This window comes from Flavisolibacter ginsengiterrae DSM 18136 (genome assembly GCF_059568575.1).
The window spans coordinates 1-57,671 of sequence record NZ_JCANTR010000022.1; the positions used below are offsets into that span (position 1 = coordinate 1).

At 44.4% G+C, this 57,671-nt stretch carries 55 protein-coding genes (1 of these 55 running past the window's edge); 24 read left to right on the forward strand and 31 right to left on the reverse strand.

The annotated features are described in order from the left end of the window. From BP74_RS18060 to BP74_RS18070, 3 genes are all read left to right on the forward strand, one after another. A partial coding sequence (locus tag BP74_RS18060) for a carbohydrate-binding protein (RefSeq protein WP_496376265.1) occupies positions 1-499 on the forward strand: 499 nt, incomplete at its 5' end. 75 nt (positions 500-574) lie between these two features. After that, positions 575-1,693, forward strand: coding sequence for a glycosyltransferase (locus BP74_RS18065; RefSeq protein WP_496376267.1), 1,119 nt, complete (start codon positions 575-577; stop codon positions 1,691-1,693). A 17-nt stretch (positions 1,694-1,710) separates the two neighbouring features. After that, a complete protein-coding gene (locus BP74_RS18070) occupies positions 1,711-2,796 on the forward strand; it encodes an ABC transporter permease (RefSeq protein WP_496376269.1) in 1,086 nt (361 codons plus the stop codon). Here BP74_RS18070 and BP74_RS18075 read toward each other — a convergent pair. The 9 genes from BP74_RS18075 to BP74_RS18115 form a co-directional block, all read right to left on the reverse strand. Then, complete coding sequence (locus BP74_RS18075; RefSeq protein ID WP_496376271.1) at positions 2,791-4,215, reverse strand: O-antigen ligase family protein; 1,425 nt, start codon at positions 4,213-4,215, stop codon at positions 2,791-2,793. The two genes, BP74_RS18070 and BP74_RS18075, sit on opposite strands and share 6 nt — an antisense overlap. Continuing rightward, positions 4,212-5,048, reverse strand: coding sequence for a hypothetical protein (locus tag BP74_RS18080; RefSeq protein WP_496376273.1), 837 nt, complete (start codon positions 5,046-5,048; stop codon positions 4,212-4,214). The genes BP74_RS18075 and BP74_RS18080 overlap by 4 nt, the downstream gene beginning before the upstream one ends. Continuing rightward, positions 5,048-6,469: an MATE family efflux transporter gene (locus BP74_RS18085; protein WP_496376275.1), complete on the reverse strand. Its 1,422-nt coding sequence runs from the start codon at positions 6,467-6,469 to the stop codon at positions 5,048-5,050. Before BP74_RS18085 ends, BP74_RS18080 begins: the two co-directional genes overlap by 1 nt. 4 nt (positions 6,470-6,473) lie before the next feature. Then, a complete protein-coding gene (locus BP74_RS18090; protein ID WP_496376277.1) occupies positions 6,474-6,941 on the reverse strand; it encodes an Lrp/AsnC ligand binding domain-containing protein in 468 nt (155 codons plus the stop codon). 899 nt (positions 6,942-7,840) lie between these two features. Then, on the reverse strand, positions 7,841-8,623 hold the full coding sequence (locus BP74_RS18095; RefSeq protein ID WP_496376279.1) for an XAC2610-related protein: 783 nt from the start codon (positions 8,621-8,623) through the stop codon (positions 7,841-7,843). Between the two features lie 47 nt (positions 8,624-8,670). Continuing rightward, on the reverse strand, positions 8,671-9,351 hold the full coding sequence (locus BP74_RS18100; protein WP_496376281.1) for a phosphodiester glycosidase family protein: 681 nt from the start codon (positions 9,349-9,351) through the stop codon (positions 8,671-8,673). A 361-nt stretch (positions 9,352-9,712) separates the two neighbouring features. Continuing rightward, positions 9,713-10,138: a response regulator gene (locus tag BP74_RS18105; RefSeq protein WP_496376283.1), complete on the reverse strand. Its 426-nt coding sequence runs from the start codon at positions 10,136-10,138 to the stop codon at positions 9,713-9,715. Between the two features lie 217 nt (positions 10,139-10,355). Continuing rightward, positions 10,356-10,775 (reverse strand): response regulator, encoded by a 420-nt coding sequence (locus BP74_RS18110; RefSeq protein ID WP_496376285.1) that lies wholly within the window; start codon positions 10,773-10,775, stop codon positions 10,356-10,358. 163 nt (positions 10,776-10,938) lie between these two features. Then, the gene (locus tag BP74_RS18115; protein WP_496376287.1) at positions 10,939-12,474 is read right to left on the reverse strand and encodes an FAD-dependent oxidoreductase; all 1,536 of its coding nucleotides are present in this window, start codon (positions 12,472-12,474) and stop codon (positions 10,939-10,941) included. Between the two features lie 97 nt (positions 12,475-12,571). Between BP74_RS18115 and BP74_RS18120 the strand changes: the two genes are divergently transcribed. Beyond that, the gene (locus tag BP74_RS18120; RefSeq protein ID WP_496376289.1) at positions 12,572-12,958 is read left to right on the forward strand and encodes a hypothetical protein; all 387 of its coding nucleotides are present in this window, start codon (positions 12,572-12,574) and stop codon (positions 12,956-12,958) included. Positions 12,959-13,616: 658 nt separating this feature from the next. On the opposite strand, the gene BP74_RS18125 is transcribed toward BP74_RS18120, so the two are convergent. The 10 genes from BP74_RS18125 to BP74_RS18170 form a co-directional block, all read right to left on the reverse strand. After that, positions 13,617-13,931 carry a hypothetical protein gene (locus BP74_RS18125; RefSeq protein WP_496376291.1) on the reverse strand — a complete coding sequence of 105 codons (315 nt, stop codon included), beginning with the start codon at positions 13,929-13,931 and terminating at the stop codon, positions 13,617-13,619. Positions 13,932-13,971: 40 nt separating this feature from the next. After that, entirely contained in the window at positions 13,972-14,742 is a 771-nt protein-coding gene (locus BP74_RS18130; protein ID WP_496376293.1) for a TIGR02757 family protein, read from the reverse strand. 33 nt (positions 14,743-14,775) lie between these two features. Further along, entirely contained in the window at positions 14,776-16,158 is a 1,383-nt protein-coding gene (locus BP74_RS18135) for a S41 family peptidase (RefSeq protein WP_496376295.1), read from the reverse strand. Between the two features lie 9 nt (positions 16,159-16,167). Continuing rightward, complete coding sequence (locus BP74_RS18140; protein ID WP_496376297.1) at positions 16,168-17,082, reverse strand: alpha/beta fold hydrolase; 915 nt, start codon at positions 17,080-17,082, stop codon at positions 16,168-16,170. A 46-nt stretch (positions 17,083-17,128) separates the two neighbouring features. Next, complete coding sequence (locus BP74_RS18145) at positions 17,129-17,941, reverse strand: CPBP family intramembrane glutamic endopeptidase (protein WP_496376299.1); 813 nt, start codon at positions 17,939-17,941, stop codon at positions 17,129-17,131. Positions 17,942-18,030: 89 nt separating this feature from the next. Next, complete coding sequence (locus tag BP74_RS18150) at positions 18,031-18,795, reverse strand: LytR/AlgR family response regulator transcription factor (protein ID WP_496376301.1); 765 nt, start codon at positions 18,793-18,795, stop codon at positions 18,031-18,033. A 3-nt stretch (positions 18,796-18,798) separates the two neighbouring features. Continuing rightward, positions 18,799-19,845 carry a sensor histidine kinase gene (locus BP74_RS18155; RefSeq protein ID WP_496376303.1) on the reverse strand — a complete coding sequence of 349 codons (1,047 nt, stop codon included), beginning with the start codon at positions 19,843-19,845 and terminating at the stop codon, positions 18,799-18,801. After that, positions 19,845-20,849, reverse strand: a complete 1,005-nt coding sequence (locus BP74_RS18160) for a sensor histidine kinase (RefSeq protein ID WP_496376305.1) — start codon at positions 20,847-20,849, stop codon at positions 19,845-19,847. The genes BP74_RS18155 and BP74_RS18160 overlap by 1 nt, the downstream gene beginning before the upstream one ends. 50 nt (positions 20,850-20,899) lie before the next feature. After that, the gene (locus tag BP74_RS18165) at positions 20,900-21,334 is read right to left on the reverse strand and encodes a hypothetical protein (RefSeq protein WP_496376307.1); all 435 of its coding nucleotides are present in this window, start codon (positions 21,332-21,334) and stop codon (positions 20,900-20,902) included. Between the two features lie 324 nt (positions 21,335-21,658). After that, positions 21,659-22,798 carry a cystathionine gamma-synthase gene (locus tag BP74_RS18170; protein WP_496376309.1) on the reverse strand — a complete coding sequence of 380 codons (1,140 nt, stop codon included), beginning with the start codon at positions 22,796-22,798 and terminating at the stop codon, positions 21,659-21,661. A gap of 305 nt (positions 22,799-23,103) precedes the next feature. On the opposite strand from BP74_RS18170, the gene BP74_RS18175 reads away from it, so the two are divergent. Next, positions 23,104-23,538: a hypothetical protein gene (locus tag BP74_RS18175; RefSeq protein ID WP_496376311.1), complete on the forward strand. Its 435-nt coding sequence runs from the start codon at positions 23,104-23,106 to the stop codon at positions 23,536-23,538. On the opposite strand, the gene asnB is transcribed toward BP74_RS18175, so the two are convergent. The 5 genes from asnB to BP74_RS18200 form a co-directional block, all read right to left on the reverse strand. Continuing rightward, positions 23,539-25,389, reverse strand: coding sequence for an asparagine synthase (glutamine-hydrolyzing) (asnB, locus tag BP74_RS18180; RefSeq protein ID WP_496376313.1), 1,851 nt, complete (start codon positions 25,387-25,389; stop codon positions 23,539-23,541). 7 nt (positions 25,390-25,396) lie between these two features. Then, positions 25,397-26,020 (reverse strand): DUF2911 domain-containing protein, encoded by a 624-nt coding sequence (locus tag BP74_RS18185; protein ID WP_496376315.1) that lies wholly within the window; start codon positions 26,018-26,020, stop codon positions 25,397-25,399. Between the two features lie 94 nt (positions 26,021-26,114). Next, on the reverse strand, positions 26,115-27,638 hold the full coding sequence (gene zwf / locus BP74_RS18190; RefSeq protein ID WP_496376317.1) for a glucose-6-phosphate dehydrogenase: 1,524 nt from the start codon (positions 27,636-27,638) through the stop codon (positions 26,115-26,117). A gap of 63 nt (positions 27,639-27,701) precedes the next feature. Next, on the reverse strand, positions 27,702-29,129 hold the full coding sequence (gene gnd / locus BP74_RS18195; RefSeq protein ID WP_496376319.1) for an NADP-dependent phosphogluconate dehydrogenase: 1,428 nt from the start codon (positions 29,127-29,129) through the stop codon (positions 27,702-27,704). Between the two features lies 1 nt (position 29,130). Continuing rightward, positions 29,131-29,583, reverse strand: a complete 453-nt coding sequence (locus BP74_RS18200) for a c-type cytochrome (RefSeq protein WP_496376321.1) — start codon at positions 29,581-29,583, stop codon at positions 29,131-29,133. Between the two features lie 110 nt (positions 29,584-29,693). Here BP74_RS18200 and BP74_RS18205 point away from each other — a divergent pair, with 110 nt between their 5' ends. From BP74_RS18205 to BP74_RS18220, 4 genes are all read left to right on the forward strand, one after another. Then, positions 29,694-30,041: a carboxymuconolactone decarboxylase family protein gene (locus BP74_RS18205; RefSeq protein WP_496376323.1), complete on the forward strand. Its 348-nt coding sequence runs from the start codon at positions 29,694-29,696 to the stop codon at positions 30,039-30,041. 53 nt (positions 30,042-30,094) lie between these two features. Further along, a complete protein-coding gene (locus BP74_RS18210; RefSeq protein ID WP_496376325.1) occupies positions 30,095-30,475 on the forward strand; it encodes a four helix bundle protein in 381 nt (126 codons plus the stop codon). A gap of 34 nt (positions 30,476-30,509) precedes the next feature. Then, entirely contained in the window at positions 30,510-31,547 is a 1,038-nt protein-coding gene (locus tag BP74_RS18215; protein ID WP_496376327.1) for a 2-oxoacid:ferredoxin oxidoreductase subunit beta, read from the forward strand. 151 nt (positions 31,548-31,698) lie between these two features. Beyond that, entirely contained in the window at positions 31,699-32,307 is a 609-nt protein-coding gene (locus BP74_RS18220; RefSeq protein WP_496376329.1) for an L-threonylcarbamoyladenylate synthase, read from the forward strand. Between the two features lie 433 nt (positions 32,308-32,740). Here the strand turns inward: BP74_RS18220 and rnhB are convergent, their stop codons facing one another. After that, on the reverse strand, positions 32,741-33,532 hold the full coding sequence (gene rnhB, locus BP74_RS18225) for a ribonuclease HII (protein WP_496376331.1): 792 nt from the start codon (positions 33,530-33,532) through the stop codon (positions 32,741-32,743). Between the two features lie 4 nt (positions 33,533-33,536). Between rnhB and BP74_RS18230 the strand changes: the two genes are divergently transcribed. After that, positions 33,537-34,487, forward strand: coding sequence for a c-type cytochrome (locus BP74_RS18230; protein WP_496376333.1), 951 nt, complete (start codon positions 33,537-33,539; stop codon positions 34,485-34,487). Between the two features lie 37 nt (positions 34,488-34,524). Here BP74_RS18230 and BP74_RS18235 read toward each other — a convergent pair whose 3' ends face one another. Further along, positions 34,525-35,250 (reverse strand): twin-arginine translocation signal domain-containing protein, encoded by a 726-nt coding sequence (locus tag BP74_RS18235; RefSeq protein WP_496376335.1) that lies wholly within the window; start codon positions 35,248-35,250, stop codon positions 34,525-34,527. A gap of 116 nt (positions 35,251-35,366) precedes the next feature. On the opposite strand from BP74_RS18235, the gene BP74_RS18240 reads away from it, so the two are divergent. Together BP74_RS18240 and BP74_RS18245 are read left to right on the forward strand one after the other, a co-directional pair. After that, positions 35,367-36,479 (forward strand): COX15/CtaA family protein, encoded by a 1,113-nt coding sequence (locus tag BP74_RS18240; RefSeq protein ID WP_496376337.1) that lies wholly within the window; start codon positions 35,367-35,369, stop codon positions 36,477-36,479. Positions 36,480-36,497: 18 nt separating this feature from the next. After that, entirely contained in the window at positions 36,498-38,801 is a 2,304-nt protein-coding gene (locus BP74_RS18245; RefSeq protein WP_496376339.1) for a patatin-like phospholipase family protein, read from the forward strand. Positions 38,802-38,827: 26 nt separating this feature from the next. Here the strand turns inward: BP74_RS18245 and BP74_RS18250 are convergent, their stop codons facing one another. Together BP74_RS18250 and BP74_RS18255 are read right to left on the reverse strand one after the other, a co-directional pair. After that, complete coding sequence (locus tag BP74_RS18250) at positions 38,828-39,733, reverse strand: diacylglycerol/lipid kinase family protein (RefSeq protein WP_496376341.1); 906 nt, start codon at positions 39,731-39,733, stop codon at positions 38,828-38,830. Positions 39,734-39,882: 149 nt separating this feature from the next. After that, the gene (locus BP74_RS18255) at positions 39,883-40,299 is read right to left on the reverse strand and encodes a hypothetical protein (protein ID WP_496376343.1); all 417 of its coding nucleotides are present in this window, start codon (positions 40,297-40,299) and stop codon (positions 39,883-39,885) included. A 174-nt stretch (positions 40,300-40,473) separates the two neighbouring features. On the opposite strand from BP74_RS18255, the gene BP74_RS18260 reads away from it, so the two are divergent. Both BP74_RS18260 and typA read left to right on the forward strand, forming a co-directional pair. Continuing rightward, on the forward strand, positions 40,474-40,575 hold the full coding sequence (locus tag BP74_RS18260; protein ID WP_496376407.1) for a DUF2905 family protein: 102 nt from the start codon (positions 40,474-40,476) through the stop codon (positions 40,573-40,575). A 131-nt stretch (positions 40,576-40,706) separates the two neighbouring features. Next, positions 40,707-42,515, forward strand: coding sequence for a translational GTPase TypA (gene typA, locus BP74_RS18265; RefSeq protein WP_496376345.1), 1,809 nt, complete (start codon positions 40,707-40,709; stop codon positions 42,513-42,515). A gap of 33 nt (positions 42,516-42,548) precedes the next feature. Here typA and BP74_RS18270 read toward each other — a convergent pair whose 3' ends face one another. Next, positions 42,549-44,402, reverse strand: coding sequence for a T9SS type A sorting domain-containing protein (locus BP74_RS18270; RefSeq protein ID WP_496376347.1), 1,854 nt, complete (start codon positions 44,400-44,402; stop codon positions 42,549-42,551). A gap of 193 nt (positions 44,403-44,595) precedes the next feature. Here BP74_RS18270 and BP74_RS18275 point away from each other — a divergent pair, with 193 nt between their 5' ends. Both BP74_RS18275 and BP74_RS18280 read left to right on the forward strand, forming a co-directional pair. After that, entirely contained in the window at positions 44,596-44,817 is a 222-nt protein-coding gene (locus BP74_RS18275; protein WP_496376349.1) for a hypothetical protein, read from the forward strand. 33 nt (positions 44,818-44,850) lie between these two features. Further along, positions 44,851-45,819 carry a class I SAM-dependent methyltransferase gene (locus BP74_RS18280; RefSeq protein ID WP_496376351.1) on the forward strand — a complete coding sequence of 323 codons (969 nt, stop codon included), beginning with the start codon at positions 44,851-44,853 and terminating at the stop codon, positions 45,817-45,819. Here the strand turns inward: BP74_RS18280 and BP74_RS18285 are convergent. Both BP74_RS18285 and meaB read right to left on the reverse strand, forming a co-directional pair. Further along, the gene (locus BP74_RS18285; protein WP_496376353.1) at positions 45,798-46,736 is read right to left on the reverse strand and encodes a glycosyltransferase family 2 protein; all 939 of its coding nucleotides are present in this window, start codon (positions 46,734-46,736) and stop codon (positions 45,798-45,800) included. The two genes, BP74_RS18280 and BP74_RS18285, sit on opposite strands and share 22 nt — an antisense overlap. Next, a complete protein-coding gene (gene meaB, locus BP74_RS18290) occupies positions 46,736-47,638 on the reverse strand; it encodes a methylmalonyl Co-A mutase-associated GTPase MeaB (RefSeq protein WP_496376355.1) in 903 nt (300 codons plus the stop codon). Before meaB ends, BP74_RS18285 begins: the two co-directional genes overlap by 1 nt. Positions 47,639-47,712: 74 nt before the next feature. Here meaB and BP74_RS18295 point away from each other — a divergent pair, with 74 nt between their 5' ends. From BP74_RS18295 to BP74_RS18330, 8 genes are all read left to right on the forward strand, one after another. Further along, positions 47,713-48,948: a hypothetical protein gene (locus tag BP74_RS18295; protein ID WP_496376357.1), complete on the forward strand. Its 1,236-nt coding sequence runs from the start codon at positions 47,713-47,715 to the stop codon at positions 48,946-48,948. Beyond that, positions 48,941-49,720, forward strand: a complete 780-nt coding sequence (locus tag BP74_RS18300) for a glycosyltransferase family 2 protein (protein WP_496376359.1) — start codon at positions 48,941-48,943, stop codon at positions 49,718-49,720. The genes BP74_RS18295 and BP74_RS18300 overlap by 8 nt, the downstream gene beginning before the upstream one ends. A gap of 84 nt (positions 49,721-49,804) precedes the next feature. After that, a complete protein-coding gene (locus tag BP74_RS18305) occupies positions 49,805-50,443 on the forward strand; it encodes an LON peptidase substrate-binding domain-containing protein (RefSeq protein ID WP_496376361.1) in 639 nt (212 codons plus the stop codon). Between the two features lie 108 nt (positions 50,444-50,551). Then, positions 50,552-51,277 carry a type III pantothenate kinase gene (locus BP74_RS18310; protein ID WP_496376363.1) on the forward strand — a complete coding sequence of 242 codons (726 nt, stop codon included), beginning with the start codon at positions 50,552-50,554 and terminating at the stop codon, positions 51,275-51,277. Next, entirely contained in the window at positions 51,249-52,625 is a 1,377-nt protein-coding gene (bamG, locus tag BP74_RS18315; protein WP_496376365.1) for a BamG family beta-barrel-assembly machinery protein, read from the forward strand. The genes BP74_RS18310 and bamG overlap by 29 nt, the downstream gene beginning before the upstream one ends. Next, positions 52,618-53,193, forward strand: a complete 576-nt coding sequence (gene lptC, locus BP74_RS18320) for an LPS export ABC transporter periplasmic protein LptC (protein WP_496376367.1) — start codon at positions 52,618-52,620, stop codon at positions 53,191-53,193. The genes bamG and lptC overlap by 8 nt, the downstream gene beginning before the upstream one ends. 446 nt (positions 53,194-53,639) lie before the next feature. After that, on the forward strand, positions 53,640-54,791 hold the full coding sequence (dinB, locus tag BP74_RS18325) for a DNA polymerase IV (protein WP_496376369.1): 1,152 nt from the start codon (positions 53,640-53,642) through the stop codon (positions 54,789-54,791). Positions 54,792-54,800: 9 nt separating this feature from the next. Continuing rightward, on the forward strand, positions 54,801-57,671 hold the 5' portion of the coding sequence (locus tag BP74_RS18330; RefSeq protein ID WP_496376371.1) for a DNA polymerase III subunit alpha. 66 nt of this gene lie beyond the right edge of the window; the window shows 2,871 of its 2,937 coding nt (coding positions 1-2,871); its start codon is at positions 54,801-54,803; its stop codon lies beyond the right edge, outside the window.

The following is a 57,671-nucleotide window of genomic DNA, read 5'->3' on the forward strand; positions in this document are numbered from 1 at the left end:
TGGTGCACAATTCCAGGTAAAAAATAGCAGCGGTGTTGTATTGACAACTGTATCTGTTCCCACAACCGGCGGATGGCAAACCTGGCAGACTGTTTCAACAACCATCAGCCTTGCAGCAGGTACACAAACCATCAGGCTGCAGTCCACTTCAGGTGCAGGATGGAACATCAACTGGCTAGAGATACAGGGTGGAACACTTTCCACAACTTCCCGGCCCAAAGGTGCAGCGGTTGAAGAAATAACTAAACTTCCTGCTTTGTCGTTGTTTCCCAACCCGGTATCTTCTCAAGGTACTATACACATCAACAATCCTTACGAAGGACCTGTAATGCTAAGGGTGTATAACATGAGTGGGGCACTGGTGCAGCAAACAGAAGTCAATAAGCAGGGCTCATCATTAACAACTATTATTCCTTTTGTCCACCTGCCCAGCGGATCTTATGTATTAAGGTCTGATATGAAAGAATGGAATAGCCGGCTGCAACTGGTAAAACAATAAGCTTCCAGGTAATGCTATTGCCGTTTAAGTAGAAAGATATACAAGTATAAAGGGCACCTGTTAGTTTTGTCCTGCATGTTACTCTGGATCATTGTTGTTTTTTTGCTGGCTTATGGCCTCCTCCTGTTTTTTTACAAAAGGGCATGGGACCATACTGAGAGCTTTATTATTGATCCTGCCCATGCCCGGACATTCATCTCTGTGATCATTCCGGCAAGGAATGAAGAAAAAAATATCAAATCCTTACTTACCAGCCTGCAACAACAATCTTATCCGAAAGAGCTTTTCGAAATCATAGTGGTTGATGATTTTTCCACCGATGCCACAGCTTCAATTGTGAACAGTTTTGGACTTATTAACCTGCACCTGGTTTCACCCCAGGGAACAAGCGAAGATTCATCTAAAAAGAAAGCTATTGAAGCAGGTATCAGCCAGGCCAGGGGAGAATTGATCGTTACCACAGATGCCGATTGCCAGTTGCCGGTAAACTGGCTGCAGGCTATCAGCAGTTTTTATAAAAATAAAAAAGCCTCCTTTATTGCGGCACCCGTCAAATTTTCTCATGATAGCAGCCTGTTACAGGTGTTCCAGGCCCTTGATTTTATGACATTACAGGGTATTACGGCCGCCAGCGTCAGTTCAGGATTTCACAATATGTGCAATGGCGCCAACCTGGCTTACCGCAAGCAAAGTTTTGAAGCTGTCAATGGATTTGCAGGTATTGATAAGGTAGCCTCCGGCGATGATATGCTCCTGATGCATAAGATATGGAAGCAGGAACCAGGTAAGGTATTTTATTTAAAATCCAGGGAAGCCATTGTAAGCACACCACCTATGCTATCCTGGAAAACGTTTTACAACCAGCGAAAGCGTTGGGCCAGCAAGACCCTTGTTTATGAAGATTACAGGATCCTGGCGGTGCTGGCATTTATCTACCTGTTCAACTGCCTCTTCTTTGTCCTGTTGATTGCCTCTGCCTGGCATCCCGTGTATGCCTTATATGCTATAGGTTTTTTGTTGGCGAAAATGCTCATTGAATGGCCCTTTGTACATGCAGTGGCGAAGTTTTACGGGGAACAACAATTAATGAAATACTTCCCCCTGTTCCAGCCCCTGCATGTTTTGTATACTGTGGTGGTTGGTTTCACCAGCCAGTTGGGCAGTTATGAATGGAAGGGTAGGAGAACCAAATAAATTTTATCTTTCCCCGCATGAACAGTGGCTCGCAATCATTCTGGCAATCATCATGGAAGCGCCTGAAAAAGAATAAAGGTGCCATGGCGGGCCTGTTCCTGATCCTTGTCGCCATATTCATTGCCCTTTTCGGGTACTTCCTTGCTCCTGATCCTTCACCATTTGCCAACCGCATCATCCTGGAAATTGGTGGTGAGAAGCCGGGCTATCAGCAGGATTTCCTGTTAGTAAAGAAGGAATCAACAGAACATACAGGATTTTTTCAACGCATGCTCTATGGTAAGCCAGATCTATATGAGCATATACCAATAGCTTCCTGGCAACAAACAAGTGACAGCATCATCGTGCAAAAATTCATTGATGAAGGCGTGAGTGAAAGGCTGGCTGTAAACAGGTCTAAGGTTGCGGCTGTTCCTGTCATTCACAGGACATTCCACCTGGGTACTGATAAATATGGAAGGGATATCCTGAGCCGGTTGATCATTGGAACGAGGATCAGCCTGAGTGTAGGGCTGATCACAGTATTGATCTCTCTTTCTGTTGGCATGGCACTGGGAGCTATTGCCGGCTATTTTAAAGGAAAGACAGATGAAATTATTATGTGGCTGATCAATGTGATATGGAGTATTCCTACTTTATTACTGGTCTTTGCCATCACCTTGCTGCTGGGTAAGGGTTTCTGGCAGGTATTCATTGCCGTTGGACTCACCATGTGGGTGAATGTAGCGCGCCTGGTCAGGGGCCAGGTGATGGTGACCAAAGAGCTGCAATATGTGGAAGCAGGTAAGGTGCTGGGATTTTCTGATTCACGCATTATCACCCGGCATATCCTTCCCAATATCATGGGACCAATACTTGTCATAGCGGCTTCCAATTTCGCATCCGCCATAGTCATTGAAGCAGGACTGAGTTTTTTAGGAGTGGGTGTACAGCCGCCGCAGCCAAGCTGGGGATTGATGATCAAGGAGAACTATAACTTCATCATTACACAGAATCCTATGCTGGCCCTAGCCCCGGGATTCGCCATCATGCTGTTGGTATTGGCTTTTAACCTTTTTGGAAATGGGCTCCGTGATGCCCTGAACGTAAGAGGAAAATTATAGACTATATTGCTGGTCAACCCTCGTGTTTTGATCAGCGATGATCAAAATAGCAAGGCACAAATAGAATAAGGGTCCTGATTTATCACTCTCAATAAGGTCGCTTAAAAAGTTCACCGTGCAGATCATAGATAATATGGCCACCACAGCCGCTACGTTTCTTTTCCAAAATTGATCCTTTGTCCTGTGGTAAATTTTCTGCGCCTTCCATAATGCAAAGGCAATGGTTGCCAGGAACAACAACAGGCCCGGGGCGCCCTGCTCAATGATCATCAAAAGAAAATAATTATGAACAGTGGAATGCTCTTCGTTCCTGCTTACATATGTTTTGAAAGCAGGTATGGTGTAAGGCTTGTAGTTATCATAAAAAGTATTCGGACCAAGGCCAGTGAGCCAGCTATCCTGTGTCATGCGCAGGCCACCGATCCACCGGAAGTATCTTTCCGCTGTTGAGAGATCTTTCATCCTGTAAGTAGCAACCAGGTGTTCTTCAAAATTGGTATGGAAGATGGTCGTGCTATATTGGGGTGCATATTGCAGGTAGCGGTCATTCTGTTTCAGCCAAAAAATACTTCCAATGGTTAACCCTATAAAAACTACAAAAGACTTAACCATCCATTTCTTTTGCAATAAAAAATAACTGAACATTCCGATGATAAGCGCCAGCCAGGCACCGCGTGAATAGGACAGGTATAAGGCTGCCAGCGTAATGATAAAGGCAATTGTCAACCATGACCGGTAAGGTGTTTTAAACCGTATGAAAGCAATAAGAATGGGAATAGTGCAAACCAATAGTGCTGAATAATTCACATGGTTGCGGTAAAAAGGTTCCAGAGCTGTATTTACCTTTTCAAAACTGAAACCATAGGCTGCATGCCTGTACAACACAAACAACACAGACAGGAACATTGATGCTGCCAGAACCATGGCACTGCGCCTGATCAGTTTCGGATCTTTGTACATTAAAAGGGGCAAAACCAGGAAGGCCAGTATGTACCAGCTTTTGGCAAGAAAATATTTAATGGAGATCACCACATCTGTGGACAATATCACTGTGACCAGCGTCCATGCTAACTGTGCCCCCACCAGCCAAACCAATATGCGAACAGGTTTGAATGGTAAGGTCTTTTTATGAATAAGTAGTAGTGCGAGGGAAGCAAAAGCCGCAAGCAACATCAATGGCTCGTCAGGTAGGTCTGTGCCCAGGGCATTGCTGAAATGGTATTCGACTGACCAAGGGATGCTGGCCACCAATACATACAATAAAACTACTGGGTATTGCAGCAGCAGGTATACTGATAACAATACAGCAGGAATGAATACCCATAAGGGTTGCTGTTCCCATGCTGCTATTCCTGCCAACGATACAACAAGCAGGGAAAGCAGCCCAACAAAAATCTTATTTGCAGTTGTGAGGATCACACTTTGTTTTTTCTGCCTTCAAAAGAAACAGCCAATAAGAATCCAAACAACAAAGCTGCTATAGCAGTAAGGATAATTATTTGCAGGGTCCTGGGTTTGTCAGACCAAACGGCAGGCCGGGCTTTTTCCACTATCAGTAAAACGGGAGGATCTGTTTTAATGGCCAGCTCATATTGGTCCATAGCCAGTTGGTATTGCTTTAACTGCTCCAGCAGTGTAGCCTTTTGCGCGGCCTTTAATTCCTGTGCTGCACCTGTGCTCACTGTTGAATCAGCATATTGAGTAAATAGTTGTTGTTTGGCCGCATAGGCTTCCTTCAATCGCTGGAGCACTACCAGGTTGTTCTCATTTTGCAGGTGCTGGTGCAGTTCCTGCATTCTTTTCATAAAGCTGTTGGCCATGGCTGCCGCCATATTGCGGTCCTCATCCCATACTTTTATCCTCAACTCACCGTAACCCGTACGCGCAATATGGCTGTTCTTTTTAAGCCTGAGGACTGCCTTGTCCATGGACTCATCAGAGGCCGGGATATGGTAATGGTCGTCCATTTTGAATTCATTGGCTACCGCGATGAATAAAGTATCCAATGCTGCTGTTCCTTCCAGTTTGTCCAGTTCATCAGGTAATCCAATCTCGGGGTACAATGCTTCAATATTGGCATTGAGTATACGTGCCTTGTCCGCTACCAGTGAATTGGCAGGAAGGGCTGTAGCTGTTGAAAGGTATTCCTTAGGAAGTAACAAGGTGATGAGAAAGGCGATCACTACGGCCGTCATGGCCAGGCCAAGAATAAACTTCCACCATTTGGAAAACACAGTTAGCAGGTCGGGCATTAGTTTGATGATTGTATTCGGATAAATAGTTTTTTGGCATTCGTCAGTTGTGTCAGCAACAGTACCACCACGAGGCTTGCAGCCAGCACTAAAGTAAGCCAAACATTTAGCATCATTTGCCGGGCAAAGTAAAACAATAACAGCAAGGCTATGGCTGTAGCGATGTATACGGCCCACGAATATTTATGCCCAGGCAATCCCTGTATATTATTGGCCATCACATAACAGGCAATGGCACAAAAATACTGGCTGACAATAGCAGCCATACAACAACCCTTTGCTCCATATACTGGTATCATCACCAGGTTCAATATTGTATTCAGTATTACAGCAATTAGGATGATCAATAACAGGGGACGGAACTGTAAGGTAGCTGTAAGAACCGATCCATATATATGCATGATAAAGTAAGCTGGAACTACCGCCAGGCATAACTGAATCACTTGTGAGTGATAGGATGCATCGGAATGGTACAACAGCTCCTGTATCCACCCTGCATACTGCCAGCCAAAGCAGGCTACTCCAATACCAAAGAATAACAGGAGATGCCGAAGGTTGAGCACCACTGTTTCTATTTCTTTTCTTTCCTGCTGGTGCCTGGCTACAAAGGGCACCAGGAAGACCGCTGCCAGGTAGCCCACCATATTACAGGCATCCAGCAGGCGGAAGGCCGATGCATATATACCTGCTTCATAACTGCCATTGGTATGGAGTCGCAATAACAGGAATCCATCCAGCCTGCTGTGCACTGACATTAATAATATGACCAGGGCAAAGGGGGCAATGGAACGCAGCAGGCCGGTAAGCATTTCTTTTTGACCGCCACTCCACCAATTATTTACTGCGACTACCAGTAAGGCTGCCAGCACGGCAAGACCTGTGCACACAGATTGCACCTGCAGGAAAATCAGGAGGCTGATGCGGCCAAACACCAATGGGAAATACAAAAAGCCTCCGCAGAGCAAGATCATGAGTGATTTATCCAGAACTGAGAGCCAGGCATCTGTTGTAAAATATTGCCGGGCGCTGATCACGCTGCGCAGGAATAGAAAAATGGAATTGAGTAGCTGGATGCCGGTGATGTATAAGAGAAGGGTCCATTCTTTCAAATCAAGCAGAACGCCTGTAATGACCATTACCAAAACATAGATCACTCCCAGGGCCAGTTTGATACTGCCATACTGCTTCAACTGTACCGGGTGTTCACTCGCCAGTTTTTGGTTCATCATGTTTGACAAACCGGCATCGGCCAGGAACAGGAATATAAAGGAAAGGTTGAGCAGGGCGAAGTAGCTGCCATAGGCTTCATGGCCAACAGCGTTCTGCACATTGCGGTCAATGAAGAATATCCATACGGGTTTAATGAGCAGGTTCAGTGCCAGCAACCAGGAAAGGCCTTTAAAAAATCTTTGGGATCTCATAAGTTCAGGAGGTAATGCTGACACTCCGGTTAAGGCTTTCTTCCAAAGAGATAAATGTTTCCGTACGTTCTATGCCCTTTATTTTTTGCAATTCGTCGTGCAGCACGGTGCGCAGCTGGCCAATATCCTTGCATACGATCTCGGCGAATATGCTATAGTTGCCGGTAGTATAGTTCATCCTTACAATTTCAGGTATTTTCTTCAGGTCCTTAGCAACGGTATCATAGAGCGAGCTTTTCTCCAGGTAGATGCCTATGAAGGCAATAACATCATAACCCAGTTTTTTCAGGTCAACCTGGAAGCGCTGGCCCTGGATGATGCCCGCATCCTGGAGTTTTTTGATGCGCACGTGGATGGTGCCGGCGGAAACAAAGAGTTTTTTACCCATTTCGGCATAAGAGAGGCCGGCATCGTGAATCAATTGCTGGATGATCTGCAGATCCAATTTGTCAATATTCAAATCAGGGGTCATTTGGAGGACTTTAAATGAATAATCTCTAATCGAATTGCAATATATTGAATGAAATCTAAACTTTTGTAATCGTGATTGAATATTATTGAAGGCATCCTATCTTTGACTTGTCAAGTTCATTGAAAGGGAAGTATGGAGAAAGAAATGAAACCAGAAACCCAAAATTATACTGTGGGGTGATGAAACCTTAGGCAGACATGCCCCCTTGTCTCGGGGGTGGGGATCACAGGATAAACAGAAAGTAGAGCCGACGTTACTCAGGTAAGGCCGACCAGGGTTGACCACTAAATCTTTGCTTTTTAGCTAACTGCCCCGTGGAGGTTCGACTCCTCCCCCTACAGCATTTCATGTGTGTTTTAAGCTCGTAAGTGGCTGTGATTGCCAGGCTTACGAGCTTTTTTCGTTTAAAGTGATCTTAGAGTATCTCACAAGGCGTATCTACGGAACGCTATTGTTTAATTTCTCTCTTGGTCTACCTACCCGATGTCCCTATGGGACATAAGATTAGAATCAATTTTTTATTGAAAGAAATACAACCGCTTTTAGTAAATACTCTAATAGGTTTAAGTAATGAGTTAAAGACGGGATCCTTTCATAATGTCCCATTGCGACATTTTGTTGGTAGTCCAAATATGCACGTGAGGAAAGCGTGCCGTTGGTACACCTTGTGAATGACATTCCATAAACCAAATTTGTAAACCATACAAACCGCACGGTAATTTATGCAACTCTAGCCTTGTAGTGCCATGCCCGGTATGCACAAAAGACAAATCGTGTACGCCTTTGTCATCTTTTGGGGTCACAACCTCTATTCACAATGAATTGCAAACTTTGCTGGTTAGTTTAAATTTACAATCACAGGAAAGAAAATTCTTTACAGCCTACCTTACTTTGTAATACTATTGTGCCCGGTTATATAAAGAGTCATATAGACTCACACCTAACTCACCCAATTTGGTTGTCTTCCAGGTCTTACCAATAAGTTTTTTCTCATAGCCCATACAGAGCGTTTGATCTCCCTGCCTTTCCTCCTGGCCATAAACATATTTTACCGGCTCTGGTTGATTCTCTATAATCTTAAAATAAGTTATGTTCTCTTCGCAACCACTGGAATGGTAATAGCCGATCAGCTCTTTTGATCTTTGATCAGCCCAGGGTGCGGAAATTTCTGAAAAGGTATTACTGAATACAAATTGCTTTTGTTCCTTGTCGTATAACCATACGCTATACCAAAAATTGCCGGTTGCACCAGCATTATCAAATACATGCAGATCAGCATATCCATCAAAATTTATGTCTTCCAATTTGATGTAAGGTCTTGTTCGTCCTTCTTCCCATAGTACAGCATTGCCCTTGATTTGTAAATCCTGGTGTTGATGATTTGAAAAAACTACTCGTATTGTTTTCGGTTTAAAATAACTGGTATCTAGCTCACCGGATATGTTAAGGGCTGCCTGTAAGCTATTGTTGATAGTAAATGGTACAGCCACGGAATCTGGTCTTTTCACAATCTGCTTCCAAATATTTTCATTGCTTGTTTCAATAGGGTTCTGATCAGCAATTGCGGGAAGTGTAATTAGCTCCAAACTTTTCCCGGTACTATCTATTACATCTTTTTGGTAAGATAAGTTATGCATGCAGGAAGCGCAGAAAACAAACAATAATAGAGATACATATTTCATGGGGGAAAGAATTATAAGAAGGTAAAATCGATTTAAGCAGAATTGTATCAGTCATGAATTAAGATATACACGCTCTTAGCATTATAGGGATCACCCAGTTCTTTGGTGTAATCGCAGGATTCTGATACCGCTCCATCCATATACATGGCTGCCGTACATTTTTGATCTATAAAAAACCGGGCAAACTCCTGGAAGGTCACCCGCCATTTGGATAGTACCAGTATTACCTTTCCGTCTGGCAATATGCCCACCCCGTTGCGTATCACAGCACTCTCTGATTTGGTAAGGTTGGGATTAACCTTGCCATTTATTACAAGCATAGGGGCCGATTGGGTGGCATAATTGTATTCAATGGGCTTTGCTTCGGTAGCAGCAACAATTACAGCCTTCCCGGATTTAGTGATGGCAAACACGCCCTGGGGTTGCATGCTGAAATTATCATTGCCTCGCTTTAATATTTTCAATGACCTTAGGGTTTTTCCTTCCTGTACCAGCAAGCCACAAGGCGTTAAACCTTCTGACATATATATGCCACCATTCATGGCATAGGTAACACCTGGCACTACCTGCTTAAGTTTTTGAAAACTGGTTATGTTGTGTCCTTTGCCATCTTTCCAGAGAATGGCAATTTTTGAAGGACTTGCAATACGGGTCTCGTAAAGAGGATCGGTGCGTTGAGTGTGATGGGTAATAAAGAATGAAAGAATTAGGGTAAGGAGAAAAGGCATGCAATTAGTTTTTTCACTAACGGCAATTTGCATTTATTATTTCATTGGGCGTCTGCTCATGCACGGTATGAAATTCATACAACAATTATGAATTAAAGGGGTTTTCATAAGGCGTGCCTACGGGACGCTATTATATATTTTCTTCTCGCTTCTACCTACAACATGTCCTCTACGGGACATAGGATCGCGCAATCGTTTATGGTAAGAATGTGCAATCGATTTTAGTAAATGATCTAATAAGTTTATGAGAAGAATTACAGGCGAGGTCCTCTCATTAAGTCCCGTAGAGACAATTTGTTGGTAGCCAAAAAATAGACGTAAAAAAAAGCGTGTCGTAGGTACGCCTTATAAATTATATCCCTTATCCCGCATTGGGATGCAGGCAAACCTTCCAGTAATTAATCACCATCAACAGTGTATCCTTTAATTCTTTCAGGCTATTGGGCTTTTGAAAATAACCCTGCACCATCAATTCGTATGCTTTGTCAACCGATTCCTTTTTGCCGGAAGTGGAGAGGAAAATAAATGGAATACTCTTCTTTCTCAGGTAGTCATTCTCGTTGATCGATTGTCGCATTTCCAACCCGTTCATAACAGGCAGGTTGATATCAGAAAGGATCATCAGCGGTTTGTCGGTGGTGTCCATCAGGTAGGAAATTACATCCTGGCAACAGGTAAAAAACTTTACTTCGTTTTCCAGGTCAAGGTCATGCAATACTTCAGCAAGGATCTCCCTGTCATCGGCATCGTCTTCTACTATTACTATCGGTCCTTTGCGTGAAGACATAATTGATATTTTTTAGAACTCAATTCCACTTTCATTCTTAATACTTTCAATACTTATACCACAATTGATGGATAACTGGCAGTAGAACCCGCAAGAAGGATAAGAATAGCTGTAAAGCCTCTGCTATTGCATGAAGGTTGCATTATTGGCAACATGCAGAAGCTGAAATCCGAAATATTTGAGGATGCTATAGTGATCTAAGATCGGGGAAGAAAAATTATTTATTCTCTACCGGCGCTGCATATTTGACGATCTCCCTGAGGTCTTCTATCAATGTCCTGAACTCGCTGCCTTTTTGATAACAGGCACTGACACCCAGTTCAAACAATTTGGCCTTTGTTTCTTCATTCAGGCAGCTGGATAATATGACCACAGGCACCTCCCTGAAAAATTCATTTGACTTGAGATAGGTGAGTACCGCCTTGCCGCTCATATAAGGCATCTTGTAATCCAGTATGATCAATGAAGGCTTTACATTCAGGCTGCTGATCAGTTCTGTGTACTTGATGAATTGCAGGGCATCACCAAAAAACTTCACATTGTCATCAAGCTCTATTTCAATGAAGGAATGGTTTAAAAGGTAACGGTCTTCATCATCATCGTCCACAACAACTATAAAAGGCTTTTGCAAATCCATGTACGTCTATTTAAGCAGTCTTGATATGGGAGAAATAAAAGTGTACCATACAAATTACAGTATTTTTTTTATTTCGTGCCCGCTAAAAATCTGCTTCCAACCGGTGGAAGTAGTATAAAAACAAAAAAAATCAGTTTCCTAAAGGGTAAGAGTAGGATACTTATTATTTTAAAATAAGGTCCACTAGTTCCACTACCTCCAGGTCCTTACTCGCGGGTCCTGTCAATACTTTTCCATCCACCGAATACCGCGCTCCATGACAGGGACAGTCCCAGCTTTTTTCAGCGCTGTTCCAGCCCACTACGCATTTGGCATGTGTGCATACTGGATTTAAAGCATGCAGCTTTCCTTCTTCCGATTTATAGATGGCCAGCTTTTCTCCTTCGTATTTCACCAGCCTTGCTTCTCCCGGTGCCAGCTCCGCCAGCTCTTTTATTTTTTCTGCTGATATACGTTTGCCTACAAACTGCGCCACCACATCTGCACCCTCTTTTATAAACTTGCTGAACCCTGCCATTGGTTTTACACGGGCAGGACTGAATAAAGCCGCATAGGCATTTTCTTTTTTGGAGATCAGGTCTGTTAGCAACAATGCTGCAATATGGCTATAGGTCATACCATTACCCCCATAGCCTGTGGCTACCAGGATATTGCCCTTGCTCCCGGGTAGCAATCCAATATGTGCCAGGCCATCACTCGGAATAAAATATTGCGAGGACCAGCGGAAATGTACCTGCTCAACAGGGAAATGTGTCCTGGCATGTGCTTCAAGTTTGTTGAAGCAGGCTTCTGTATTTTTTTCATGGGCTGTCTTGTGGTCTTCGCCTCCAACAATGAAATAATTTTTACCATCAATCTCCTGCGTACGGTAATAATGGTAAGGGTCATACATATCGTAGCAATGTCCATCTGAATATGCATTGTCTTTGCAGGTAATGGCTATGGCATAGCTGCGATAAGGCGCATTCAGAAAATGCAGGAGGTTAATACCAGGCGGAATATGCGTTGCGTAAATAAGATAGCTGGCCTGTACTCCACCCAGGCTGGTGTCCACCACCACCTTTCCTTCATCTTCCACCACATCTTTCACACTGCAATGCTCCAGGATCACACCACCAGCTTCTTCAAAAGCTTTTGCCAGGGCATACACATATTTGGTAGGGTGCACCTGTGCCTGTTCCCGGTAAACGATCGCTTTTTGAAACGGAATGGGAATAGGGATCCTGTCTGTATAAGCCACATCTACGCCTGCTTCTTTGGATGCCAGGTAGATCTCATCCAGTTCTTTCACCTGTTGGTCTTCCACAGCATACAGGTAGCCATCCTTTTGCTCGTAACCGCAATCAATAGTATAGGTTTCTATATTCTGCTTATAAAGGTCAAGTGCTTTTTGAATGGCACTGGCCACCAGGTGTATACCATCTTCCCCAAAATCCTTTTTGATCTGTTTATAAGAAGTGTCAAGAAAAGTATTGAGATGGGCAGTGGTGCCTCCCGTGGTACCAAAACACAATGTATGGGCTTCCACCACCAGGCATTTTTTCCCGGTTTTCTGCAACTGCAGTGCCGTGCTGATGCCTGTGACCCCGCCGCCGGCAATGATCACATCAAATTGTTGAGTAGGTAGTGTTTTGAATTTAGGCTGGTATGTTTCAATTGCATGCTGCCAAAGGCTCATCGTTGCACCATCTCTTAGCATAAAAGGTATTTGATTCAATTAGCAAAAAAATGATGCCGGAGAGCATTACCGATTATGGCATAGGATTAGCGGCATTTCAAGACTTAAGCTCTTTTCTATGAAAAGGTTGTTCGTGGCTGTTATGCTTCTTTTAGGGATCATTTCTGAATCTCATGGGCAGAAGTATAGCTTTCAGAACCTGGTGGGTTACTGGGAGTCGAATGACGGTGGTGCCCTGGAAGCCAAAGACAGTTCCAAATTGTACCTTTTTTACCAGGGACAAAAAAAGCCCATACTTTCCTATACAGCAGATTTCAGCAAAACACCCGTCTGGTTCGACTTCGTGATCAAGGAAGAAGATTCGACGGTAACTATCAAAAGCCTGCTTCTGTTTTTAGATAATAACCTGTTACAATGGCAGGTATTTGAGGACGGCACCCGTCCCGTTAATTTTTCTTCTGATAAGGGTGATATAGTCTACCTGAAAAGAAAAAAGAATCCCTAAAGCTTCTCCCTGTTTTTCGATTGTTATTAGCCTGTAACCGGTCGATAGATTCTAATGATTAAAAATCAATCATTTACAATAATAATTCCATTAATTATTAGTCTTTAGTAGGATAAACCTTGTTACTACTTCCTCCTTAACAAAGCTATAGCTGCACCCTACCATCGCCCTACTAACAGTATAGATACTGCGTGATCATCACGCAATAACTATACTTCAGGTATAGGGTTGATAGGGAGTTGGTAGGAAGAAGGTGGGCAGGAGAGCTGATTTACTATGTATCATTAAGTCAAATTGTCTGTTTTAATTATGCACTTACTCTGCGACAAAGAAAGGAAACCCCTGACTTTGAATATTTCAATAAGGAACACGGCCCCGGGGAGAGTCTAGGAAAGATGAGGTTAAATAATTATGTTTAAGCCTGTTCTATCTCTATTATTCAGCCTTGTTGTGGAAGGGAAAAACATTCGAGACCACTATACATATTTTGTTTTCAGCCTTGTGGATATACTTAAGTGTGGTATTTCTATCTATTTATTTTATCCATTAGGTAGAACTCATTTTGCACTTATCTGCGGCTAATCGTAAAAGTTGCAGCATTTATGGTCCGTTTACATCCTCCTCCCTAATCCCATAAAATCATATTAATCCCAGTTCTTTACCATTTCTCATCCTCCGGGATATCATTCTTTCCCCTGAAAGATTCTCTTGTCTTGATCTTTTCAACCTGTCTTTCTATTAGCAGATCAGCAATGATGACAGCGGCATCAGTTTGAGGATTGGCCTGCAACAGTTTTTTTAGTTTAGGCTCGGAAACATCTACGCGGTATAGCACCACTACCAGTTTATGAAAGTCATGGACCAATAAATAGTTGATAGCCTCTATGAGTTGCGTACGCCGTTCCTCCCTGAGCACAGGGGTTCTTTCCTGTGCATACTGCACCAGCAAAGAATCTATGGCCTTAGAATCCATGGTGCAAAGATGAAAAGGAATGCGGATTTATATCCATTCTTTAAAACTTCTCCACCACTCCCAGCCCAAAAAGGGCAAAATCGTATTTGGCCGGGTCTTCCGGGTCAAAGCGTTTCAAATGCGCGGTAAGTTCAAGGGCAGTCAGCCAATCCACAGGCTTGCGGGTAATGAGTTCAAATCTTCGGGCCACACGGGCCACGTGCACATCTATGGGGCAGATCAATTGGGCGGGAGAGAGCTGTTTCCAGATTCCAAAATCTACACCTTTATTATCCCTGCGAACCATCCAGCGCAGGAACATATTCAATCGCTTACAGGTAGAGCCTCTTTGCGGGGTGGCTATGTGCTTTTTAGTTCTTGGTGGTGCATAGGGCAGTGAAAAGAAATAGTGATGAAAACCGGTCAACGCATTTTCAATGCTGGTATCACCCGGCTGCATCCACTGGCTAAAAGCAGTTTCCAGTGATTCATGTTGGCCATAATGAAAATGGAGGAATTCTATGAAGTATAAAAGATCAGTGGCATTGAAGGTGCGGTGTTTAAAATCCATAAGCCGCTTTAGTCCTTCCGGGCTGGGGTGGAGACAAAATTGATGTGGGGCATCATCCATCATCTTCAGCAACTCCGTGGTCTTATTGATGATGATGGTACGATTGCCCCACGCAAAAATAGATGCAAAGAAAGCGGCGATCTCTATATCCTGTTTTTTGCTGAACCGGTGCGGTACAACAATTGGATCACTCTCTATAAATTCCGGCCGGTTATATTCCCTGACTTTTTTATCCAGGAACTCTTTCAGTTGATCGCTCACGCGGCAAAACTAAAGAGTTCCTGTTGGTATCTTTTAATTGGCGGCAGCAATGGCTTTCAGGTTTTGAATATACTGCACCGCAGCGTCGAGCACTTCATCCTTTCCGGCCACTACACCTTTAATGGTAGGACGGACCAGTATATCGGGCTGGATGCCCACACCCACAAACTCAGTTCCGTCATAGAAGAAATCACGCTTGGCGCAAACCCTGCCCATGCCACCGCCTGGCAGGCTAAACATAACAGGCTGGCCTGTGCTGCCACCAGTGGGCTCCCCAATCACCTTTCCTCTTTGCATGGATTTGTACACGGAAGTAAAATCTTCGGCAGCAGAATATGTGGCAGCACCAGTCAATACCACTACGGCTGCCGTATAGATGGTTTTCTTATAGGGCTTCCAGTCGTAGGTATCAATGCTGGTGTTTTCAACATCTCCCCATGCCCTGCCTACCGGCCTGTAATGGCGCAAAGCAGTCTTGCCCTGGTTAAAAGGCTTATCGGTGAGGCAACCTAAAATTTCGAAACCATTGTTGCCGTTGCCGCCGCCATTATTGCGCACATCAATGATCAATGCCCTGGTGGTAGCAATGGAAGGGTATAAACTATCAAAGAGTTTTACAAGTCTTTCTTCATTGAAAGAATTGATCTGCAGGTAACCAATATTTCCTTTTAATACTTTAAAGCTTACCAGCGGGAAACGATCCCAGAACTTTTCTACGCTTTTATATTTCAATGTTTTGGTAAGAATGGTGCCGCTCATTGTTTTAAATGTCAGCGTAACCTCTTTGCCTGCAGTGCCCGGAAATAATTCGTACCGGTAAATGCGGTCAATGCTATCCTGTGTCGTAGAGAAATGCAGGTAAGGGCTGATGTTTTCCCGGATGTACTTTTTTAATTCAACGCCATTGAAGGCTACCAGTTCCATTCCCAGCTTAATGACCAGTTCTTCTTTTAAGTTTGACGTATTTTCAGTAACAATGGCTTTGTTCTCTATCCATCTCACTTCCAGTGGCACAATGGCATTCTTGTCCTTGAAAAAGCTGAAGGGAAGATTGATGCCGGTGTGGCCATCCCGCAGGTATTGGTAGAAATTTTGAAGCACATGGTAGTATTCCAGTGTAGTAGTCGTTGCCATCACTTTTGGAATAAAGCTTTGGTAGAGGCTATCCAAATTTAGTGTAGGAACCAGGTCGAAATTGGCGAAGTTGTATTTGGCTTCTGACCAACATTTGCTCAAGCCCGCAATGCGTTCTTCCTGGTTCAACGTATGTTCAGGATGGGGACCCATAAAGCCGGCGAAGTCGAATTTTTCCCAGCGGTCCTGGTTAAATTGTACATAAGCAGTGGAGTCAAACTTTTTCTGGGCATGGCCGGTGAGCGAGATGATGGTTGCAAGCAATAAGAATAGCTGTCTCATGGTGCGTAATTATTTAATTTTTGGAATAAATGAGATGATCTTTTCAGCAAACCATTGGGGTTCTTCCTGGAAGGGCGCATGACCTCCAATGTAATGAACGATGGTTGCCTTTGGAAATTGGAAGCTTTTGTAATGATCAGGCCCGATGGCATAATCCTTCATTCCTGTCATGATGAATACAGGGCATTTGATATTCTTAGTCAGTGGTGTGAAATCTTTCCAGTAATCCGCGATACGCCAAACTTCATTGGCATAATCCCGGTTCAAAGGGCCGAGCACATTGGTTAGCGTATCGTTGTACGTTTTTTCATAAGCATTACGGAACATCAGTTTATACCATAGGCCTGATTTTGTTAATGAGTCATGCACTTTCCATACTCTTTCATTCAGGGCAATGGATGTATCGCGGTAGGGGGCCTGGTCGGTAATACCTAGAATTTTCAAACCATTGTCAAGGTGGCTGGTCATTGAATATTGAATATTCAGTGTGCCATGAATTACAAATAAGGCTGATACAGCAGTTGGATAATCATGGGCGTACCTGGTGATCAGTATACCGCCGAAAGAATGTCCCATTACTGACCACTGTTTGTAGCCCAGGTATTGACGCAATTCTTCCATATCCTTTTCCATACGGGCCAGGCTGTAATCTTTATTCTTTGGTGAGGTAGACCTACCGCAACCACGCTGGTCGAAGTAGATCATCTGCATTTTTTGTTCGATGAGCGGAGCTGCATCCGTGACTTCAAAATAATAGGATGTGGACCCCGGTCCTCCGTGAACAAAAAGACAAGGCTTGCCCTGGCCTGCCAGGCGCACATATAGTTGAACACTGTCGGAAGTAGTAAAAAGAAAATGCTCATCCCTGGCAAAAGCAGAAGAGGCCAGTGTGAAAGCAGCGATGAGGAGGAGTAAAGATTTCATTGTTTTTTTATTTACAGTACAAATAGACTATCTATCAATAGGGTTTTCAAACAAGTTCAGATGAATGACGGAAGGCAGGTGACGAATGCCTGTATCCGTTGATCTTTATAGCAAGACCAGGGCGGGCCAGTTGCCTGCAGAGAATATAATTGACCGGTACCAGTATGGCCATAAAGGCAATGGTGATCCATAAGGATCCAGGTGAGGCAGCCGTTGATTCTGTATGCATTACATTATTGGTGAGATGGTAAACGATATTCCCCGCCCAGTGAATGCCAAGTGTGTACCAGATGTTCCCGGAGATCACAAGGGGAATCATCAGTTGTATGCCCACGATGAACAGGAACAGGAGATACACCGGTTCATCCAGGCGGTGAATATGGTTTAATACATATACAAGAGCAGATAGTAGTACCAATAGGCCAGTGCTTACCTTCCCTGTCAAATGGCGGAATAAATATCCTCGTGTCAAAACATCTTCCGTAAGAGAAGAGAATGCGCATCCAAATATGAGAAGGGAGGCCTGCGGAAGGAATTGTTGTACAGGAGGAATGAAGCTGAGCACTTCCTGGTGAAAGGCAAGGCTGGACAGGAAGGCCAGCATATTGACAGTAAGACCTGCAAGCAGACCTGCCAGCAGGAAAACAAGTTGACTCTTTTTAAATGTCATTCCCCAGGCAGACAAACCCTTATATCCCTGCCAGCGGGCTACGACCCAGGCCACTATAAAAAACAATGCTGACAGTCCAAGGAATCCAACAGGACTGTTCATATACAGAACTATATATTCCGCAGCATGGTAGCAGGTAAAGAGCGCCGTAAAGCCCAGTAAAAATGGTAAAAGGGAAATTGGTTTCATACGTTTTGTCTTTGCAGCACAAAATGACATCAACCATTTTCCCTTTTCAAATCAATCCGGACGAATAACGAAAAGCCATTGCTGAATGCCTATTTCCCCAGCCATTCCTTGAATTCCACGACCTTGTCCATGCTCACAAATACATCTTCTTTGGTAGGTGGGTCCAGGTCCAGCTTAATCTTGCCTTTGGAAAAGACATGAATATTTTTGATGGCTTCCAGCTTAACGGTCATCTGCCTGTTGATACGGTAGAATTGTTTTGGATTGAGCATGACTGCCATTTTATCCAGGCTGTAATCAATAGGAAAACGCTGGTTCTCTTTAGTTACCAGGAAGGTGATCTTATCCGCACTGAAAAAATATTGAATATCTTCCGTTTCAATCGTTTTCAGGCGGGAACCTATGGAAACCAGGAAGCGGCTTTTGTATTCCGGTTCTTTTTTCTGCATGCTTTGTAGCAAGTGCTCCAGTCCCACTGTTTTTTCTTCGCCTTCTTCTCCATGTATCCTTTTGAATTTCTCAATGGCAGCAACCAGCTCTTCGTAATTCAAAGGCTTCATGAGGTAGTCCACGCTATTTACCTTAAAAGCTTTGATGGTATATTCATCAAAGGCGGTAGTGAAGATCACAGGCACCTGCAGGTTAATGGTTTCAAAAATGCTGAAGCTCTGGCCATCTTCCAGGTGAATGTCCATAAGGACAAGGTCGGGGTCAGGATTGTTTTTGAACCAATCTACTGAAGCGGCCACGGAAGGCAGCTCGGCCAGCACTTCAATAGACGGGTCATATTTTTTAAGCATGCCTTGCAGGCGCTGGGCCGATAAGTGTTCATCTTCAACAATGACAACTTTCATGAGTTATGATTTTAGCAATGGTATTTGAACCGTAAAAGTTTTATCGTTAGTAGTCACGGATATCTTTTTGTCAGTGACCATGGAATAGCGCTTGCGAATATTTTCAAGTCCTATGCCTGTTGATTCTCCATCCTTTTCGCGGAACTGCATGGTATTCTCCACCACCAGGTTGTCACCTTGTTGGTACAGGCGTATCACCAATGGTTCCATCAGGGACATTTTGTTATGCTTCACCGCATTTTCCACCAGCAGTTGCAAAGTGAGTGGTGGAAGCTTATAAGCCCGTGCAGTTGCCGGCAGGTTGGATTCAAGACGTATTTTCTTATCAAAACGTATTTGCAGCAAAAAGAAGTAGGCTTCCAGGAAATTCAATTCTTCATCAAGACTCACCAGGTCCAGTTCTTTTTGTTCCAGGATATATCGGTAAGCTCTTGATAGTTGAATAATGAACTTCTCAGACAATTCAGCATCCACATGCACCAGGGAGGAAAGAACACTAAGGCTGTTGAATAAAAAATGCGGGTTGACCTGGCTTTTCAGCGCCTGCAGCCTTACCTGCGCATATTCTCTTTGCAACTTTTCAGATTGGGCTTCTCTTTGCCTGGCTACGAGGTAAATATTCAGGCCGGAAAGAAAGGTGTAGATGAAAACCGTTCCCAGCATATACAAACCTATATAGCGCCTGAAGGTCCAGAGTTTGGGGTCGGCAGGATTGCTACCGGTCAACGGGCGGTCAATGAAAGTGACAAATCCCGAGAGAAACCAATAGGTGCAAAAAAGTATCAGGATGATCTCCACTATATATCGCAGCCATATGGCTTTGAATCCTTTGAACACAAAGTTGTTCAATTGAATGACACCATAAATGATCAGGGCAATACCGCACAGGCGTGCAGCGGTAAATACCAGTTCACGAAGGATAGTTGGCAATTGGAAATTGCGGTCGATATAGGCAAAGAAAACAGGATATAGCAGGCTTACGACCAGGATAATGGTAAGCGTAAGCTTCATAGGCGAGATAGTCTTTGGTATGGTCAGTTCCTGCTTCACTATTTGAGTAATAAAGGAATAGTAATGGTTATATGGTTGCCTGCAATGTTTTTTGCCAGCGGTTTGCCGAGCAGGTATTGAAATTCATCTTTCAGTCTTGAAAGCTGGCTACCTGTTTCTTCGGGTGTATTGCCTGGTTTTAATTGTTCATTGTATTCCAGCACCAGCACATTTTCCTTTTGGCTTAGTGATAGTACAAGGGGGCTGGCAGCTGACATGGAATTGGTCTGGATGATATATTCCAGCAGGATCATTAACGTATGTGGAGGCACATAACAGTTGGCTGCATTGATCTCCTGAAGGCTTACCTGCAGCTTGTTGCCAAAGCGCTGCTCCGTTAGAAAAAGAAAGGAATCAAGGAACTGCAGTTCCTGCGCCAGTGGAACTGTGGTCTTGTCACGCTGTTCCAGTAAATAACGGTAGGAGCGCGACAGCTTTTCAATAAAGGTCTCGGCCAGGTCCGCATTCACGTAAACCAACGAGCTTAAGGCATTGAGGCTGTTGAAAAGGAAATGGGGGTTGAGCTGGTTTTTCATGGCTTCGAACTGTGACTGTGTATATTCCCGTTGCCATTTCACTACTTCCAGGTTCTTCAATTGCAGGAACCGGAAGATGCGAAAAGAGGTCATGAAAGAATAAATGACGATCAGGAAGGTAATGTCGATCATCAGGATCATCTTCAGCTTCCTGTCCAGGAATGCCATGTCGTCTTCGGGTACCACCATGTAGGTAACAAAGACCCAACGAAAGAATTCCATGATGGCAAAGCCAGCCAACAGGATGAAAAGGATCTCCCTTACAAAACGCTCTATGCCATTTGGATTTTCTTTATAGCGCCTGCTGAAATGCCTGATGGAAAAGTAAACCAGGTAGAGGATCACAAAGGTCTGAACCATGATAGGCCATCCTTGTGTATAAAATCCCGGGAGCTCTGACCAGTGAATAAATGGGCTGCCAATATTAATATAGCGGTACACGATAGCCAGCAGGAAGTTGAGCAGCATCCCTGTTGTTATAAAAATGAAATGGATGTTCTTATAAAAGCTGACAGTTCTCAAGGCTGCGTAAAATAAGAAATGTAGGTAACAATACAGGTTATTAAAGTCAGGCCATGTAAAATCAGGTGTTCCAGGTTGGGCACTGGATTCTTTTTTACCGGTGGCAACACGATGATAGTGGTGCGGAAAAGGCGGTCGTAGACTTTTTGCCAGGGTTCGGAAGCCCCAAACAAATAAGGCTTCCACCAGTTGAAATATTCTGCTATCAACAAGGCTGGGTAGATGATAATAGCCGCCATCATCATCCAGTCTATATGGAAATAGAATCCAATAAAAGGCATGATCATCGTGGTGCCGTTGATAAGGCATTCGGTAAGTCTTTCCTTTAAAGTATAATCACGGACATTATTAAAAGGATAGAAGTCAAATAAGGTAGTGGCCTGGTGATAGACCACCAGCAGCAACTGTGCTACTAATGAAATGGCATTCATAACTACCCGTTTATAACTATTAATGGATTGCCTATTAGAACAGGATCCTGTATGACCATAGTTTCCTTTTCCGTTGTAACCCTACAGGATGTAAAAAGGCTGACCACCAGGGTTGCACTTATTATACATAGTATCTTCTTCATGTTGGCGTGCTTTGATAGTCAAAATTGAACATTGGGTCTATGCCGGTAAATTAAATGCTGACGAATGACGGATAATAACTGACGGACCGGGATATTTATATAGTTGCTGATCTGAGAACCAGGGAGTACTAAACAAAAAAAAGCCCCCAAAGGAGCTTTATAGTATTTAAGTAGCTAAGGTTTATCCTATAGCATTATTCAGATCTTCAATCAGGTCATCTACATCTTCAATGCCCACGCTGAGACGGATTAGGGAATCTGATAAACCATTTTTGATGCGTTCCTCACGGGGTATGGAAGCATGCGTCATGGTTGCCGGGTGATTGATCAATGATTCCACACCTCCCAGGCTTTCTGCCAGGGCAAATAATTTGGTGGAGGTCATCACTTTCTTCACTGTATCCATGCTGCCATCTTTTAATTCAAAACTCATCATGCCACCAAACCCACGCATTTGCTTTTTCGCAATATCGTGATTGTGATGGTCTTCAAAGCCGCACCAGTAAACCCTGGCAACCTTGGGATGGTTGCGCAGGAAGTGCGCGATCTTTTCGCCATTCTCGCAATGGCGCTGCATACGCACATGTAAGGTTTTAATACCGCGCAACACCAGGAAGCAATCCTGCGGACCGGGAACGGCACCACAACTTTTCTGAATAAAATACAACTGGTCCCTGAGGGCAGTATCATTCATCATCAGCGCACCCTGGATCACATCACTATGACCACCGAGGTATTTGGTAGCTGAATGCATAACGATGTCGGCACCCAGGTCAAGCGGGTTTTGTAAATAAGGAGAAGCGAATGTATTGTCCACACATAACAATGCTTTGGCTTCTTTGGCAATGGCTGCTACGGCTGCAATGTCAGTAATGTTCATTAAGGGATTGGTAGGCGTCTCAATCCAGAATAGCTTTGTTTTTTCATTGACATACTGGCGCAGGGAGGCGGCGTCCTGGGTATTGACATAATGAAATTTAATACCGAATTTTTCAAACACCTTCGTGAAGAGACGGTAGGTGCCACCATAAAGGTCATTGCCTGTGATGACTTCATCCCCTGGTTGTAATAATTTGATCACTGCATCTGTTGCTGCAACACCACTACTGAAGGCCAGGCCATGTTTGCCATTTTCAATAGCTGCAAAAGCAGCTTCCAGTGCCGTACGTGTAGGGTTCTGGCTACGTGCATATTCATAACCTTTGTTTTCGGCAGGGCCCTGCTGCACATAGGTTGATGTTTGATATATAGGGGTCATGATAGCACCGGTAGAAGGATCTGGTTCCACGCCTGCATGAATAAATTTAGTTCCAAGCTTCATATTCTGATTTTTAAGAACTGCAAAGATGATGAATAAGAATCAATCTGTATGAAAGCTGTTCCATAACCTTTCATCCACCATAGTTCCAGTTTAACAAGAGCTTAACCCCATCCATGTAACATTGAAAATGCACGTTTCATAGTGGCAATTTCACCATTCAAATGGCTATTTATGCGGTTTAAAAAGTATTCACATTTTGATAATCCGGAGGGCCTGAAAATATTCTTACCACTGGCGTAGAAACGCTTGACGAAACTTTTCGTACAGCTTAGCTTCACAGTATTATTTCATCAAAACCTTTCGCCATGAAAAAGATCCTATTGCTTGTTGCCCCTGTTGTATTATTCATCACAACCTCATTTGCCGCAGACCCCAACCAGAAGGTCCTCGATGCTTTTAGTAAAACTTTCCAGCAGGTAAAAAATGTAACCTGGCAGGATATAGATAATAAATACGAAGCCAATTTTAAAGAGAACAATATCACCTTCCGCATTATGTATGACCAGGAAGGAAATGTTGTAAAAAGCATTCGTTATTATTTTGCTCCAACGCTACCCATTTTCATCCAGGCCAAATTGTCAAAGAAATACGAAGGCAAGACAGTGTATGGTGTAACCGAGATCACAACAGATACTGATGTAACCTATCATATCATATTGCAGGATGCCAGTAACTGGATCCATGTACAATCAGATTCGTTTGGTAATATGTTTACGGAAAGAAAATTAAGAAAAGCCTGATCAGTTGCGGAATAAGTACGCTGCACTCCAGTATTTCCATTCCCTGTTTTCAGCCACATGAGATCCATGCGGCTGAATTCTTTTTTGTAATACAGAGGGTTTTAATACGCCCTGTTGCACCAATATTTCTTTAGCCTTCCTGATCTGCGACTGTACATCACTGTTTCCCATCCATTGTTGTTGTGGAGGCTCAAGTCCCACTTTGTCCTTTCTCCACGTTATGGAAGAAGGTAGTTTGGGCTCTATGGATTTGCGCAGGATCCATTTGGTCCATCCCTGGTTAATCTTAAAATCGGAAGGAAGCGTAAATAAAAATTCTACCAACTGGTGATTTAAAAAAGGCAATCGTACTTCAACACTATGCGCCATACTGTTACGGTCTGCAAGGCGAAGCAATTCTTCGAGACCATGTACAAAGGTGTTAAAGTATAAAGCGCTATTCAGGTCAAGGTGTGCAGGTGTGCTGTAATAAAGATTGCGTTTATTACTGAAGGCAAAATCTTCATCAAGATCCTGGTGACGCCAGGAATGTTTGGCTTTTTGCGATTGCAATAAACTCATGGAGAGTTCAGGGAAGTAAGCCGCTATTTTTTCTTTAATACCAAAGGTATCTTTGATACCCAGGTCTTTGGCAGCTTTTAGCTCACCACTATTACCAAGCTCTCCCTGCCGGAACAATTCCAGCCAATACCATTTGTAGTATTTGTGATAACCGCCCAGTATTTCATCTGCTCCCTGCCCATCCAGCAAAACTGTAACACCCTGTTGCTTTGCCATTTGATACACTTTATATTGAACAAGTGGACTGGCCGAACTAAATGGTTCTTCCTGGTGTTCCATCACCTTATCCATGAGACCCGGGATCTCGCTGTCTTCAAATGAGGAAAGGTAATGTTGCAGTCCGAATTGCGCCGCCACTGTTTGCGCATAGGACCCTTCATCTTTTTCAAACCCTGGGAAGGAGGCGGTAAAGCATTTATGGGTATATTGGTTTGTTACCAATTCTTCGCAAATGGATACAATGGAAGAACTATCCAGTCCACCACTGAGAGAGGTGCCAATGGCTACATCACTTCTCAATCTTTTACGAACGGATTCTGTCAACAGTGAAGTAAATTCATCAATGGCATCCTTCACCTTTATCTCTTCATTGTTATTGGGATACACATGCCAGTATTTTTCTGTTTGCAGTTCCATGCCTGGCAAAGAATAATGGAGCGAGCTGGCAGCAGGCAACTTATAGATATTGTTGTAAAAAGTCTCTGCAGGATCCCCGGGATTGGTCGTGTAATCAATGGAAAGAAAATTATACAGCATCATCCTGTTCACTTCTTTGGCTATGCCCATTTTCCAGAGAGCTTTCATTTCAGATGCAAAGGCCAGTTGTTCTCCATCATAATAAAAGAAGAAAGGTTTTTCACCGAACCTGTCCCGGGCAGCAAAGAGCTCCCTGGTTTGCTCATCCCAAATAGCAAAAGCAAAGGCACCGTCAAATTCATGCACACATTTTTTTCCAAAAGCTGCATAGGCAGCAAGGATCACTTCAGTATCTGAAACAGTATTGAATGTAAACCCTTTGTCCGCTAATTGCTTCTTCAGCTCAATATAATTGTAGATCTCACCATTGAAAACAATATGATAACGATCCGCATAATATAATGGTTGTGAAGCTCCGGGGCTAAGGTCGATGATACTTAGCCTGCGATGACCAAGGGCAATGGTTTGTTCTTCATTGATATAATACCCTTCATGCTCTGGACCCCGGTGAATAAGTGTAGCAGTGGCCGCGGTGATCCTTTCCTGCGAAACAAGTCCTTTATTATGCGAAACAATTCCTGCTATGCCACACATGCTCTATCTAAAATTGAATAGGTAACCTTGCCACCACAGTATCCCATGCCATCATAAGGTCAGCTCCCTTATCTGTTTTTTGAAAAACCATACTGAAATATTCAATAGGTTGATTGGTGATCTGTATGGGTATGGTAAATTTAAATATATCGTCCTTAGGCTCTGTCTTCAGGCCCCAGGTATTGAGGTTGGTGTTAAAGACAATCTGCCATTTGTCCTGTTGCGGTATGCAATAAAGGATATATTTTCCTTTGGGAATTCTTTTATTTTGAATGGTTACTGGTTGAAAGAACTCGATCTCAGTAGCCTCGTTGGCACCCAGTCTCCAGGGCTCGCCATATTTTAACAGCGCTCCAAATATTCTTCTTCCCTGCCGGTGAGGCCGGCTGTATATAACCCTTGCCACAGGCAGCTTGGTTGCCTTCCCTGACATTTTTTCTATGGGATAATCAACAGGGAAGTAGCTCATATCCATGGGTGAAATATCCAGCGGTGCATAGGGATTCACGCTATCGTTCTTCACCAGGCTGGAATCTTTGGGCACGAGAGTTGGACGGGGTGGCGACTGGCTTTTATGTTCATTACACGAAAGAAGACCTAAGATCAACGCACATCCTATGAGAAATTTCATGGCGAAAAAATACAGCTTTTCATGTAGGCAACAAATTGTTCTTCAATGGTTGAAGAAGTAAAAAGGCTCAGCACTCCTATACTGTCAATGCAGTTTACCCTTTTTTCTTTTCATTATCTGGAAGGGAGATCCAGTGGTATCCATCCTTTGCAATCAAAGCTTCGGCATCTTCCGGTCCCCAACTGCCGGGAGCATAATTCGGAAAGTCCACAGGAGGTCGTGTCTTCCAGGCTTCCAGTATGGGTTGAATGATCTCCCATGCCGCTTCCACCTGGTCTGCACGCATGAATAAGGTGGCATTGCCTTCAATTATATCCTCCAGCAAGGTCTCGTAGGCTTCGGGTTGTTTATCTTCCCCGCCATAGGCATCGGAGTAATTAAAGATCATATCTACAGGTTGCAGTGCCATTTGCGGTCCTGGTTGTTTGGTCTGGAAACGTAGGCGTATATCCATTTGCGGGGAAATACTAACGGTGAGCCTATTGGGTCTCCATGTTTCCGCGGCCTCATTGGGAAAGGCGTATTGTGGTGCCGGTTTGAACTGGATGGTCACCAGGGTGCTTTTGGAATGCATGCATTTCCCTGTTCTGACATAAAAAGGCACATCTTTCCACCTCCAGTTGTCTACGTAGAATTTTACAGCTGCAAATGTCTCCACTCTTGAATCGGGAGCTACATTCTTCTCCTCCCTGTAACCTTTAACCTGTTTGCCTTCAATCCACCCGGATTCATATTGCCCGCGAACAGCATTCTGGTGCACTTCATCCTTATGCCAAATGCGAATGGCCTTGAGTACATCCAGCTTTTTATTTCTTATCTCGTTGGCATCAAAGGATAAGGGCGGCTCCATGGCCAGCATACACAAAAGCTGTAACATATGATTCTGCACCATGTCCCTTAATGCGCCTGCCTGCTCATAATAACTGCCACGATCCTCTACCCCAATATTCTCTGCGGCCGTTATCTGTACATAATCGATATAGTGACTGTTCCAGATGGGTTCAAACAAGGCGTTAGCAAAACGAAGCGCCAATATGTTCTGTACGGTTTCTTTTCCGAGGTAATGGTCGATGCGGTAGATCTGCTCTTCTTTAAAAAGCTGACCTAACCGTATATTCAAGTCGGTAGCGCTTTGCAGGTCGTGACCGAAAGGTTTTTCAAATACCATCCTTGACCTGGCAGGGTCTGTCATGAGTTTGGAATCATGCAATTTTTCTGCAATGCCGGGAGCCAGTTGGGGTGCTACAGACATGTAATAGATCTCTGTTGCCTTGGTTTTCCACTCATCTTCATAGTTTTTTACATAACCTGCAATAGAACGATAGGTCTTTTCAGATTCCAGATCGGCCTTGTAATATTCCATCAACTCTGAAAATTCTTTCCAGGCCAGCTTTAAACAGTCTTTCCTGCGGGAATGCTCTGATATGCCTTTCTTAATAAAGTTCCGGTAGGTAGTATTGCTGAAATCCGACCTGCCTATACTGATGATCCTGAATTGCTCAGGGAGGTAGTTATCAAGGTATAAATTATACAGGGCGGGCATTAGCTTGCGGTAGGTAAGGTCGCCACTCCCGCCAAATATGAATAAAATAGTAGGCTGTTTTGTCGGTGCTTGCATAAAACATTATTTAATGATCATCTATCCACTTCCTGTCTTATCTATAGTATTTAAGTATTGATCTTATTCTTCCTGCTGCTGCCATTCCGTATGAAAAACACCTTCCTTATCAATACGTTGATAGGTATGTGCACCAAAGAAATCACGCTGCGCCTGTATCAGGTTCACGGGCAGGCGTTCACTCAGGTAGGCATCATAATAGGCCAATGCACTGCCCATGCCCGCCACCGGTATTTTGGCCTGTACAGCGGAGGCAATGATATTACGAATACTTGTCTCCCTGTTCTTCAACAACACTGCAATGTCGGCGTCCAGCAAAAGGTTGGATAGTTTCGAATCTTTTGTATAGGCGTCCGTAAAATTGCCAAGCAGCGCAGAGCGGATGATGCAGCCAGCCTTCCACACCTGTATCACTGAAGGCAGTGGTATGCTCATTTCCCATTGATCCGAAGCTTTGGCCAGCATGCTAAGACCCTGTGCATAGGCTATGGTATAACAAAAGGCCAGGGCTTCTTCCAGTTCAGCCAGGAACTGTTCCGTCAGTTCAATCTTGCCAATGGTGGGTTTAAAGATCTGTGCTGCCTTTGTGCGTTGGTCTTTGTATACAGAGAGGTCTCTCATGGCCACAGCCATATCAATAGTGGGAATGGAAACGGGTAGGTCCATGGCTTCCTGCGATGTCCATTTGCCTGTTCCCTTGGAGCCTGCCTGGTCCAGGATCTTATCCACCAGGAAGTCATTGGGACTGGAAGTTTCTGCGTCACCGGTTTTAAATACTTCGGCGGTGATCTCTATCAGAAAGGAGTGCAATTCGCCTTCATTCCACTTTAAAAATAACTGGTGCAGGTCTTTGTTCTCCATGTTACCGGCACGGTGCAGCAGGTCATACACTTCGCTGATCATTTGCATCATGGCATACTCAATACCATTATGCACCATCTTCACATAATGCCCGGCGGCATTGTTTCCCATATAGGCCACGCAGGGTATATTGCCAGATTTTGCTGCTATAGCTTCGAGAATAGGTTGCAGGTATTGGTAGGCCTCCTTGTCACCCCCCGGCATCATACTGGGGCCATATCGGGCCCCGGCCTCACCACCTGAAACCCCCATTCCAAAGAAGTGGATCTCCTTTGGCTGCAGGTAGCTGATCCTTTTCAGGGTGTCCTTGAAATAGGAATTGCCACCATCTATTACAATATCTCCTTTCTCCAGGTAAGGAAGCAGGTTTTCTATCACATCATCTACGGGCTTGCCCGCAGGTACCAGCATCATGATCTTGCGGGGCTTTTTTAAAGACCCTACCATTTCTTTAATATCAATGGTTCCTTTTACTGTGGTTCCGGGTTTGGCCGCTTCCACCAGTTTGTCCGCCCTTTCCTGTTTCAGGTCAAATCCTATAACTGCATAACCGTGGTCGGCCATGTTCAGCAGCAGGTTGCTGCCCATAACACCGATGCCGATCATTCCAAAATCAAAATTGCCTTCCATATTATTGCTGGTTATTTCTTGTTGAATCTGTGTCGCGCCTTGGTGGCTCTTCTCTTTTAGGAGTTTTGGTAGCAGGTTCTGTAGAACCATGATGGCAGGTATAGCAGGTGACCATCAACCGCGCATTCAGGTCGTGTTTGGCACCCGTTACATCAAAATACTTATCATTGATCTTCTCCATCATTTTCATCATTTCCCTGGCAGCCAATTTGTGTTTATTCTCGTCTGAAGCAAAGTCCCAGGTCTTTGTCTCCTCGTTTCGCATATGGCAATAAGTGCATTTGACACCAAGCGACCCGGAAAAATGATGCATCACGCTGTCCAGTTGTTCTTTGTTGATATTCTTGGGCAATACCTTCAGGTTCTTATAGGTGTGCTCATCAAGGGGAGTGAAGGCCAGTGAAATCGAAATGATACCCGCTATTCCAAGAATTATAAACAAGGACTTTTTCATGACGCGTTAAATTTTTCATTGAATTTATACAAAAATCCCGCCTTAACATTCAAAGCTTCTTTACCACTACTCCATTTGTTACTTTTGCAGGAAGTTTAAAAATTGACAGCATGTCACAACTGGTAGAGGAATTTAATGACTACAGGGAAAAGATGAACGAGGTGATCCTCAGCAAGAACAACCTGGTGATGAAGCGACTGTGGAATCTTGATACCAACACCTATGAGGATGGTGCCCTTGACAGGAAAACCAAGGAAATGCTGGGATTAGTGGCAAGCATGGTATTGCGATGTGATGACTGCATCAAATATCATCTTGGTAAGTCTCATGAACTGGGTGTAACAACAGAACAGATATACGAGATATTTGCCGTCGCCAACATTGTCGGCGGAACGATAGTTATCCCTCATACGAGAAGAGCAGCGGAATATTGGGAAGAGTTGGTTAATGAGCAATGAAATCTTATCTTAGAAATGCTCAATAATCAATTTTCAATATTCAATGCTCAAGGATGGAGAGAAAATATGATCTTGAAGACAGGTTAGTTGATTTTACATGCCGAATGATAGATGTTGTTGAGGCTTTGCCAAATACCAGGTCAGGAAATTATATAGCCAGTCAATTGATCAAGTCCTGTCATTCGCCAACATTTAATTATGGTGAAGCACAGGCAGCTGAATCAAGAGCTGATTTTATCCATAAGCTGGGAATTTGCCTTAAAGAGTTAAAGGAATGCAGAACAGCTTTAAAGATCATAATCAAAAAAGAGTTGATCAAGCCTGTTAGTAAGCTCCAGGATATTTACCAGGAAACTGAAGAATTAATTGCTATCAAATCAAAAAGCATAGGAACAGCATTAAAAAATAAGTCGGCTCCCAAACTTGAAAATTGAGAGTTGAACATTGAGCATTGAAAATTATTTTATTATGGAAACTACTACCGCTCCTGCCCCAAACATATCATTGACGCCGAAGGATTTTGCGACTGACCAGGAAGTGCGCTGGTGTCCCGGGTGTGGGGACTATTCAATATTGGCGCAGGTTCAAAAAGTGATGCCCACACTGGGCATTCCCCGCGAGAATATCGCGATCATCTCCGGTATTGGCTGCTCATCGCGCTTCCCATATTATATGAACGTGTATGGCATGCACTCTATCCATGGCAGGGCCACGGCCATTGCCAGCGGTCTGAAAGCTGCACGGCCTGAACTGAGTGTATGGATCGTGACGGGTGATGGCGACAGCCTTAGTATTGGTGGCAATCATACCATCCATTTACTGAGAAGGAATTTTGACGTGAACATCCTGTTGTTCAATAACCAGATATATGGACTAACCAAGGGACAATACTCGCCAACCTCGGAAGAGAATAAGATCACCAAGTCAACACCATATGGAAGTATAGACCATCCTTTCAACCCATTGGCTTTGGCTATGGGAGCAGATGCCACCTTTATCGCCCGCAGCATGGACAGGGACCCTAAACATTTGCAAACTATGTTGAGCCGTGCTCATGCCCACCATGGTGCTTCCTTCCTGGAGATCTACCAGAACTGCAACATCTTCAATGATGGCGCTTTCGAGGTCTTTACTGAAAAATCAACAAAAGCAGATGAAGCCCTGTTCCTGGAACATGGTCAACCGCTGATCTTTGGCGCCAATAAGGATAAGGGTATCAAGCTTGATGGCTTTAACCCCATCATTGTCAATCTCAATGAAGGGCATAGCGCAGACGAATTGTGGGTGCATGACGAAAGTGATATTTATAAAGCACAGATACTGACGCGTATGTTTGACGACCCCAAGCTGGAGCACCACCTGCCCAGGCCATTTGGTGTGTTTTACCAGGCTATCAGGCCTACTTACGAGGATATGCTGACGCAGCAGATAGAACACGCAAAAGGTAAGAAAGCTGCCGACCTCGATAAACTACTCAAGGGTAACGAGGTTTGGGACATTGCATAACTTGAAATAAAAATAATGGAGAAGGCTGCGGCCTTCTTTTTTTATGCCCTGTTTAATACCAGTACTTCAAAACTGTTTGAGTATAACAGGGTTTAAGATTTGCATGACAGGTTGAAGATATTCCCATTAGCTTCACCAATATTTACATTGTATGCTGATTCATATTCATCCGCAAAATCCACAGGAAAGACTGATACGGCAGGTAGTTGAAGTATTGAAAGGAGGAGGCATCATAGTGTATCCAACCGATACCATCTATGGACTGGGTTGTGATATATTCCAGCATAAAGCTGTTGAACGTATTTGCCAGATCAAAGGGGTGCAACCACAGAAGGCCAACCTTTCCTTTGTATGTTATGACCTCAGTGACCTGAGCCAGTATGCCAAACAACTGACTACTTCTGTATACCGCACGCTGAAGCAACACCTTCCGGGTCCCTATACTTTTATCCTGGAGGCCAGCAGGGAAGTGCCTAAAATACTCAAGACAAAAAAGGACACCGTGGGTATACGTGTGCCAAATAATACTATTGCAAGATGTATAGTAAAAGAATTGGGCAACCCCATATTAAGCGCTTCACTGCCAGGAGAATTCGTGGAAGAATACACTGACCCAGAAATCATCCAGGATCGATTTGAGAAACTGGTGGACCTGGTGATCGACGGAGGTATTGGCGGCATGGTCCCTTCAACTATCATTGATTTCTCTAAAGGAGAAGCAGAGGTGATGCGTGAAGGAGCGGGAGCCTGGGAAGCCTAGGGAATGTCGAATGTCGTGCGAGGAATATCGAATGATGAAGTTTAGGTCGAAGAGGCATTTTCACAATACTACCTTTTCTTAGGACTCTAAAACAAACTGCTCAATGATCAACACTCAATGTTCAATTTTTCAAGTGAGAGAGAACGAGGTTTAATATGATTTAAAAGAATTATAGAGGATACCAAGTTCAGACAAACGACTACTGACTCCAGACTCCCGACTCCCGACTCAGTTTTCCCTCTTGTTAACCTGTCAACATTCCAACTTATCAACTTTTCTATTGCCCTGAAACCACAAGCACCGCCTGTATTACAAACGGTGCTTTGTTAACCTTCAACCATACTTTTACGGCAGATCATTAAACCCTTAACCAATAGGGTAGCAACACATGAAAAAGACAGTAGTAAGATGGTAAAACGCTGCTTTGGTTTAATTACAAAACAGTTTCTCCGGCAATGGAAGGTTGTGTATAGTCAAGCCGGAAGGTTTGGCGATGGTACCTGCAGGGGCCATACTGATCCAGTGCAGCCTGGTGTTCTTTTGTAGCATAACCCTTGTTCTGCGCCCAGTTGTACTTTGGATATTTTTTATGCAAGGCCTTCATATAATCATCCCGGTAAGTCTTGGCAAGAATGCTGGCCGCTGCAATGGAAGCATACAATTCATCGCCCTGGATGATACATTGATGTGGGATCTTTTTGTAGGGAGTAAAACGGTTGCCATCGATCAAAAGCAGTTGTGGCTGTATATGTAATTGCTTTACAGCCAGGTGCATGCTTTTAAAAGAAGCCTTTAGAATGTTTAATTTATCAATCTGTTTGTTGCAAAGATCGGCAACTGCCCAGGCAAGCGCATGCTGCTGAATAAAAGGACGCAATTCATAGCGCTCTTCTTCAGTCAATTGCTTGGAATCATTCAGCAGGGGGTGGTGGAAATCCTTGGGGAGGATAACTGCCGCAGCATATACCGGTCCGGCAAGGCATCCCCTGCCCGCTTCGTCACATCCCGCCTCAATCAGTTCTTCCTGGTAATAAGCCTGCAACAATTGGTTCTGTTTGTTCAAAAATAAAAGACAATCAAATACAACGGGCTGATAGCTAATATTTTGTTTTTCCACAAAAGCCGGTACAGCTTTGGATTTCGTAAATTTAGAGGGTAGGGTGCTTATGAAGAATTTACGTACATACTGGTTTCCCATTTTACTTATCATTGTTTGCATCACCATAATCATGGGCAGGTTATTGTTTGCTCCTCATAAAACAATTATACAATCTACGCAGGTTCCATTCCATGAAGATGAACTATGGTCCGCACCCCGGGAGGATGAAATTCCGTCCGACTCCATAGGTGATCTTATACGTTATGGCAGGGAGCTGGTGGTGAATACTGCTAAATACCTGGGGCCAAAAGGAATTGTAGCATCGGTGTCCAATGGCATGAATTGCCAGAATTGCCATCTTGATGCAGGGAGCAGGAATTTTGCCAACCCTTTTTCTGCCGTGGCTTCCACTTATCCTAAATACAGGGAAAGAAGCGGGAGGGTAGAATCCATTGAATTCAGGGTAAATGATTGCCTGTTGCGCAGCCTGAATGGTAAGGCCATAGATAGTTCAGGCCCGGAAATGCGGGCTTTTGTGGCTTACCTGGAGTGGATAGGTAAAGATGTTCCCAAAGGATTCAAGCCCAGGGGAGCTGCGACAGGTGAACTACCCTTTCTTCCGAGGGCTGCAGACACACTGAGAGGAAGACAGGTATTTACTACTAATTGTGTTCGATGCCATGGAACAAACGGGGGAGGTTTATTCAACGAGGATTCTTCTGCCTATACCTACCCGCCGCTATGGGGTGAGCATAGTTTTAATATTAGCGCCGGCATGTTTTCCATTTCCAGGCTTGCTGGTTTTATCAAATTCAATATGCCCTTTGGTGTTGCTGATTGGAAGACACCACAATTAAAAGATGAAGAGGCGTGGGATGTAGCAGCCTATGTGGCAGCGCAATACAGGCCGTTAAAAAGATTTACCGAAGATTGGAGGGATATCAGCAAAAAACCACTGGATTATCCTTTCGGGCCTTACATTGATGGTTTTTCAGAAACGCAACATAAGTATGGGCCTTTCGGGATCATAAAAAAGAGCCGGGAGAAAAACCTTGCGGATAGCAAAGGAAAAATTAAATAAAGGGTAGAGGATCCTTTCTCCAGGCTCTGAGAGAAAATTAACCTGCAAAGCAATAGGTGCAGCCATGTTCCTGCGCTCTGCCAACTGCCCAAACCCCTGAAGGCACAACCTGTATTCCTGGAATGAGCCCGCTCACCCAGTCTTTTCTTACTTCTTCTGCCGACATGTTGAGGTTGGGAGCTAATGCCGCACTATACACTGTCATTGCAGCATTGCAAACGCAAAACATCACTCCTTTTGCCTGCAGATCGGTGATGCCAATGGGCACTTCTCCGAAGCCCGGCACCTGGAAATCTCCTGGTTTTGTTTTCCAGAAAGGATTGCGGCTGGAAGCAGCAGTTTTGTAATCGGCGGCCTTGAATGCAGGCCCTAACTCACCGGCCTTAAAAACTTCTCCAAAATTGTATTTGGCCCAGATCCTGTCTTCAAAAGCATAAGGGATGGCATCGTGTCGAAGCACTACCACTACGCTGTTGTCCTTACTGCCTGTGGCTTCATTGGTATTCAAAAAAACCAGTGGCCAAACAAAGGGCATGATCTCATGGGGCCGGGTGGCATCAAAAACGATCCTGTGCTTGCCCTTGATCTTGTTGAACCAGGCATCCGGATCATCATCACCAATAGGGGTGTCGTTAAATTCCTTCTTAGCCAGCGCCTGCAGCGGGGTGGCCATGGTGCCCACTCCCAGCGCTACTGCACCTGTTGCCAGGGTGCCGATAAAACCACGACGGTGTGTTTTAAAGTTCAGGTCATTACTTTCCATAACAGTGTTTTTAAATGGAGAAAATTGAGCATATAAAAGCTACGAAATATTAAAAGCCTTGTCAAAAAAACTTTTACTTTTCATAGCATCATAGCCGGGCTTACCTTTGCCCACCAATGGAAAGAACAGCTGTTAACCGCTCCAGGCCAGTTGCTATCTGGTTGCTGGTGGGCGTACTGATGATCATCGTGCAGATCATTTTGGGAGGTATTACCCGTCTTACCGACTCAGGCCTTTCGATCACGGAATGGAAACCTATCCTGGGCACCATTCCACCACTCAACCAAAAGCAATGGAATGAAGCTTTTAACCACTATAAGGAAATAGCCCAGTTCAAACATTTGCATTCCTATTTCACCCTGGAAGATTTTAAGTCCATCTTTTTCTGGGAATGGATGCACCGCCTGTGGGGAAGACTGATTGGCGTAGTATTCCTTATTCCTTTCATCATATTCATTATTCAAAAACGTTTTTCCAAAGACATGATCAGGCCCATGGTGATCCTGTTTTTGTTGGGAGGTTTACAGGGTTTGATAGGCTGGGTGATGGTCATGAGCGGACTGAATGACGAGAACCTGTATGTAAGCCATATACGCCTGGCCATTCATTTTATGGCTGCTCTTGTGCTCCTCGTATATACCTTTTGGTTTGCCATGCAGTTATTAATTCATCCCGTACAAAAAGTTTTTTCTCCCTCTCTTCGCCAATCGATGGTCTATATCATTGTTCTTTTAAGCCTTCAATTGATCTATGGTGCTTTCATGGCAGGCCTGAAAGGGGCAAGCTATGCACCTACCTGGCCTTCAATTAATGGCGATTATTTTCCACCCAATATGTCGAACTACGGCGGGAGGAGCTTTTCTTTTTTCTCTGCCATCATCAATAATCCCATCACCGTTCACTTTATTCACCGCAACCTGGCCTACTTGATATGTATACTGATCATCATTTGGACAGTTAAAGCAGCTAAGGAAAGATCCAGCGCTGTTTTTAACGCCATTAAATGGATGCCATTGGTATTGGTACTGTTGCAGGTAGTATTAGGAATAGTAGCCGTACTTACCAGTCCAAAGAAAATACCCCAGCATTGGGGCGTCTTTGAATGGAATGCCCAACTGCACCAGTTTGTGGCCCTGCTGCTGCTGCTTTCTCTAGTCATGGCCTATTACCTGTTGAAGCCTAAAGAAAATACTAAATTGAGCCAAGGCATTGACCCTCACCTGATTTAGTAGTACTTTAGACTTGATTTGAAAACAACTTATTCTTTCTTCGATTACCTCAGGGGAGTTTTTTATTCGTTACCCGTACAACTCCTGTTTCTACATTTCAGAAAGTACCAGGTATTGCTGATCTTCTGGCTATTGCTATTCAGCATTGTAAATGGAAGCTTTATGAAAAGCTTTGGTACCGAAGCGTTGTTCCTGAGCCCTGAATACCTTGGCGATGTGAATGCAATTGGCGCGGCCATCATGGGTATTTCCATTGGTGTATTCATCATGTGCTGGAACATTACCACCTTCATTTTATTCAGCCGGCATTTTACATTCCTTGCGGCTACCCAGTTTCCATTTTTGAAATATTGCATCAATAATGCGGCTATCCCTTTGGGTTTCCTCATCTTTTATTTGCTCAAGGCCTATCAATACGCGCATTATAAAGAACTTATCCCAAATGTGGAGATCATCTTCCTTTTCGCAGGGTTCCTGGCGGGACTGCTCCTGATCCTGTCCATCTCATTTATTTATTTCTTCAGGGCAGATAAGACCATTTTCAAAAAGCTGCAACCCGCTTTTAACAGTGCCCGAAATTATTTTGCGCACCTGCAACCCGAAAACATTGCAGCAAGTAATTTGTCACTGATACATTCCGAATGGTTCCTTGATTCTTTTTTCCGTGTGCGTCGCTGCAGGGATGTATCACACTATTCCCACGAGCTGATGTCAAAGATTTTCAAGCGGCACCATTTTGCAGCTGTGGTCAGTTTGCTGATCGCCTATGTTTTCCTGATCCTTATTGGGTTCTTCCTGGATTCCAAATTCTTCCAGTTGCCTGCAGGCGCCAGCATTACCTTATTCTGCGCCATCCTGATAGGTGTTATCGGTTCGCTGGTTTATTTTTTCCAAAGCTGGAGTGTGCCCGCGCTGATCATTTTCATTTTCATGCTTAATATTCTTTACCGGTTTGAGTTGATCGATCCCCGCAACAAGGCCTATGGATTGAATTACAACAACCGGAAGGAAGCACCTGCATATACCAAGGAAAGCCTGGAACAATTGAGCAATCCGAAGGCTACGGAAGCAGACAGGAAGAACATGGAGCAGGTAATGTATCGCTGGAAACAAAAACAGGATGAGAAAAAACCTTTACTGGTTCTGATAGCTACCAGCGGTGGTGGAACCAGGAGTGCCACTTTCACGATGAATGTGATGCAGGAACTGGATAGCATCACAGGTGGAACATTAATGAAAAAAACTTTCCTGATCACCGGAGCTTCGGGAGGTATGATAGGAGCTACTTATTTCCGTGAATTGTATCGCCAGCGTCTGCACAACAAAAAGATCAACATTCAGTCGAATGAATATGTGGATAATATCGCAGATGATCTGCTCAATCCCACTTTTACTTCCTTTATTGCCCGGGATCTTTTTGCTCCAGAGCAAAAGTTCACTATCGGCGACAACACCTACCTGCGTGATCGCGGCTATGCATTCGAGATGGCATTGAATGATAATACACGTGGCGTATTGAACAAGAGCCTGAGGGATTATGTGGCGGATGAAACCGCGGCGAATATTCCATTGATGTTTTACCACAATGTCATTACCCGCGATGCCAAGATGATGCTGATCAGCACACAGCCCTTGCGATTTATGATGGAACCACCCATGGATTCCACTGAAGGCAGGATGACGCCCGATGCCGTTGACTTCACTACTTTCTTTGCCAAACAGAATCCCTACAACCTGCGCATATTAACAGCCCTTCGCATGAACGCCACCTTTCCCGTGGTATTGCCAAATGTTTGGTTGCCTTCCAATCCTGTGATCGACGTAATGGATGGGGGTTTGCGTGATAATTATGGTGTGTCAACAGCCCTGCGTTTCCTGGCACATATGCGTTCCTGGATAGTTGAGAATACGAGGGGAGTGGTGGTCATCCAGATCCGCGACCGCATGGATGGCGGATGGGAACATCCCTATGAATATGATAACCTTACAGAGAATGCTGTAAAGCCTTTCTTCCTGCTGCAAAACAACTGGTATAAGATGATGGAATATTTCCAGGGAGATATGTCCACTTACTTCATGGATAATAATGGATTTCCCATACACAAGATCACCTTCCAGTACATTCCTAAAAAAGAAGAAGACAAGGCAGCACTGAATTTTCACCTTACGCAACGGGAGAAGCTGGATATAGCGGCTTCATTGGGCTCCGCTTATAATGTGGAGAGTTTTGATAAGTTGCTCAACTTATTGAATACAGATTCCCTTGGGAAGTCAAAGCTGAAAACCAAACAGGAACTCAGTTTTAATAAGCCATTGCGATAGTTATAATCATTGCAATTATACAGTTTTTAGCTTTTGCCCACCAACAATTGAAAGCAGGCTGGTAACACCTGGAACTTTAAAGCTTTCTCTGATTCTACCGGGTCGCCATCTATATGTAGCGGCGCATCTAATGCATTGTTGATAGTTAGAGAAGGTGTCTGGAAATAGATCACACTGCTTTGTTCGTTGAATACCGCTGTTTCCTGCACTTCATTAAAACCGGTTACCTGCTTCAATGCCTGCACCAGCATACTCAGTTTATTTTGCTTGGTCATGATGACAATATCCAGCATGCCATCTGTAAGACTGGCATTGGGAGCTATTTTAAAATTGTTGCCAAACTGGTTGCTGTTCGCCACAGAAATAAAGAAGGCATCCGTAATAAATGTTCTACCGTTGGTGCGAATGCCAAAAGTGTAAGATTTGGAGGTTAGGAAATTCTTTACCGTTTGCTTGATATAGGTGCTCAATCCACGGTTGGGATCATTCGCAAAATCATGAGCCACCTGTGCATCGAAGCCAAGTCCGCAAAGCATACAGGCAAATTTTCCATTGATGGTGAAGGCATCGGTCCATTGCCGCACACCTGTAAAAACAATATCCAGCGCTTTCTCCGCCGATTTGGGTATGCCCGCTGTTAATGCCAGCCCGTTTCCCGAACCACAGGGAATGATGCCGAAGGGAAGTTTCCATTTGCGCAGGGAGTTGATAGCCTGGTTGATGGTACCGTCACCACCAGCAATAATGATATCAGTTACTTTCTGTTCCTTGATATAATGGTCAAGGAAAGAATAATCACCACCTTCAACCGAGGGATATATGGCGTAGGGGAAACCTGCAGCCGTAGTTTTCTTCCGGATCAGGTTTTCCACACCTGATTTCTTTTTGGTACCTGAAATTGGATTGACTATATAGAGAAGATGACGCGACATGGATGGCAAAAGTAAAGGAGGAGGTTGAGAACTTAAGAAGATGAGTCAGGAGTCAGGAGTCAATAGTCAGGAGCCAGTATGTCGGCTGAGACGAAGTTTATATATGATCTACAAAGCAAGAAACAAACATAAAGTAGAAACATCCAGGTCTACTGGCTTATCGTAGCCAGGTGTATTCTTCTTACCCTTACCAGGGCTTTGAGCTTGGGATCTGTAGGCAATGCCCAGGTATAGATCTTCACCTGTGGGGAATTTTTGAGATAGGAGCGGAGGCTGTCCCTGCTTATTAGTAAACTGGTACCCTTTTCTTCTTTTAGCTCTTTGTCACTTGCATCATAAACAGCAATTACCCTTTCCCAGCCTTTTTTCTGGTCTTTTCCTTCAGTATAACAAAGATTCAAGCCTTTTTTGGATAGAGTGGTGGTTTTTAAACTGACCTTATTCTTCTCTTCATTTTCAATGTTTGCCTTTAAAAGGGTTTTGCCATTGGAGCTGATCTTCCAGCTCTGGGCATAAACTGAAGAAGAAATACAGAAGGAAATAAAAAAGGTAATGATCAGCCTCATATCCAAATGTATTTCAATTAGGCAGGCGATAAGCTTTGTAAATTGCTAAAGTATGGACAGCAACACTGGTAGATACATTATAGTTTTTGGTGTTTTGATCATATTGGTGGGCATAGTTATCTATTCTTTCACGATAAATTGCACTGGATAGGCCATTTGCCCGGCGATATCAGGGTGGAAAAGGGAAATAGCAGGTTTTATTTTCCTATAACCACCATGATCCTTTTTAGTTTACTGCTGACAATTCTCATAAATATCATCAAAAAGTTTTTGTAAAGTCCCGGTTTTGGCTGGGTTGCCCCGCCCTTTTGCCGTACCTTTGCCGCCCCTTAGGGGAAGCTTTGGAAGGTGGCCTTTTGCCTTAAATCCTTGTTAAGGCTAACAATCTTTCAACTTACAACTAAACTATGGACATCAGAAATATAGCGATAATTGCCCACGTTGACCACGGAAAAACTACGCTGGTAGACAAGATCCTTCACGCAACGAAGACCTTCCGCGACAACCAGGAAACCGGTGACCTCATCATGGACAGCAATGACCTGGAGCGGGAAAGAGGTATCACAATTTTTAGTAAGAACGCCGCAGTTATGTACAAAGGCGTTAAGATTAATGTGATCGATACCCCTGGTCACGCCGACTTTGGTGGTGAAGTGGAAAGGGTATTAAAGATGGCTGATGGTGTGATATTGCTGGTGGATGCCTTTGAAGGCCCAATGCCACAAACCCGTTTTGTACTGCAAAAAGCCCTGCACCTGAACCTGAAGCCCATCGTGGTTATCAATAAGGTGGACAAGCCTAATTGCCGCCCTGATGAAGTGCATGATGCTGTATTTGAATTATTCTTCAACCTTGACGCTACAGAAGAGCAGCTGGATTTCCCTACCTTCTATGGTTCCGGAAAGAATGGTTGGTTCAATGATTCATTAACTGAATGTGAAGGCATCACTCCTTTGTTGGATGGTATCCTGAAATATGTGCCTGCTCCCAAAGTGGGTGATGGTACCCTGCAGATGCAGATCACTTCCCTTGACTATTCTTCCTTCCTTGGCCGTATAGCCATTGGAAAAGTTGCCCGTGGCACTATTAAAGAAAACCAGCCTTTCTCCCTTGTTCAGGAAAATGGCGTCCGTAAATCAAGAGTAAAAGAATTATACGTATTTGAAGGCATGGGAAAGAAGAAGGTAACTGAAGTAGTTGCCGGAGATCTTTGTGCCGTAGTAGGACTGGAAGATTTCAATATTGGTGATACAATCGCTGATTTTGATAATCCCGAAGCTCTGCCTGTGATCAGCGTGGATGAACCCACCATGAACATGCAGTTCAGCATCAACAACTCTCCCTTCTTTGGTAAAGATGGTAAGTTCGTTACCTCCCGCCACCTGCGTGACCGCCTGATGAAAGAAACTGAAAAGAACCTGGCGCTTCGTGTGTATGACACTGATAGTGCTGATAGCTTTATGGTTTACGGTCGTGGAATCCTTCACTTAGGAGTATTGGTAGAAACCATGCGTCGTGAGGGTTATGAACTGACCATCGGGCAACCCCAGGTTATCACTAAAGAGATTGATGGCAAGAAATGCGAGCCTTTTGAAACACTTGTAGTGGATGTGCCGCAGGAATATGCTTCCAAAGTAATTGACCTTGTTACCCGCCGTAAAGGTGAAATGCATGTCATGGAAACAAAAGGTGATATGCAACACCTCGAGTTTGATATCCCTTCAAGAGGTTTGTTGGGTTTGCGTACCAATATGCTGACCAACACTGCTGGTGAAGCTGTAATGAACCACCGCTTCAGCGAATACAAACCATGGAAAGGTGCCATCCCCGGCCGTAACAATGGTGTGTTGATAGCTAAAGAAGCCGGAAGCACTACCGCTTACTCTATTGATAAATTACAGGATCGTGGGTTCTTCTTTGTAGATCCGGGAGAAGAAGTGTACCGCGGAATGATCATTGGAGAGAACAATAAACCTGGTGACCTGGTAGTGAATCCGAATGAAGGAAAGAAACTGACCAACATGCGCGCCTCTGGTAGCGATGGTACAGTAACGCTACCTCCAAAAAGATTAATGACCCTGGAAGAATGCATGGAATACATCCAGCAGGATGAGTGCATTGAAGTGACTCCTAACAATATCCGTATGCGTAAAGTGATACTGGATGAAGAAGAGAGAAAGAAACAACAGAAAAGAATGAGCGCACAAGCTTTATAATACTCCATCCCGCTTCGGCGGGATTTTTTTTGCTTACTCCACTACAAAACATTTGGAGGCTGCACCAGTCATTACCCTGTAAACACCTTTAGGCAAAAAGGAAATATCCTGCCTGAGCAGGGGAGCAGGTGACAGTATCTTTTTATTCCATACCTGTTGTCCCATTGCATCTATCATACTGACCTCAGATCCAGGTTCAAAAGGGTGAACAATGGTCAGCTGGCTGCTGGCAGGGTTAGGGAAAACAAATAACGAAATGTTGCCTGTTAGCTTTGCAGTGCTGATGTTTGAATAACTAATGGAGCCATCCGCCTTCACCATTTTTAGGCGGTATTGGTAAAAACCAGCCGGAAGATCTTTATCATCATACCTGTATTGAACTGCAGCTGATGATAGCGTATAAGATTGAATCACTGACCAGGAACTGTTATTCCAGTTGCGCTCCAGGAACGCTTTTATACCTGGTGCATTATCAGCTGTTTTCCATTCAATGATCACAGTGTTTATAGCATTCCTGGCAGAAAAATTCAAAAGGCCTACCGGTAGCACGGTCCCACATGCACTGGAAAGGGTGGAAGATTCAGCAAAAGAATAATTGGTTACGGTTGTACCATTGGAACCTGCGGTCCCAGCCGTAATGGTGCCACAATTCAGGGAATTGAGCTTACTGCCCTTAGCTCCCCCGGAGACAGAATTTATTCCTGCCGGAATGGATCCTTTAAAATAGATAAGGCCACCACCGCCGCCACCACCTTCCCCATAACACTTGCCGGACGTTGCATCATCATTTTCAGAACCTCCATTACCACCTTTGACTTCTATATTTAAGTCGTCGGCATAGCTGTTAATATTTAAAATGACAGATCCACCACCGCCTCCGCCTGATGCTCCATCGCCGAGTGTACTGCCACCATCCTGCCCATTGGCCAGGATCTTAAAACCGTTTGAATACAACGTATTGGCTTGAATGAACAGGATGCCACCACCTCTTCCTCCCCCGGTAGATGGCAATCCTGAATTAGCATGTCCTGCACCACCGCCACCACCCATATAAAGTTTAGCGCCGCTATTATTGTTCAAAGCATAGCCGCCCCTTCCCGGATTAGCAGTAGTACATCCCGAAGCACTTGAGTTGCCTCCTCCATTGCCGCCTGCACTGCTATTGGATCCTCCGCCACCGCCATTATTATGGTTATTGCCACCGCCACCGCCATTGGCCACTGCCCCTTTTCCGCCACTATAGAGTACCGTTAGGTCGGCAACTGATTCACCTTTATAGGCGCCATCCTGGGGAGCGAGCGTTGTAGCATTGTAATAGTAGCCATTTGGCGCGCCAAAATTGGAACAAAAGCCAGAGCTTGTTGCATAGCTGCCTCCTTTATAGCCTGCTTCCGAAACGGAAACAGGAGCATTTAATGCCAGGTTATCCGATACCCAAATCGCCAGTACACCTCCTTTGCCGCTGGCACTATCCCAGGGCATTGCTTGTAAGCTGTCTGTGACAAGGGCGTTGGTATATTGGGGTATCCGCACCAATTGCACTTTATCTGTTACTGTATAAGAACGCAATAATTGTTTGAAGAGAAATATAGAATCACCCCTTACAGAGCAGATGGTTCCTATTTCGTAATTGCCGGCATTGTTCGTTGAGGTGACCGTTCCAAATGTACTGTTGTTGGTGGCAGTTACAGTTGCGCCTTTCATCTGTATCATCATCACGCGGTCATTAAAAAGAAGCCCGGAAGGATTGTCAACACGCACACATGCTTTGGCAGGAATAATTTCAATCACCCTATGATAACTGTTAACAACCCCGCTGATGGAGGTCTGGGCGTTAAGTGTCATGCCCAGAAGGACTAAAGCAGTTATGATAGGATATGGACGCATGGCCTTGGCTAAACGATGGCAAAGTAAAAAAAAGCAACAGGCATGTCAAGGTAAATACACGTAGTGAAATAGCCATGCTGCTGACGTCTTAGTATATAAAAACCAGCTTTAATCTGTTAAGAAACCGTTGAATTAACCCCGGCTTCGGGCTGTTTTGCTTTTGGTTGTAACTTGCAGCCTTACTCTTAAGGCCATGAAGAAGTGTAGTCTTGTACTTATATTTTCCCTTTGCCTGGTTTTTTTCTCTGCTACCAGCCAGGCGCAATGTTCTGTTTGTACCCGTACGGCAGAACAATTGGGTGAAAAACCAGCCCGTGGATTAAATGCCGGGATACTTTATCTTGCCTTCACTCCATTGGCCATGCTGGGTATCATGGGATACCGCTGGTGGAGAAAGAATGAAAGGGAAGCCTGAATCCTTTTCAACCATTAATACCAACTGCCATTCATGTCTATTACTTCCTGTAAGGTTTGCCAGAATACTAACGGTAATGAATTGTATACCGTAAGGGAAATGCAATTAGGTTTTCATGAGAACTTTGAATACCAGCTTTGTCACGCATGTGGATGTATGCAGCTGCAAAATATTCCTGCCGACCTGGCGCGGTATTATCCCAATGAAGATTATTATTCCTTTACTTCTAAATTAAAAACCCGTTCAAAACCCGACTCGCTTCGAACCCTGCGTTCCGCTTACCTGCTGCATGGCCGCCATAGGATAGCAGGTTCTGTATTGGCTGCCGGCTATACCGTTCCTGAATATATGGAATGGGTAAAGGTGCCCGGAGTTCAATTTGATGATGCCATCCTGGATGTGGGTACGGGCAATGGTAACCTGTTGGTAAACCTGCATAAAAATGGATTTACTAATCTCACAGGTATAGATCCCTTCATGGACAAGGACCTGCACCACGGACCCATACCAGTTTACAAAAAAGATATTTATAGCCTCCAGGGGAGCTTTGATTATATCATGCTGCACCATGTATTTGAACATATGGATCAGCCTCTGAAGGTGCTGCAACGACTAAAGGAATTATTAAGACCCGGCAAGTTTTTATTGATCCGCACACCCGTGATGGGACATTATGGATGGAAAACATATGGAGTAGATTGGGTTGGTTTGGATGCGCCAAGACACCTGTTGATCCATACAGTGAAAAGCATGGAACTGCTGGCAAAAAAAGCTGGCTTTGAAATGCAGAAAGTGGATTATGATTCTACAGCCTACCATATCTGGGCGAGTGAACAATACCAGCGGAACATACCGCTGATGGCATCCAATTCCTATATGGTCAATAAGGAGGCATCCGTTTTTACAAGGACAGAGATAGAAGGGTTTAAACAAATTGCCGCACGATCCAACAGTGAAGGAGAAGGCGACCAGGCCTCCTTTTATTTATTCAACCCGGGATAAGCCTGGAAAGCTTTGCGCATAAAATACCTCGACCAGGGCGTTTGCTTCAGTATGAGGCGGGGAATTTTACTTTGGATATGTATGATATAGTTCAATGCTTGGGGTACAGGTCCATGGTAATGCTTCTCCACATGTGCACTGTCTTTTAGCCTGAACTTCTTCACCAGGTTCCACAGCGTATAAAAAACATACCGGTTGTGCTCCACCCTCGAGCCATCCAGCGAGTTCAATAATTGCAGGTATTCAGGTATCTCAACATCAGGATTTTTATAACAATCTGCCGATACCTGTGTGCTGCCTTCGCCGATATTTACCAGCGGCTCAGCCAGGTACTCCCAGACAGGGTGTTGATCAAGGTAGTGTATATAAAAATCCATATCCACTACCCATTTGTACACCGGATTGTATGAAATGGATGGATCTTTTTGATGCAGCACTGCACTGGGATGACCTATCAAATTATCATAAATAAGGTAAAGCGGATCGGTGTGTAGCGCTTTGATTTCTTCAGGGGTTAAACTGCGCATACGTTCGCTTCCATCTTCCTGTATGTAACGGGAGGAGGAAAACAGGAAGAGTGACTTGCTTTCTGAAGCTGCATTGGCAAAAAGTTCAAGAGACGAAGGAGTAGAGAACCAGTCATCATCGTGCATGATTTTGATCCAGTCTCCTTTTGCTTTTTCAATGGCCAGGTTCCAGTTCATAGGTGTGCCTGCTGCCGGAATATTGTGAAAATAACGAATAGGCAGATCAGTGTACTTCTCCAGCAAATCCTTCACAGAATCATCGGGGCTGTCATCAGACAATACCACTTCAAAATGACCATAGGTTTGTTGCCTGATAGAGTTCAACAAGCGCTCAAGGTAGGCCACTCTTTGGTAGGAAGGAATGCAAACAGAAATAAAAGGGGCAGCCATTAATAATATTTTTTTGCGAAGCGATATAGATTAAAATTTTCCCTGTCATTCAATGACAGGCTGATCTCTTTATACAGGGCATCCTTGTCAATATTGTGCATGCGATGTTGCTGCACCAATTGAAAAACCCTTTCCGTCAACAGCCAGCTTTTTCTTAAAGAATGTTCTGTTGCTGCGGCATGTTGTTCTATGGCATTATACAACTCCTGAACACCCGATCCATTATTCCCAATCGTTTTAATAACAGGCACTTCGCGGTGATTATGAAAAGCAGGTGCCAGCATCATCCGCAGGTTCTTTACAAATGCATCCGCATCAGGGCGGTCGCTTTTATTCACTACGAAAATATCTGCTATTTCCATCAGGCCTGCCTTCATGGTCTGGATCTCATCACCACCTTCAGGTACCATCACCACCACTGTAGTATCTGCCAATCCTGCTATCTCTATTTCACTTTGACCAACACCCACCGTTTCTACGATCACATAATCATAGCCTGCAGCTTTTACCAGTTCGGTGATCTCAATGATGCGGGGATTCAACCCACCCATGGAGCCCCTTGTAGCCAATGAACGGATGTAAACATGGGGATGTGTGTACCAGTTGCTCATGCGAATGCGATCACCCAATACAGCGCCCAGGTTAAATGGAGAGGAAGGGTCAACGCAAAGCACAGCGACCTTTTTACCATTTGCAATAAACTCACCGATCAATGCATCCACCAATGTACTCTTTCCCGCACCCGGAGGGCCGGTAATGCCAATGACCCTGGCTTCGGCATTAAAGGGCAGGGCTTCCAGCAACTGATCATAACCTGGTCCACCATTCTCCACCAATGATATGCTGCGGGCCAATGCCTTGACATTTCCCTGTTCTAGTTCTCCGAGCCATTGTTGCCACATGAAGTAATATCATTTTTATCCTGCATCTTGCAGAACATTGAATCAAAACCACTCAAGCTTATCTGTACAAAAATATGGGTAATCCTATAGAGAACAGTTGGAGGGAGAAAGCCATCTTTGGAGCCATGCTTTTCATGCTGGCAGGCTTGTTCATTTCCCGCGCCACGCTCTCTATCAGTATGGGATTATTTTTAGTACTTACCATTGTGCACAAAAACTGGAAGTTTCAATTCAAATCATTCACCCATTCTACCTATTTGTTCTTACTCTCTTTACTCTTTCTGATACCACTCATTTCAGGACTGTGGAGTAGTGACCTCAAGGAATGGATGGCCGTAATGCAGATCAAATTACCACTCTTGTTTTTTCCCATGGCTTTTGCAGGCAGATGGCAGTTAAATAAACAGCAGTGGCAAATGGTAGCTTATGTTTTCCTGACACTCCTATGCCTTGGATGTTCCTGGAGTGCAGCTCAATATCTTTTAAACAGCATTGACTGGAACCAGGAATATTTAAGGGCCAAATTAATGGCTACACCGCTGGAGAATGATCATATACGCTTTAGCTGGCTGGTAAGCGTAGCTGTTTTGCTTTCCCTGGTGCTTTGGCAAAATGCTGCAACTAAAGTGCAAAAGATCCTGCTGAGTGCATTGGTACTGTTCTTTATCATTTACCAGCACCTGCTGGCTGCCAGGATGGGACTAGCCTGCCTGTACATCCTTATGGTGATGTATGCTGTATGGTGGTTGGTACAGCAAAGGAAAAGATGGATCTCTTTTTCTGTATTGTCACTGATCTTCATTATTCCTTTCATAGCCTGGTTTGCATTTCCCACGTTTCAAAACAGGATCAGGTACATGCTGTATGATATCCATAATGTACGCTCGGGTATTTATTTACCAGGGTCCAATGATGGAGCCAGGGCATTATCATTGAAAGCCGGGTGGCAGATACTACAACAATCTACATTAGGAGTGGGCGCAGGCGATCTGAAAGGAGAAATGCATCATTGGTATGCAACACATTCACCAACACTTGGCACAGGTGAACGTTTTCTTCCCTGCAGTGAACTACTGGTATTTGGAGGGGTGGCAGGCTGGGCAGCGATCATCATTTTGATAATCATCCTGGCTGTGCCTTTTTTTCTTATTCCAAAGCGCAATGTTGTTTTTTGGTATTGTTTAAATGCAATAGTAGTTTTCAGTTTTGTTTTTGATATGAGCATAGAAGCTCAGTTTGGTGTTTTTATTTTTTCCTTTTTACCACTCTGGTGGTGGAAATGGCTGAATCAATCAAACCTAGATGGCTAATAAGATCTCCATAGTTGTTGTATGTAAAAATGAGGTCAATGCCATTGACCGCCTGCTGAAATCAGTAAGTTCAGTAAGTGATGATATTGTGGTGTACGACAATGGAAGCACAGATGGCACTGTCGTAAAATTGAAGGAAGCTGGTGTGCATCTGCACCAGGGTGCCTGGTTGGGTTTTGGAAAAACAAAAAGAGAAGCAGTAGCCCTGGCAAACTACGACTGGATATTGAGCCTTGACGCGGATGAATCGCTTGATGAACAACTGCAACAAGAATTAAAACAAGTAGACCTCAGGGATGAAAAAGAGGTCTTTGATGTGCCCTTCAAAAACTTCCTGGGCAACCGGCATTTGAAATGGGGTGAGTGGGGGGGCGATCACCATATCCGTTTGTTTAATCGCAGGCAGGTGAACTGGAATGATGCCGTGGTGCATGAAGAATTGATCTTTCCAAAAGATATAAGGGTCACTAAGCTTAAGGGAAGCATACTGCACCATACCATGAGAGATATGGCGGATTACAGCCATAAGATGGTTCAATACGCCCTCCTCAATGCAGAGAAATATTTTGCCCAGGGAAAGCGTTCGGGATTTTTGAAAACAAGGGTTTCTCCTGCTCTTGGTTTTTTCATGCATTACATCCTGCAACTGGGATTTTTAGATGGATGGCAAGGCTATACGGCCGCCCGCATGACTGCTTTTTATACTTTCTTAAAATATACCCGCCTGCGGGAGCTTTGGGAAAATAAAGAAGGCTCAGCAAATAAAAACTAATTGAGGGCCTTTTTAAATATACAGTTCCTTCTTTTCGCTTAAAGTTTCATTCATCTTTTTGCACCAAATTTGCATTCCAAAGGCATGACGAACTTCATTCCCATATTCCCTCTTGGCATAGTGGTGTATCCGGGTGAGCAACTCAACCTTCACATTTTTGAGCCGCGGTATAAGCAACTGATACAGGAATGTCATAAGGAAAAAAAGTTCTTCGGAATTCCTGCAGTCATAGATAATCGCATTCAGGACTATGGCACACTGGTAGGCATAACCGAAATTTCCCATGTGGACGAAAATGGTGAGATGGATATCAAGACCCGGGGAGATAAAGTGTTTCGGGTGCTGGAAGTGATAAAGGAAGTGCCTGATAAATTATACAGTGGCGCTATTGTCAACTATCCACCCAATAATGAAACCGGCAGCGCTGAAGTAATGCGACGTGTAGTGAACAGCATTCGCGAATTATTTAAAATGCTGAAAGTGGAAAAGGATTTCAAAAAGCCAGATGAAGAACTGAACACCTACGACATCGCTCATCACGTGGGCATGTCTTTGCAGGAAGAATACGAGCTGCTGGGATTGATGCACGAACGGCAGCGGCAGGAATATTTAAAGCGCCACCTCACACGAGTCATTCCCATGGTGGCTCAAATGGAATCCTTAAAGGAAAAAGTAAAGCTGAACGGGCATTTCAAAAATCTTTCTTCTTTCAACTTTGAATAAGGCCAGTGTATGTATACTTCCTGTCATTCATTCAAATGCTTTCATTGATGCAGCATTCTTCCTAATTTCGGCGCTTAACTCACATTAACTTATTCCCCAGATCCTTACATGAATACTATTTGCCTGGACTTTGGAAATACACGGTTGAAAGCAGCAATCTTTGAAGAAGACAGGCTGAAAGAGGTGACCGTTCTGGGTGCCAATGCGCATGATCACCTTAGTCAATTGATTGAAGTTCACAAGCCTCAACATTCTATTCTTTCATCTGTGATCGATCATGATCCTGCCATCGAAGAATTGCTTGCAGCAACAACCAGGTACCATAAGCTCAGTAATATTTCCCAGATTCCATTTACCATACCTGTAGGCAAACCAGAGACGGTTGGGGCTGACAGGTTGGCTATCTGTGCGGCTTCGGTTTATTTATTTCCCAGGCAGAACAACCTGGCAATTGGACTGGGTTCCTGCATCACATTCAATTTTATTAACCAGCAACACGAATTCCTGGGCGGGTCCATATCTCCGGGAATGGAAATGCGCTTTAGGGCCATGCATCAATTCACGGCGCGCCTGCCATTGGTGGAAGCTGATTGGAATGTGCCTTTAATTGGGTATGACACCAAGACAAACCTCCAGTCTGGCGTGGTTTTGGGCATGGCTGCCGAGATTGATGGAATGATTGAATTATATGAAAAAAGGTATGGGAACTTTAACGTGCTTTTAACCGGGGGTGATATACGAATATTTGAGCCCCATTTGAAAAATAAGATATTTGCAGACCCTGAATTAATTTTTAAAGGTCTGTATGCAATTAGCCAAATCAATAATGCTTAAGAGTTCGGCAGTGGGTTTGAAGGCATTGGTCTCTGTTCTTTTTCTTTCTCCTTTTATGGGATCTGCACAAAGCAACTCTCCTTATTCACGTTATGGATTAGGCGACCTTTTTCCCAACAGTAATATGACTACAAGAGGCATGGGAGGTATATCAGCCGGTTATGCCGATGTCATTTCTGTCAACTTCAGTAACCCTGCCTCTTATTCAAGCTTCTATGCACTGAAGGAAAAGACTTCCAGCAAATTACAATATGGAAGGGTGATACTGGATGCGGGCCTCAACCTGGAGAACCGTACTATTTCAGCACCCAACACACCTCAAAGCTTTACATCTTCGGATGCATATTTTTCCTACCTGAATGTGGGCATACCGCTTCGTAGAAACTGGGGCCTGAGCTTTGGCTTGCGTCCATTGTCAAGGGTTAGCTATAAGATCAGCCGCAATGAACGATTGATAGACCCAACTACCAATTTGCCTATAGATAGCGCATTAACTGTGTTTAATGGCTCCGGTGGTACCTTTCTACCTTCCATTGGTACAGGTGTAGGCTTTGGCAATTTCAGCATAGGCATCAATGCCGGTTATCTTTTTGGAACCAAAGAATTGAATACACGCAGGGCCCTGGCTAATGATTCCGTTCATTACACGGCTTCAGAACATAGAACCAATTATTCTTTTGGTAGTCTTTATTATGATGCAGGTATTCAATACCTCATTCAGTTAAAAGGCAATCGTTACCTGCGATTGGGTGCTGCCGGCAACTGGAAGCAGACCATCAAAGGATCACAGGATATTCTTCGCCAAACCTTCACGCTTGGATCTGCAGGTGAAACCATACAGGTAGATAGTGTGTATATCAAAAATGATACAAAAGGTGAGGTTATCTATCCATCTTCCTATACCGCAGGTTTTGTTTTTAATTCGTATGAAACAGATGGAAGAGGCTATTTATTGGGTGTGGATTACACAACCAGCAAATGGAGTGAGTACCGCTTTTTTGGCCAGCCTGACCTGGTGCAGGATAGCTGGAAATTAAAAGCTGGCGGACAATTCAACCCCAAGCCTTCCACCAACTATTTCAGCCGCATCACGTACCGACTGGGCTTTTCTGTGGGACAGGATTATGTAAAAGTAGATAACAAGCTTCCTACTTTCGGAACATCGGCCGGGCTGGCATTGCCTATCCGTACCAGCCGACTGGCACCGAATCAATACAACGCGGTGAACATATCTCTTGAATACCTGAAAAGAGGTAATAAGGACAATGCCCTGAAAGAAAACGTATTCCGTTTTTCTGTTGGCTTCAACTTCACCGATCTTTGGTTTGTCAAGCGCAAGTATGAGTAAGAAAGTATTGAGCAACTTTATTATAAAACAGGCAGCCTTTATCTGGGGCTGCCTGTTCCTTTTTGGCTGCGAAAATTCGCAAAGGGCGCTCAATGAATGGAAAGAGAAAAAAGAAATGGTGGAAGAAGCTAAAAATATTCAAAGCTACTTTAGCCAGGGTGGACAATTGCGCTCCCTGCTCACTGCTCCATTGATGTTGCGCTATAGCAGGGACACTTCCTATGTTGAATTTCCCAAATCACTCCGCATGGTCTTCTTTGACAGCCTTGGCAAAGAACAAAGCCGCCTGGATGCGCATTATGGCAAATACATGGAGACCCTCAACAAGGCTTACCTCCGCGACAGCGTGGTAGTGGCCAATGCCACCGGTGATACCTTGTGGACACCAGACCTTTGGTGGGACCAGAATACACAACGGTTTTATACAGATAAGAAAGTCCGCATCTACCGCAAGGGCGACAGGATCTATGGAGGCCTTGGATTGGAAGCCAAACAGGACCTGAGTGATATCCTGATCAGGCAACCTACTGGTGTTGTTAATGTACCGGATAGTATGACTGCGCATTAGAAGAGACTTGGTTTGGTTCCAATAATATCAGGTTGATTTTCTACCAATAAAATTGCTTGATTTAAATGCGGTTACAGAAGACCGTGATATCCTAGTCGATTCCTGCATTAAAGGAAAAAATATAGTGGTAATGGACCTGCAGGAATAGCTGCGCTTGTCTGAAGCCATTGATGAAATGAATACAAGTGGGATGAAAAACCTGCTCATAACAAAATAACTATCATCTCTTTTTCCACCGAAACCAGTAAATTCTCTTTATACTCATGTTTTCATCTTACTGCTGGTTCGCTTATATACCTGGGATGCTTTCTTTTGACTATAACTCAAATTCACTTCTTCAATAAGATCAAGATTAAGAAAACTCAACCGGGGAGCACCTGGTAATCTCTTCCTGTGCTAAACTTTTTGGCAAACAGATTGCTAAATAATTTAGTTTAGCAGCGGATATGAAGGAGAATGAACGTACCATAGCACACTATGATCTTGATGCCTTCTTTGTAAATGTGGAATGCCTGAAAAACCCTTCCCTCAAAGGAAGGCCCTTAATGGTGGGGGGCAAAAGCGACAGGGCGGTAGTGGCTGCCTGCAGCTACGAAGCCCGCAAGTTCGGTATCCGCTCCGCCATGCCAATGAAGCTTGCCCGCCGTCTTTGCCCCCAGGCAATGGTCATCAGCGGTGACATGGAATCATATAGCTATTACTCCCGCCTGGTAACGGATGTGATCCGCGACAATGTTCCCCAATTTGAAAAAGCCAGTGTAGATGAATTCTATGTTGACCTCACAGGAATGGATCGTTTCTTTGGTTGCCGCAGTTTCAGCCAGGAGCTGCGAAGTAAAGTGACCAAAGAAACAGGACTGCCTATCTCCAACGGCATGGCCGCCAACAAGCTGGTAAGCAAGGTAGCGACGGACGAGGCCAAGCCGAATGGCCAATTGGTGATTCCTTTTGGAAATGAAAAACGATTCCTGGCGCCACTGGCTATTGAAAAGTTGCCCATGGCTGGTCCTAAAACCACTGAATTATTACGCCAGATGGGTGTAGTAAAGATCAAAACACTTAGCGAGATACCAGTGGAGATGATGGAAAACCTGATGGGAAAACCAGGCATAGAACTTTGGCGCCGCGCCAATGGTATTGATGAATCACCCGTGGTGCCCTATAGCGAACAAAAAAGTATCAGCACCGAAAACACTTTTGAATCAGACACTATTGATATCCGTTTTCTACAGGCCAGGCTGGTACAGATGACGGAGAAGATAGCCTTTGAGCTACGGCAGCAAAACAAGTTGACCGGTTGTGTAACGGTCAAGATCCGCTATTCAGATTTTAATACGGTGACACGGCAATGCACCATAGCCTACACAGCACTTGACCACCTGCTGCTGCAAACGGTCAAAGAGTTGTTCAACAAACTCTATGACCGGCGCCTGTTGGTGCGGCTGATAGGTGTACGATTCACACACCTGGTTCCGGGCAATTACCAGATCAGCCTTTTTGATGATACGGATGACCTAATAAGGTTGTACCAGGAAATAGACAAACTCAATGGCCGTTTTGGACGCTACCTGGTCATGAGAGCCAGTGGATTTTTGTAAACTATAATCATGTACCTCAACTGCAAATCGTATTACTCTTACCGCTATGGTACTTTCAGCACTGCACAACTAGTGACTGAGGGTGTGGAAATGGGCGCTTCTGCCATGGCGCTCACCAATATCAACAGCACCCAGGACACCTGGGAGTTTTATAGCCTTTGCCTGGAAGCAGGCATTCAACCTGTGCTGGGTTGCGAGGTCCGGAATGGGGATGCGTTCCTCTACTTGCTCCTGGCTAAAAACATCCAGGCACTCCGGGAGATCAATAGTTTCCTTAGCACGCACTTACAAACTGAAACCCCCTTTCCGGCTTCCCCGGTTTTATCGGAAAGGGTTTGGGTCATTTATCCGCTTGGCGCAAAGGATCCAGTACAGCTCAGGGTCAATGAGCTAATAGGTGTGCAGCCTTCACAGGTGAATAAGCTCTTTACCATGGATGTGGCCTCTCACTCCACAAAGTTTGTCATCCGCCAGCCTGTAACCTATAAAGACAAGAAAGGCTTTAACCTGCACCGTTTGTTAAGGGCCATCGATAAGAATATCATCCTCAGTAAGCAAACGAGTACCCAGGTGGCTGATGAAGGAGAATTGTTCCTTTCTCCGGCCAAAATACTCGATGCTTTCAGGCGCTACCCTGCCATCGTCACCAATACTTTGCAGGTTATAGACAGCTGCTCTTATACTATTGATTTGAAGGCGGATAAGAACAAAAAGATCTTTACATCTTCCCTGGCTGCAGATAAGGCCTTATTGGAGAAACTGGCACTGGATGGAATGAGAAGCCGCTATGGCTCTGATAAAGAAGCCAACAAAAGGGTAAGGAAAGAGTTGGAGATCATTGATAAATTGGGCTTTAACGCCTATTTCCTGATCACATGGGACATCATCCGCTATGCCCAGAGCCGCGGTTTTTACCATGTGGGCAGGGGCAGCGGGGCCAACTCCATCGTAGCCTTTTGCCTACAGATCACTGATGTCGATCCCATTGAGCTGGATCTCTATTTCGAACGCTTCCTCAACCCTTACAGGGCATCTCCACCTGATTTTGATATTGACTTCAGCCACCGCGACCGCGATGAAGTGATCGATTATATTTTCAAGCGCTATGGCAGCGATCATGTGGCACTACTGGGAATGGTAAGCACCTTTAAGCACGATGCCATCATCAGGGAGCTCGGTAAGGTATTTGGACTACCCAAGCAAGAGATCGATGGACTGGTGGCGGACCCCCTGGCCAATTTCAAAGAGGACAAGATCCAGCAATACATCATTAGCTATGGGGCCCTCCTCCATGGCTTTCCCAACTATGCCAGCATCCATCCCGGTGGCATGTTGATCAGCGAAGAACCGATCACCCAATATTCCGCTCTTATTATGCCTCCCAAGGGCTTTGCTACGGCGCAGATAGATATGTTCACCGCGGAAGATATCGGGCTTTATAAGATCGATATCCTTTCCCAGCGGGGCTTGGGCCATATCAAGGAAGCCATCCAGCTGGTGAGGGAGAACAAGGGATTAAGCGTGGATATTCATGCTATAGAGCAATTCAAAAAAGACCCGCACGTAGCTCAAAAGATCAAAAAAGCAGATACCATTGGCTGCTTTTACATAGAAAGCCCCGCCATGCGGCAGTTACTGATCAAACTAAGATGCAGCGATTACCTGACCCTGGTAGCGGCATCTTCCATCATTCGTCCTGGTGTGGCTCAATCGGGCATGATGCGGCAATACATCTCCCGCTTTCACCAGCCCGACAGCTTTGAATACTTGCACCCCAAAATGAAGGAATTGCTGGAAGAGACCTATGGTGTGATGGTCTACCAGGAAGATGTGATCAAGGTTGCCCACCATTTTGCAGGTATTGATATGGGGGAGGCCGATATTCTCCGCCGGGCCATGAGTGGCAAATACAGGGGTCATAATGGTTTTGACAAGATCAAAGAAAGGTTCTTTGCCAATTGCCGAAGCTATGGCTATCCTGAAGCCACCACAGAAGAGGTATGGCGACAGATCCAGAGCTTTGGTGGTTATTCTTTCTCCAAGGCCCACTCGGCATCTTTTGCCGTGGAGAGTTACCAGAGCCTTTACCTCAAGACCTATTTCCCATTGGAGTTCATGGTGGCTGTGATCAATAATGAAGGCGGTTTTTACAACCGCGAGCTCTATTTTCACGAGCTGCGCCGGGCAGGTGGCCAGGTGGAAGCCCCCTGTGTTAACCGCAGTGATTATTTTACCAATATCAGGGGAAAGCAAGTGTTCATAGGGCTGCGGCTGGTCAAGGGATTGCAGGATGATGTAGCCAGTCGTTTGCTGGAAGAAAGGCAGGCCAATGGACCGTTTACCGGTTTGCAGGACCTTGTTACCAGGACGGCCATAGGTATCGAACAACTAAACCTGCTGGTCCGCATAGGCGCCCTGCGCTTTACGGGCAAGAATAAAAAGCAATTGCTTTGGGAAGCCAATTTCCTACAAAAAAGAGTTAAGGAGCACAACAGGATCAGGGAAGCCCTGTTTAAGGACAAACCACTGGAGTTTATCCTGCCCGAACTGCACCATACTCCACTGGAGGATGCCCTCGATGAAATAGAATTACTGGACTACCCGCTTTGCAGCCGCTTTGACCTGGCAGATCTTGACAGCACCCGCTTTGTTACAGTATCCCAATTACCTGCCCTGGTAGGTAAAGAGGTGGAGATTGCAGGTGCGTATGTCACGGTGAAATATGTAAGAACGGTCAAAAAAGAGATCATGCATTTTGGAACTTTTATAGATAGTAATGGCGATTGGCTGGATACAGTCCATTTTCCTGATACAACCCGCCGCTACCCCCTGCAGGGTATTGGCATCTACTGGATGAAGGGGAAGGTGGTGGACGATTTC

Excerpts from the sequence above, each read along its gene's own strand:
- BP74_RS18065 (WP_496376267.1), top strand. The coding sequence starts at position 575 with ATGTTACTCTGGATCATTGTTGTTTTTTTGCTGGCTTATGGCCTCCTC.
- BP74_RS18070 (WP_496376269.1), top strand. The coding sequence starts at position 1,711 with ATGAACAGTGGCTCGCAATCATTCTGGCAATCATCATGGAAGCGCCTG.
- BP74_RS18080 (WP_496376273.1), bottom strand. The coding sequence starts at position 5,048 with ATGCCCGACCTGCTAACTGTGTTTTCCAAATGGTGGAAGTTTATTCTT.
- BP74_RS18085 (WP_496376275.1), bottom strand. The coding sequence starts at position 6,469 with ATGAGATCCCAAAGATTTTTTAAAGGCCTTTCCTGGTTGCTGGCACTG.
- BP74_RS18090 (WP_496376277.1), bottom strand. The coding sequence starts at position 6,941 with ATGACCCCTGATTTGAATATTGACAAATTGGATCTGCAGATCATCCAG.
- BP74_RS18095 (WP_496376279.1), bottom strand. The coding sequence starts at position 8,623 with ATGAAATATGTATCTCTATTATTGTTTGTTTTCTGCGCTTCCTGCATG.
- BP74_RS18100 (WP_496376281.1), bottom strand. The coding sequence starts at position 9,351 with ATGCCTTTTCTCCTTACCCTAATTCTTTCATTCTTTATTACCCATCAC.
- BP74_RS18105 (WP_496376283.1), bottom strand. The coding sequence starts at position 10,138 with ATGTCTTCACGCAAAGGACCGATAGTAATAGTAGAAGACGATGCCGAT.
- BP74_RS18110 (WP_496376285.1), bottom strand. The coding sequence starts at position 10,775 with ATGGATTTGCAAAAGCCTTTTATAGTTGTTGTGGACGATGATGATGAA.
- BP74_RS18115 (WP_496376287.1), bottom strand. The coding sequence starts at position 12,474 with ATGCTAAGAGATGGTGCAACGATGAGCCTTTGGCAGCATGCAATTGAA.
- BP74_RS18120 (WP_496376289.1), top strand. The coding sequence starts at position 12,572 with ATGAAAAGGTTGTTCGTGGCTGTTATGCTTCTTTTAGGGATCATTTCT.
- BP74_RS18125 (WP_496376291.1), bottom strand. The coding sequence starts at position 13,931 with ATGGATTCTAAGGCCATAGATTCTTTGCTGGTGCAGTATGCACAGGAA.
- BP74_RS18135 (WP_496376295.1), bottom strand. The coding sequence starts at position 16,158 with ATGAGACAGCTATTCTTATTGCTTGCAACCATCATCTCGCTCACCGGC.
- BP74_RS18140 (WP_496376297.1), bottom strand. The coding sequence starts at position 17,082 with ATGAAATCTTTACTCCTCCTCATCGCTGCTTTCACACTGGCCTCTTCT.
- BP74_RS18145 (WP_496376299.1), bottom strand. The coding sequence starts at position 17,941 with ATGAAACCAATTTCCCTTTTACCATTTTTACTGGGCTTTACGGCGCTC.
- BP74_RS18150 (WP_496376301.1), bottom strand. The coding sequence starts at position 18,795 with ATGAAAGTTGTCATTGTTGAAGATGAACACTTATCGGCCCAGCGCCTG.
- BP74_RS18160 (WP_496376305.1), bottom strand. The coding sequence starts at position 20,849 with ATGCTGCTCAACTTCCTGCTGGCTATCGTGTACCGCTATATTAATATT.
- BP74_RS18165 (WP_496376307.1), bottom strand. The coding sequence starts at position 21,334 with ATGAATGCCATTTCATTAGTAGCACAGTTGCTGCTGGTGGTCTATCAC.
- BP74_RS18170 (WP_496376309.1), bottom strand. The coding sequence starts at position 22,798 with ATGAAGCTTGGAACTAAATTTATTCATGCAGGCGTGGAACCAGATCCT.
- BP74_RS18175 (WP_496376311.1), top strand. The coding sequence starts at position 23,104 with ATGAAAAAGATCCTATTGCTTGTTGCCCCTGTTGTATTATTCATCACA.
- asnB (WP_496376313.1), bottom strand. The coding sequence starts at position 25,389 with ATGTGTGGCATAGCAGGAATTGTTTCGCATAATAAAGGACTTGTTTCG.
- BP74_RS18185 (WP_496376315.1), bottom strand. The coding sequence starts at position 26,020 with ATGAAATTTCTCATAGGATGTGCGTTGATCTTAGGTCTTCTTTCGTGT.
- zwf (WP_496376317.1), bottom strand. The coding sequence starts at position 27,638 with ATGCAAGCACCGACAAAACAGCCTACTATTTTATTCATATTTGGCGGG.
- gnd (WP_496376319.1), bottom strand. The coding sequence starts at position 29,129 with ATGGAAGGCAATTTTGATTTTGGAATGATCGGCATCGGTGTTATGGGC.
- BP74_RS18200 (WP_496376321.1), bottom strand. The coding sequence starts at position 29,583 with ATGAAAAAGTCCTTGTTTATAATTCTTGGAATAGCGGGTATCATTTCG.
- BP74_RS18205 (WP_496376323.1), top strand. The coding sequence starts at position 29,694 with ATGTCACAACTGGTAGAGGAATTTAATGACTACAGGGAAAAGATGAAC.
- BP74_RS18210 (WP_496376325.1), top strand. The coding sequence starts at position 30,095 with ATGGAGAGAAAATATGATCTTGAAGACAGGTTAGTTGATTTTACATGC.
- BP74_RS18215 (WP_496376327.1), top strand. The coding sequence starts at position 30,510 with ATGGAAACTACTACCGCTCCTGCCCCAAACATATCATTGACGCCGAAG.
- BP74_RS18220 (WP_496376329.1), top strand. The coding sequence starts at position 31,699 with ATGCTGATTCATATTCATCCGCAAAATCCACAGGAAAGACTGATACGG.
- rnhB (WP_496376331.1), bottom strand. The coding sequence starts at position 33,532 with ATGGTGATGCAAACAATGATAAGTAAAATGGGAAACCAGTATGTACGT.
- BP74_RS18230 (WP_496376333.1), top strand. The coding sequence starts at position 33,537 with ATGGGCAGGTTATTGTTTGCTCCTCATAAAACAATTATACAATCTACG.
- BP74_RS18235 (WP_496376335.1), bottom strand. The coding sequence starts at position 35,250 with ATGGAAAGTAATGACCTGAACTTTAAAACACACCGTCGTGGTTTTATC.
- BP74_RS18240 (WP_496376337.1), top strand. The coding sequence starts at position 35,367 with ATGGAAAGAACAGCTGTTAACCGCTCCAGGCCAGTTGCTATCTGGTTG.
- BP74_RS18250 (WP_496376341.1), bottom strand. The coding sequence starts at position 39,733 with ATGTCGCGTCATCTTCTCTATATAGTCAATCCAATTTCAGGTACCAAA.
- BP74_RS18255 (WP_496376343.1), bottom strand. The coding sequence starts at position 40,299 with ATGAGGCTGATCATTACCTTTTTTATTTCCTTCTGTATTTCTTCTTCA.
- typA (WP_496376345.1), top strand. The coding sequence starts at position 40,707 with ATGGACATCAGAAATATAGCGATAATTGCCCACGTTGACCACGGAAAA.
- BP74_RS18270 (WP_496376347.1), bottom strand. The coding sequence starts at position 44,402 with ATGCGTCCATATCCTATCATAACTGCTTTAGTCCTTCTGGGCATGACA.
- BP74_RS18275 (WP_496376349.1), top strand. The coding sequence starts at position 44,596 with ATGAAGAAGTGTAGTCTTGTACTTATATTTTCCCTTTGCCTGGTTTTT.
- BP74_RS18280 (WP_496376351.1), top strand. The coding sequence starts at position 44,851 with ATGTCTATTACTTCCTGTAAGGTTTGCCAGAATACTAACGGTAATGAA.
- BP74_RS18285 (WP_496376353.1), bottom strand. The coding sequence starts at position 46,736 with ATGGCTGCCCCTTTTATTTCTGTTTGCATTCCTTCCTACCAAAGAGTG.
- meaB (WP_496376355.1), bottom strand. The coding sequence starts at position 47,638 with ATGTGGCAACAATGGCTCGGAGAACTAGAACAGGGAAATGTCAAGGCA.
- BP74_RS18295 (WP_496376357.1), top strand. The coding sequence starts at position 47,713 with ATGGGTAATCCTATAGAGAACAGTTGGAGGGAGAAAGCCATCTTTGGA.
- BP74_RS18300 (WP_496376359.1), top strand. The coding sequence starts at position 48,941 with ATGGCTAATAAGATCTCCATAGTTGTTGTATGTAAAAATGAGGTCAAT.
- BP74_RS18305 (WP_496376361.1), top strand. The coding sequence starts at position 49,805 with ATGACGAACTTCATTCCCATATTCCCTCTTGGCATAGTGGTGTATCCG.
- BP74_RS18310 (WP_496376363.1), top strand. The coding sequence starts at position 50,552 with ATGAATACTATTTGCCTGGACTTTGGAAATACACGGTTGAAAGCAGCA.
- bamG (WP_496376365.1), top strand. The coding sequence starts at position 51,249 with ATGCAATTAGCCAAATCAATAATGCTTAAGAGTTCGGCAGTGGGTTTG.
- lptC (WP_496376367.1), top strand. The coding sequence starts at position 52,618 with ATGAGTAAGAAAGTATTGAGCAACTTTATTATAAAACAGGCAGCCTTT.
- dinB (WP_496376369.1), top strand. The coding sequence starts at position 53,640 with ATGAAGGAGAATGAACGTACCATAGCACACTATGATCTTGATGCCTTC.